The 41,392-nt window shown below is 72.9% G+C and carries 38 protein-coding genes and 2 pseudogenes; 18 read left to right on the forward strand and 22 right to left on the reverse strand.

Features of this window, described 5'->3' with window-relative positions:
• The first annotated feature begins 729 nt into the window (after positions 1 to 729).
• Entirely contained in the window at positions 730 to 1,077 is a 348-nt protein-coding gene (locus KV557_RS34820; RefSeq protein ID WP_218205590.1) for an ArsR/SmtB family transcription factor, read from the forward strand.
• Between the two features lie 11 nt (positions 1,078 to 1,088).
• Here KV557_RS34820 and KV557_RS34825 read toward each other — a convergent pair whose 3' ends face one another.
• Complete coding sequence (locus tag KV557_RS34825) at positions 1,089 to 2,084, reverse strand: zinc-dependent alcohol dehydrogenase family protein (RefSeq protein WP_218205591.1); 996 nt, start codon at positions 2,082 to 2,084, stop codon at positions 1,089 to 1,091.
• A gap of 469 nt (positions 2,085 to 2,553) precedes the next feature.
• Between KV557_RS34825 and KV557_RS34830 the strand changes: the two genes are divergently transcribed.
• Entirely contained in the window at positions 2,554 to 2,928 is a 375-nt protein-coding gene (locus KV557_RS34830; RefSeq protein ID WP_218205622.1) for a helix-turn-helix transcriptional regulator, read from the forward strand.
• 73 nt (positions 2,929 to 3,001) lie between these two features.
• Here KV557_RS34830 and KV557_RS34835 read toward each other — a convergent pair whose 3' ends face one another.
• Positions 3,002 to 3,571, reverse strand: coding sequence for a Uma2 family endonuclease (locus tag KV557_RS34835; RefSeq protein WP_218205592.1), 570 nt, complete (start codon positions 3,569 to 3,571; stop codon positions 3,002 to 3,004).
• 290 nt (positions 3,572 to 3,861) lie between these two features.
• On the opposite strand from KV557_RS34835, the gene KV557_RS34840 reads away from it, so the two are divergent.
• The 3 genes from KV557_RS34840 (at position 3,862) to KV557_RS34850 (ending at position 6,744) form a co-directional block, all read left to right on the forward strand.
• Positions 3,862 to 5,469, forward strand: coding sequence for a serine/threonine-protein kinase (locus KV557_RS34840; RefSeq protein ID WP_256178409.1), 1,608 nt, complete (start codon positions 3,862 to 3,864; stop codon positions 5,467 to 5,469).
• A gap of 40 nt (positions 5,470 to 5,509) precedes the next feature.
• Positions 5,510 to 5,857, forward strand: a complete 348-nt coding sequence (locus tag KV557_RS34845) for a VOC family protein (RefSeq protein ID WP_218205593.1) — start codon at positions 5,510 to 5,512, stop codon at positions 5,855 to 5,857.
• A 131-nt stretch (positions 5,858 to 5,988) separates the two neighbouring features.
• Positions 5,989 to 6,744, forward strand: a complete 756-nt coding sequence (locus tag KV557_RS34850) for an alpha/beta fold hydrolase (RefSeq protein WP_218205594.1) — start codon at positions 5,989 to 5,991, stop codon at positions 6,742 to 6,744.
• A 175-nt stretch (positions 6,745 to 6,919) separates the two neighbouring features.
• Here KV557_RS34850 and KV557_RS43470 read toward each other — a convergent pair.
• A pseudogene (locus tag KV557_RS43470) lies at positions 6,920 to 7,039 on the reverse strand (IMP dehydrogenase); the annotation flags it as partial.
• A gap of 11 nt (positions 7,040 to 7,050) precedes the next feature.
• Between KV557_RS43470 and KV557_RS34855 the strand changes: the two are divergent.
• Positions 7,051 to 7,767, forward strand: a complete 717-nt coding sequence (locus KV557_RS34855) for a helix-turn-helix transcriptional regulator (protein ID WP_218205595.1) — start codon at positions 7,051 to 7,053, stop codon at positions 7,765 to 7,767.
• Positions 7,768 to 7,843: 76 nt separating this feature from the next.
• On the opposite strand, the gene KV557_RS34860 is transcribed toward KV557_RS34855, so the two are convergent.
• Together KV557_RS34860 and KV557_RS34865 are read right to left on the reverse strand one after the other, a co-directional pair.
• On the reverse strand, positions 7,844 to 9,241 hold the full coding sequence (locus KV557_RS34860; RefSeq protein WP_218205596.1) for a DEAD/DEAH box helicase: 1,398 nt from the start codon (positions 9,239 to 9,241) through the stop codon (positions 7,844 to 7,846).
• A 199-nt stretch (positions 9,242 to 9,440) separates the two neighbouring features.
• Positions 9,441 to 9,644 carry a cold-shock protein gene (locus tag KV557_RS34865; protein WP_034090357.1) on the reverse strand — a complete coding sequence of 68 codons (204 nt, stop codon included), beginning with the start codon at positions 9,642 to 9,644 and terminating at the stop codon, positions 9,441 to 9,443.
• Positions 9,645 to 10,078: 434 nt separating this feature from the next.
• Between KV557_RS34865 and KV557_RS34870 the strand changes: the two genes are divergently transcribed.
• From KV557_RS34870 to KV557_RS34880, 3 genes are all read left to right on the forward strand, one after another.
• A complete protein-coding gene (locus tag KV557_RS34870; RefSeq protein ID WP_218205597.1) occupies positions 10,079 to 10,306 on the forward strand; it encodes a hypothetical protein in 228 nt (75 codons plus the stop codon).
• Between the two features lie 138 nt (positions 10,307 to 10,444).
• The gene (locus KV557_RS34875; RefSeq protein ID WP_218205598.1) at positions 10,445 to 10,807 is read left to right on the forward strand and encodes a hypothetical protein; all 363 of its coding nucleotides are present in this window, start codon (positions 10,445 to 10,447) and stop codon (positions 10,805 to 10,807) included.
• An 83-nt stretch (positions 10,808 to 10,890) separates the two neighbouring features.
• A complete protein-coding gene (locus tag KV557_RS34880) occupies positions 10,891 to 11,136 on the forward strand; it encodes a hypothetical protein (RefSeq protein ID WP_218205599.1) in 246 nt (81 codons plus the stop codon).
• A gap of 51 nt (positions 11,137 to 11,187) precedes the next feature.
• Here KV557_RS34880 and KV557_RS34885 read toward each other — a convergent pair whose 3' ends face one another.
• The 4 genes from KV557_RS34885 to KV557_RS34900 form a co-directional block, all read right to left on the reverse strand.
• A complete protein-coding gene (locus KV557_RS34885; protein ID WP_218205600.1) occupies positions 11,188 to 11,865 on the reverse strand; it encodes a response regulator in 678 nt (225 codons plus the stop codon).
• Entirely contained in the window at positions 11,862 to 13,178 is a 1,317-nt protein-coding gene (locus tag KV557_RS34890) for a sensor histidine kinase (RefSeq protein ID WP_308130220.1), read from the reverse strand. Before KV557_RS34890 ends, KV557_RS34885 begins: the two co-directional genes overlap by 4 nt.
• A gap of 202 nt (positions 13,179 to 13,380) precedes the next feature.
• Complete coding sequence (locus tag KV557_RS34895) at positions 13,381 to 14,232, reverse strand: ABC transporter permease (RefSeq protein ID WP_218205602.1); 852 nt, start codon at positions 14,230 to 14,232, stop codon at positions 13,381 to 13,383.
• The gene (locus tag KV557_RS34900) at positions 14,229 to 15,212 is read right to left on the reverse strand and encodes an ABC transporter ATP-binding protein (RefSeq protein ID WP_218205603.1); all 984 of its coding nucleotides are present in this window, start codon (positions 15,210 to 15,212) and stop codon (positions 14,229 to 14,231) included. The genes KV557_RS34895 and KV557_RS34900 overlap by 4 nt, the downstream gene beginning before the upstream one ends.
• 78 nt (positions 15,213 to 15,290) lie before the next feature.
• On the opposite strand from KV557_RS34900, the gene KV557_RS34905 reads away from it, so the two are divergent.
• Positions 15,291 to 15,569, forward strand: coding sequence for a helix-turn-helix domain-containing protein (locus tag KV557_RS34905; RefSeq protein ID WP_308130221.1), 279 nt, complete (start codon positions 15,291 to 15,293; stop codon positions 15,567 to 15,569).
• A gap of 135 nt (positions 15,570 to 15,704) precedes the next feature.
• On the opposite strand, the gene KV557_RS34910 is transcribed toward KV557_RS34905, so the two are convergent.
• The 4 genes from KV557_RS34910 to KV557_RS34925 form a co-directional block, all read right to left on the reverse strand.
• Positions 15,705 to 16,298, reverse strand: a complete 594-nt coding sequence (locus KV557_RS34910) for a hypothetical protein (protein WP_218205604.1) — start codon at positions 16,296 to 16,298, stop codon at positions 15,705 to 15,707.
• Complete coding sequence (locus KV557_RS34915; RefSeq protein WP_218205605.1) at positions 16,295 to 17,815, reverse strand: alkaline phosphatase family protein; 1,521 nt, start codon at positions 17,813 to 17,815, stop codon at positions 16,295 to 16,297. The genes KV557_RS34910 and KV557_RS34915 overlap by 4 nt, the downstream gene beginning before the upstream one ends.
• 123 nt (positions 17,816 to 17,938) lie before the next feature.
• Positions 17,939 to 18,361, reverse strand: coding sequence for a methyltransferase family protein (locus KV557_RS34920; RefSeq protein WP_218205606.1), 423 nt, complete (start codon positions 18,359 to 18,361; stop codon positions 17,939 to 17,941).
• A gap of 312 nt (positions 18,362 to 18,673) precedes the next feature.
• On the reverse strand, positions 18,674 to 19,162 hold the full coding sequence (locus KV557_RS34925; RefSeq protein WP_308130222.1) for a carboxymuconolactone decarboxylase family protein: 489 nt from the start codon (positions 19,160 to 19,162) through the stop codon (positions 18,674 to 18,676).
• A gap of 288 nt (positions 19,163 to 19,450) precedes the next feature.
• On the opposite strand from KV557_RS34925, the gene KV557_RS34930 reads away from it, so the two are divergent.
• Positions 19,451 to 19,675 carry a hypothetical protein gene (locus KV557_RS34930; protein ID WP_218205608.1) on the forward strand — a complete coding sequence of 75 codons (225 nt, stop codon included), beginning with the start codon at positions 19,451 to 19,453 and terminating at the stop codon, positions 19,673 to 19,675.
• Here the strand turns inward: KV557_RS34930 and KV557_RS34935 are convergent.
• A complete protein-coding gene (locus KV557_RS34935; protein ID WP_218205609.1) occupies positions 19,653 to 20,615 on the reverse strand; it encodes a carboxymuconolactone decarboxylase family protein in 963 nt (320 codons plus the stop codon). The two genes, KV557_RS34930 and KV557_RS34935, sit on opposite strands and share 23 nt — an antisense overlap.
• A gap of 144 nt (positions 20,616 to 20,759) precedes the next feature.
• On the opposite strand from KV557_RS34935, the gene KV557_RS34940 reads away from it, so the two are divergent.
• Positions 20,760 to 21,347: a TetR/AcrR family transcriptional regulator gene (locus KV557_RS34940; protein WP_218205610.1), complete on the forward strand. Its 588-nt coding sequence runs from the start codon at positions 20,760 to 20,762 to the stop codon at positions 21,345 to 21,347.
• Positions 21,348 to 21,738: 391 nt separating this feature from the next.
• Positions 21,739 to 22,905: an alanine--tRNA ligase-related protein gene (locus KV557_RS34945; protein ID WP_218205611.1), complete on the forward strand. Its 1,167-nt coding sequence runs from the start codon at positions 21,739 to 21,741 to the stop codon at positions 22,903 to 22,905.
• Between the two features lie 25 nt (positions 22,906 to 22,930).
• Here KV557_RS34945 and KV557_RS34950 read toward each other — a convergent pair whose 3' ends face one another.
• Entirely contained in the window at positions 22,931 to 23,185 is a 255-nt protein-coding gene (locus KV557_RS34950) for a DUF6213 family protein (protein WP_218205612.1), read from the reverse strand.
• A gap of 72 nt (positions 23,186 to 23,257) precedes the next feature.
• Complete coding sequence (gene dnaK, locus KV557_RS34955) at positions 23,258 to 25,108, reverse strand: molecular chaperone DnaK (protein ID WP_218205613.1); 1,851 nt, start codon at positions 25,106 to 25,108, stop codon at positions 23,258 to 23,260.
• 155 nt (positions 25,109 to 25,263) lie between these two features.
• Between dnaK and KV557_RS34960 the strand changes: the two genes are divergently transcribed.
• The 3 genes and pseudogenes from KV557_RS34960 (at position 25,264) to KV557_RS34970 (ending at position 27,793) form a co-directional block, all read left to right on the forward strand.
• The gene (locus KV557_RS34960) at positions 25,264 to 25,710 is read left to right on the forward strand and encodes a hypothetical protein (protein ID WP_218205614.1); all 447 of its coding nucleotides are present in this window, start codon (positions 25,264 to 25,266) and stop codon (positions 25,708 to 25,710) included.
• Between the two features lie 50 nt (positions 25,711 to 25,760).
• Positions 25,761 to 25,940: pseudogene (locus KV557_RS34965) on the forward strand (MFS transporter); the annotation flags it as partial.
• A 248-nt stretch (positions 25,941 to 26,188) separates the two neighbouring features.
• Positions 26,189 to 27,793, forward strand: a complete 1,605-nt coding sequence (locus KV557_RS34970) for a C40 family peptidase (RefSeq protein WP_218205615.1) — start codon at positions 26,189 to 26,191, stop codon at positions 27,791 to 27,793.
• Positions 27,794 to 27,854: 61 nt separating this feature from the next.
• Here KV557_RS34970 and KV557_RS34975 read toward each other — a convergent pair whose 3' ends face one another.
• On the reverse strand, positions 27,855 to 29,018 hold the full coding sequence (locus KV557_RS34975) for an ARPP-2 domain-containing protein (RefSeq protein WP_218205616.1): 1,164 nt from the start codon (positions 29,016 to 29,018) through the stop codon (positions 27,855 to 27,857).
• Complete coding sequence (locus KV557_RS34980) at positions 29,015 to 30,442, reverse strand: hypothetical protein (RefSeq protein WP_218205617.1); 1,428 nt, start codon at positions 30,440 to 30,442, stop codon at positions 29,015 to 29,017. Before KV557_RS34980 ends, KV557_RS34975 begins: the two co-directional genes overlap by 4 nt.
• A gap of 452 nt (positions 30,443 to 30,894) precedes the next feature.
• Here KV557_RS34980 and KV557_RS34985 point away from each other — a divergent pair, with 452 nt between their 5' ends.
• Positions 30,895 to 31,806, forward strand: coding sequence for a glutaminase (locus tag KV557_RS34985; RefSeq protein ID WP_218205625.1), 912 nt, complete (start codon positions 30,895 to 30,897; stop codon positions 31,804 to 31,806).
• A 79-nt stretch (positions 31,807 to 31,885) separates the two neighbouring features.
• Here the strand turns inward: KV557_RS34985 and KV557_RS34990 are convergent, their stop codons facing one another.
• On the reverse strand, positions 31,886 to 34,339 hold the full coding sequence (locus tag KV557_RS34990) for an XRE family transcriptional regulator (RefSeq protein ID WP_218205618.1): 2,454 nt from the start codon (positions 34,337 to 34,339) through the stop codon (positions 31,886 to 31,888).
• Positions 34,340 to 34,492: 153 nt separating this feature from the next.
• On the opposite strand from KV557_RS34990, the gene KV557_RS34995 reads away from it, so the two are divergent.
• Positions 34,493 to 34,720, forward strand: coding sequence for a hypothetical protein (locus KV557_RS34995; protein WP_218205619.1), 228 nt, complete (start codon positions 34,493 to 34,495; stop codon positions 34,718 to 34,720).
• A 128-nt stretch (positions 34,721 to 34,848) separates the two neighbouring features.
• Here the strand turns inward: KV557_RS34995 and KV557_RS35000 are convergent, their stop codons facing one another.
• The 3 genes from KV557_RS35000 to KV557_RS44640 form a co-directional block, all read right to left on the reverse strand.
• Positions 34,849 to 35,427, reverse strand: a complete 579-nt coding sequence (locus KV557_RS35000; protein WP_218205620.1) for a LuxR C-terminal-related transcriptional regulator — start codon at positions 35,425 to 35,427, stop codon at positions 34,849 to 34,851.
• A gap of 449 nt (positions 35,428 to 35,876) precedes the next feature.
• Positions 35,877 to 38,690: an ATP-binding protein gene (locus KV557_RS35005; RefSeq protein ID WP_218205621.1), complete on the reverse strand. Its 2,814-nt coding sequence runs from the start codon at positions 38,688 to 38,690 to the stop codon at positions 35,877 to 35,879.
• 3 nt (positions 38,691 to 38,693) lie between these two features.
• The gene (locus tag KV557_RS44640) at positions 38,694 to 41,312 is read right to left on the reverse strand and encodes a helix-turn-helix transcriptional regulator (RefSeq protein ID WP_308130223.1); all 2,619 of its coding nucleotides are present in this window, start codon (positions 41,310 to 41,312) and stop codon (positions 38,694 to 38,696) included.
• Between the last annotated feature and the right edge of the window lie 80 nt (positions 41,313 to 41,392).

Raw genomic sequence — 41,392 nt, forward strand, 5'->3', positions numbered from 1 at the left:
ACCGGGGAGTTAAACCCGCCCACCCACAAGACGTCAATAAGTAAACCCAGAATGCCCCCAACCCTCTCCCACTCGTTATCTTCATGAACGCACACCCGAGACCGAAACCTGGAGGAAACTCCAAACAGCACCCCCGGCCGGGACACCACCAGAACACCGTTCAAGAACCGACCAACATGACGAAGTGTCAGGTGCACGCGAAGAGCACACGAGACAGACACTGCGCAAGGAGGCGCGGAAGGGCGGTGCGGGAGGGCGGCGCGGGAGGGACAGGGAGGGACAGGGGTGGACGGAGAGGGACACCGTCGCCCCCCCGGGGCAACCGGGGGCCCGCGACCCACGAGGCGCAGCCCGCCGGTGTGGTCGGCGTATTGCTGGGCTGAACCGCGCCGGCTGAACGACGGCAGACGTCTGTATGCGGGCCTTCGTCTCGGGGAACCCCGAGACGAAGGCCCGCTGTCTTCCGCACTGGTCACTCCCGCCGCCCCGCCCGCCCATGTCAGCGCACGCAGGCGCAACAGATCGACGAAACCCGTGAACCCACCCTCGCCACGGACCGGCAACTGCACGGCCAGTCCCCGGCGTGTTGCAGACCTGTTGCGACGCGCGTGATGACCGAGATTCGCACGCCCGGCGTAGTAGCGTCGTCACCCGAAGTCGCGCACACCGCTCGGCGGTTCACCAAGAACCGGAACGAACGGGGCGGAGCGTTGGGAAGGGGTGGTGGGTGTGGCACGATCGCGCGCTGCGGCGCGGGTGATCGAACACCCGGGCGTGGAGGATCTCAGCATCCAACAAGTACTGGAGGCACTCGTCGACCCCGCACGCAGAACGGTCGTGTGCCGCCTCGCCCGCGCCGACACCCACCTCAGCTGCGGCTCCTTCGACCTGCCCATCTCCCGCTCCACCTCCACCCACCACTTCAACGTCCTGCGCCAGGCCGGACTCCTGCGCCAGTACTACGTCGGAACCACCAAAATGAACGCCCTACGCACCGAAGAACTCGAACACCGCTTCCCCGGCCTCCTCACAGCCGTCATCAGCGCCACCAACACCGAATCCACCACCCCTGATTAGCCGCCGGCCGGTCAGTCCGTCACGGTGATCACGATCTTGCCGCTCTGCGCGCCCGCCTCCAGGTAACGATGGGCCTCCACGACCGAGTCCAGCCCCTCGAAGACCCGGTCGACAGCCGGCACGAACGAACCGTCCGCCAGACCCGCGGCCACGAACGCCACTCCACGCCGCAACCGTTCAGCATCACGCGTCACCTCGTGCATCGAGTAGAAGCGGCTGGTGACTGGGGCGAAGGTGTCCTGGCCGGGCAGAGGGGTGTCGCGCGGATCCAGGCGACCGTAGACGATCAGGGCCCCACCCGGAGCAATCGCACGGGCCAGCGTCTCTACGCCGGGACCGGCCACAGGATCGAAAACGGTGCGCACACCTCGCCCACCCGTCACCCCGTCCACCCGCGCAAGAAGATCCTCTTCACCCGTCACGATCACCTCCGCAGCGCCCGCCGCAAGAAGACGGTCCTTCTTCGCGCGGGTGCGGGTCGCCGCGATCGCCACCGCGCCCAGGCGGCGGACGGTTCGTATCGCCGCGAGGCCGACGCTGGAGGCAGCGGCGGTGAGCAGCACGTGATCGCCAGGGCGCACATACCCGTTCTCGGCGAGGGCACCGTAGGCGGTCAGATACGGCATCCACACAGCCGCGCCCTGGACGGGGGTGAGCCCGGCCGAGCGGTGGACGACGGCACGAGCAGGGGCGAGCACGTGCGTGCCGTACATCGGGTAGTCGTTCTGCGAGAAGGCGGGAATCACGTCGACCTCGTCACCCACCGCGAACCCGGTCACATCCGCCCCGACGGCCTCCACCGTACCGGCCGCCTCATAACCGAGTCCCGCAGGCAGCTTCGGCTCCTCGAGGTAGACGCCGGAGCGGAACAGGACCTCGGCCCGGTTCAGACCGATCGCCGCCACCCGCAGGCGCAGCTCGCCGGGACCGGGAACCGGCAGACCGGTGGTACGGACGGTCAAGACCTCCGGCCCGCCCGTACGCTCGAAAACAACAACCCTGGACATGGTGAACTCCCTTGCAGCGGCCGACGGACGACGGCGGACGGTACGGGAACCCACGAAACCCTCTATTTCGAGAACTGTCAAACTTCGACATGTCTCGAAACAGGAGATGGGATCGTGCCGTTGCACGGAAGTTGACCCAACGTCAGCACATCTGCCCCCCACTGCGGCCACCGGGCGGTCAGGTGGCCGGGCAGGCCGGCGTCGGGTTGCCCGGCGGGAGGGAACAGTCGCAGTCAATGGGCCCCGGGGCACAGCAGAACAGCCCCGGGGGGGCTCCCCCGAGCACCACCAGCGAGGTAACGTCGGTCATGGCGCACCAACCACCCCTCGCCCCACCCACAACCAACGAAACACCCCCGATCACCAAGAGCGACCGCCACCACCGGTTCCCGCCCCCACCCGAACGGTCTGTCACGTGCCCCGCGTCCCCCTCTCCGACCTCGTCCGGCTCCGCCAGGCCCGCGACACCATGGACCGCGACTACGCGCAGCCACTGGACGTGCCCGCACTGGCGCAGATCGCCCTCATGTCGCCGGGCCACTTCTCGCGCAGCTTTCGCGCCGCCTACGGCGAAACCCCGTACAGCTACCTCATGACCCGCCGGATCGAACGGGCCAAGGCCCTGCTGCGACGCGGCGACCTCACCGTCACCGAAGTGTGCATGGAAGTCGGCTGCACCTCGCTCGGATCGTTCAGCTCACGCTTCACCGAACTGGTCGGCGAAACGCCGAGCGCCTACCGCGCCCGCGACCACGAGCAGGACGCCGCGATCCCCGCATGCATCGCCAAGATCCACACCCGACCCGCCAGGAACTCAGAACCCAAACCCGCCACCGGACCGTAAAGCCACCAGCGCCAACAACCAACCACCCAGCAGGTAGCAGGAGCAGAAGCAGAAGCAGCCCGACGGAGCGCTTCTAGAGCCTGCTGGTGTCGAGGGCCAGGTCGAACGGCGTCGGCAGGTGGATCGGCGTGCCGAAGGGGTGCGGTCCGTCCTCGGCGGCGTAGCCGAGGCGGGTGGGCTCGCTGAACAGGGTGCAGGTGCGGTTCTGGCGGTCGATCAGGAGGTAGAGCGGGGCGCCGTACTGGCCGTAGCGGCGGCGTTTGACGGTGCGGTCGGTGTCTGCGTTCGAGGGGGAGCTGACCTCCACGATCAGCAGGGTCTGGTCGGGCAGCAGGGCGCCCTCGGTCTTCGCGGCAAGGTCGGCCGGGACCACCGCCAGGTCGGGGACGTACCAGTTCTCGCTGCCTGGCAGGTCGAGGTTCCCTGAGCCGGACACAAGGTCGAGCTGCTCCAAGCGCAGGGTGATCTGGCGGCGGACGACCCCGGCCGCGAATTCGCCCGCCCACGACCGCGATACAGGCGTAATGACTCCTTCGATGATCTCGGTACGGTCGCCCGCGACGTGGCGGATCGCGTACTTGAGTGCCCGCTCGGGGTCGCTGACCGTGCTGTGGTCGCCGGGGACGTCGGGTGCCGTGCTCACAAGCTTCTCCTTCCCTCCTGCAGGATCCTCCCCCAGATCGGGGCCTCGGGTGCGCCGAAGAGGCAGAGGACAGGGTGGCGGGCAGGCGGCGGTGTTCGGGCTCACCGCGGCACTGGGGTGCCTGGCCTGGGCACTCGTGCTCGACGGAAACGCCTGAGGCCGGCCGCCCTGGAACCGGGGCGGCGTGCCGCAGCCGGATGTCGGACGAACGACCAGGGAAGCCCTGGACCAATGCAGCCGGAACCGGCCGCCGCAGCGGTACCGTCTGGCGTGAAGGACCGTGCAGGACCATGAAGGACCGTGACGGACGGGGCGGGCGCGGCGAGGGGAGCGGCGGGGTGGAGGCACTGGGCGACGGGGATCCGCGGCACATCGGGGAGTACCGGCTGCTGCGGAGACTCGGCGCGGGCGGGATGGGCCAGGTCTACCTGGGCCGGACGGCGGGCGGGCGGACGGTGGCCGTCAAGACGGTCCACGCCCAGTACGCGGTGGATCCGGAGTTCCGGGTGCGGTTCCGGCAGGAGGTGGCCGCGGCCCGCCAGGTGGGCGGGCGGTGGACGGCCCCGGTGCTGGACGCGGACACCGAGGGCGACCGGCCGTGGGTGGCCACCGGCTACGTGGCCGGGCCCGCGCTGAGCACCGCCGTACGGGAGTTCGGGCCGCTGCCGGGCGCGGCGGTGCGCTCGCTCGGGCTCGGGCTCGCCGAGGCGCTGGCCGCGGTGCACGAGCGCGGGCTCGTGCACCGGGACGTCAAGCCGTCGAACGTGCTGCTGGCGCTGGACGGCCCCCGGCTGATCGACTTCGGGATCGCCCGCGCCCTGGACGCGGCGACGGCGCTCACCCGGTCCGGGTTCGTCGTCGGCTCGCCCGGCTATCTCTCCCCCGAGCAGGCCGGGGGCCTGTCGGCCGGGCCGGCCTCGGACGTCTTCTCGCTGGGCGCGGTGCTCGCGTACGCGGCCACCGGGGACGCCCCGTTCGGCACGGGCGTGAGCGCGCACGTCATGCTCTACCGAGTACTGCACGAGGAGCCCGACCTCGGAACGCTCGGCACCCTGGACCCCGAGCTGCGCGCGATCGTCGCGGACTGCCTGGCGAAGGACCCCGCGCACCGGCCGTCCCCGGCGCAGCTGCACGCGCGGCTCGCCGCGGGCGACCCCGGGGCCGCCACACGGCTGGAGCAGCGGGCCTGGCTCCCGCCGGCGGTCGCGGCCTCGCTCGCCGGGCTGGCCGTCGAGCTGCTCGACCTCGACGATGAGAGACCCGCCCGCCCCACCGGTCCCACGGGACAGTTCGGACCACCCACGCCCTGGCCGACCGGCCCGGCGCCGCAGCCCGCCTGGCCCGCGACCCCGCCGTCGCCGTACCCGCCACCGCAGCAGGCCGGACGACGGAGTTCCGGGCGGACGAGCGTCGTGATCGCCGGCGTCCTGACGGCCACCGTCCTGGGCACGGGCGTCTATCTGGTGGCCCGGCCCGACGACTCCTCGGGAAGCAGCCGGTCCGCCTCCTCCACCGGCACCGCCGCGCCGACCTCGACCCCGGCCCCTACCTCGGCCCCAGCAGGCGCGATACCGGACGGGGTCCTCGGCACCTGGCAGGGCCGACTGGGCAGCCCGGCAGTCACCACCAAGGCCGATTTCCAGATCACCATCACCCAGGGCCAGAAGGGCGAGCCGGTGGCCGAGATCCGCAACAACACCGGCGCCGGCACGCTCACTTGCGACGCCACCGCCAACCTGAGCTCGGCCACCGCCGACCGCGTCGTCCTCCGCACGGCGCCGGTGAACCCGCGCAGCGGATGCATCGCCGACCCGCACGACCAGGTGTACACGCGCAACCCGGACGGGAGCCTGCACCTCGTCGTCGCGGGATTCTCGGGCGATCTCCAGAGGAGATGACGAACGCGCGCCCCCGCCTGTCGCCGGTTACCGTAGGCGCATGATCAACGGTGCCCACGTCATCGTCTACAGCCGGGACGCGGAGGCCGACCGCGTCTTCTTCCGCGACGTCCTCGGCTGGCCGCACGTCGACGCGGGCGGCGGCTGGCTGATCTTCAGGCTGCCACCGTCCGAGGTCGCCGTGCACCCGGCCGGCTCCCCCGCGCACGAGCTGTTCCTGATGTGCGACGACCTCGACACGACCGTCCGCGAACTCACCGCGCAGGGTGTGGAGTTCACCGAGCCCGCCACCTCCGTCGGGTGGGGCCTGAAGACCGTCCTGCGCCTGCCCGGCGGCGGCGAGCTGGGCCTGTACCAGCCGCGCCACGAGGTGGCCCACAGCCTCTGATGGTGACGGCCGCCCGCACGCCGCCACCCGCGCGCCGTGTCTCGGCCGGGGAACAGAGGAGTAGCGTCGTGCAGTGCCGGGAAGGTAACGGTCCGTCATCTCACCTGCACCCCCGCCCGACAGGAACTCGTATGACGATCAGTCACCACACCATCGGCACCGGCGCGCACAAGGTCCTGGTCCTGCACGACTGGTTCGGCACCAGCGCCGCCTGGGGCCCGTTCCTCGACCACCTGGACCCGGATGCCTTCGGCTACGCCTTCCTCGACTACCGCGGCTACGGCGAACGGCTCGACGTGGCAGGCGAGTTCACGCTCGCCGAGATCGCCGCGGACGCGCTCGCCCTCGCCGACCAGCTGGGCTGGGACATGTTCTCGGTGGTCGGGCACTCGATGGGCGGCAAGGCCGCGCAGCGCGTCCTGGCCGAGGCGCCGCGCCGGGTGCGCAAGCTGGTCGGGGTGACGCCCGTCCCGGCGAGTGCCTACCCGCTGGAGGGCGACGCGTACGACCTCTTCCACGGCGCGGCGCACAGCCCGGCCAACCGGCGGGCCATCCTCGACCTGGTCACCGGGCAACGGGCGTGCGGCCGGTGGCTGGACGCGATGACGGCCCGCTCGGTGGCCGGTTCCCGGCCCGAGGCCTTCGCCGCCTACCTGGCCGACTGGACCACCCAGGACTTCGCGGCCAAGGTCACCGGCAGCCCCCTCCCGGCGAAGGTCTTCGTCGGCGAGCACGACCTCGCCCTGACCGCCGAGGTGATGCGCGGCACCTGGCTGGCCCACTACCCGCAGGCCGAGCTGGAGATCCTGGCCAACTCGGGCCACTACCCGATGTACGAGATCCCGGTGGCCTTCGCGACCGCGCTGGAGGCATTCCTCCGCGCCTGAGTACAGTGCCCGGGCTGCGGGCTCGGCCGCGCGGGGCCTCGGGGCGTCAACGGCTGCGGGTGCGCTCGGGCGGCCGAGCCGGAACGGGGGCCGTCCTGGTCGTCGCCAGCATGGCCGGGCACCGCCTCATGTCCTGGTTCCATTTCGTGGTGCGGGCGCGGCCGCGCGGACGGGTTCACGGCCGGATCAGGACCTTCAGGGCCTCGCGCTCGTTCATCGCCCGGTAGCCGTCGGCGATGTCCTCCAGGCCGAGCACGCGGTCGAAGACCCGGCCGGGGGTGATCGAGCCGTCGAGGCAGCTCCTCGATGTACCGGCTGGAGCGCGGCAAGGAGACCCGGCCCGGGCCCGGCGTCGTCGACGCCCTCGCCCGCGCACTCCGGCTCGACGACGCCGAACACCATCACCTGCGCGAGCTCGCCGTCCGGGCCGCCCGCTACGCGCCCGAGCCCGCCCCGACACCGAGCCGGACGGTGCGCCCGCACCTGAAGCTGATCCTGGAGACCCTGCGGCCCAGCCCGGCCTACATCGTCAGCCGTGCCATGGACATCCTCGCCACCAACCCCGGTGGCCTCGCCCTCTACGCGGGCATCTCCGACTGGCCCTCCGCCCAGCGCAACCTCGCCCGCTACCTCTTCCTCCACCCCGCCGCCCACGACATCTTCACCGACTGGGACAACCAGATCCGCGGCTGCGTCGCCCGCCTGCGCGCCCTGGCCGGCACCGACCCCGACGCCCCCGACCTCACCGCCCTCGTCGGCGAACTCCTCCTCAAGAGCCCCGACTTCGCCAAACTGTGGGACCGCTACGAGGTCACCGGCCGCAAGTACGCCACCAAGACCTTCCAGCACCCTCAGGTCGGAAGGATCACCCTCGCCTTCCAGGGCATGCAGCTGGAAGGAACCCCCGGCCACCGTATGGGCATCTACACCGCCGAACCCGGCACCCCCGACCACGACGCCATGCTCCTGCTCGACCTGGCCGCCACCACCACCGAGCCCCGGCCGGCCGAGCAGCAGCGGTGACTGCCCAACGCTCAGCGAGTTCCGCAACTCCGCGTGTCCGCAGTGGACTTGCCACTGCGGCCACTGCGACCCAAAGTCAGTGGGCGCGGGTGGCGCGCCGGGGGGCGGGGCGGCGGGTGGGGGTGTGGCGGCGGGGGCGTTCGATCACCGGGTCGGGGATCGAGACGGGGATGCCGGTCGGGACGCGGGCGCCGGTGAGGCGGGCGAGTTCGTCGTCGCCGGAGTGGATGCGGGTGGCGGTGGGGGTGATGCCGGCGGTGGCGGCCAGGCGGGCCATATGGCGGCGCTGGCTGGGCAGGACGAGGGTGACGACGGTGCCGGACTCGCCGGCGCGGGCGGTGCGGCCGCCGCGGTGGAGGTAGTCCTTGTGGTCGGTCGGCGGGTCCAGGTTGACGACCAGGTCGAGTCCGTCGATGTGGATGCCCCGGGCGGCGACGTTGGTCGCGATGAGCGCGGTGACGTGGCCGGTGCGGAACTGCTGCAGGGTGCGGGTGCGCTGGGGCTGGGACTTGCCGCCGTGCAGGGCGGCGGCCTTCACCCCGTTGGCGAGCAGGTCCTCGACCAGCCGGTCGGCGCGGTCCCGGGTGTCGGTGAACATGATCACCCCGCCGTCCCGGGAGGCGATGCGGGCGATCGTGGCGTTCTTGTCGTAGTTCTGCACATGCAGCACGTGGTGCTCCATGGTGGTGACCGCGACGGCCGACGGGTCCACCGAATGGGTGACCGGGTCCTTGAGGAAGCGGTGCACCAGCCGGTCGACGTTGCGGTCCAGGGTCGCGGAGAAGAGCAGCGTCTGGCAGTCGGCGGAGACCTGGTCGAGCAGTTCGGTGACCTGCGGCAGGAAGCCCAGGTCGGCCATCTGGTCGGCCTCGTCCAGGACCGCGATGCCGACGTCGTCCAGCCGGCAGCGGCCGCGCTGGATGAGGTCGGTCAGCCGGCCGGGAGTGGCCACGACGACCTCCGCGCCCCGGTTCAGCACCTGGGACTGGCGGCCGATCGACTCCCCGCCCACCACGGTCGCCATCCGCAGCCGTACCGCGTGTGCGTAGGGGGTGAGCGCCTCGGTGACCTGCTGCGCGAGTTCACGGGTGGGGACCAGCACCAGGGCCAGCGGGCTGCCGGGGTCGGCCTTGCGGCCGGCGGCGCGGGCGGCGGTGCGGGCCAGCACGGCCAGGCCGAAGGCGATGGTCTTTCCGGAACCGGTCCGGCCACGGCCGAGCACGTCACGGCCGGCGAGAGAGTTCGGCAGGGTGGCGGCCTGGATGGGGAACGGCGCGGTGACGCCCTGGCGGGCCAGTGTCCTCAGCAGGGCCGCCGGCATGTCCAGCTCGTCGAACGACGCGACGGCGGGGAGCGCCGGGGTGGTGCTGACCGGGAGTTCGAACTCTGTTCGGACAGCGCGGCTCCGGCCCCTGTTCGGGGCAGTGGAGCGGTGGTGGGAGCTACGGTTCGAGGGGCGATCGGAGCGGTTCATTCGGAACCTTCCTCGGGAGGGCGCGGTCGCGAGGACGGCTCCGCTGCGCGAGCGCGCGGAGATCGCAAGGAACGGGCCGAAGCGGCCAAGCGGCCAGGGCGGCCGGAGGTGGGAATGGGGCGGAACGGCCGAGGGGCCCGCACCGGGCGTGTGCACGGTGCGGGCCCCTCGCTACCAAGGCAAGTGCCGTGGCAGTGAACTACAGCGGGCGAATGTTCTCGGCCTGCGGGCCCTTCTGGCCCTGCGTGACGTCGAACTCGACCTTCTGGCCCTCGAGCAGCTCACGGAAGCCCTGGGCGTTGATGTTCGAGTAGTGGGCGAAGACGTCAGCGCCGCCACCGTCCTGCTCGATGAAGCCGAAGCCCTTTTCCGCGTTGAACCACTTCACGGTACCAGTAGCCATAAAACATCTCCTTCGAGAGACTTTTCGACGCCCGCACCGTGCGGGTGTCGAGTCGCCGCGATGAGAACCCGCCGGGGAAAGAGCCGGAAAACAAAAAATGCGCCTGCAAGATCAGCAGGCGCACACAAGTTCATGGGAACCACTACTGCAACTAATTCGACTGTAGCAGGCCCGGGCTCTCCGCGGTGGAAATTCGCCACCCGGTCTTTCCGGCTGCGCCCCCGCAGGCGGCGTTCGGCCGTCGGCACGGTCGACAACGGTCGCTACCCCCAGGGCAGTTGGTGCGACGGCGGCCCGCTCCGGCCGGTCGAAGAATTTTTTGGGCCGGCTGGACCGGCGGGCGTGGGCCGGTTGGCGGGTGCGCTCCTGCCCCGGCCGGCTTCGGGCCCGCCGGACGGGTCCGCTCCGCCGTTTTTCGGAGCATACTGATCAGGATGACGAAATCACCGGTAGTCCGCCGCCACCTCCCCACCAGCCCCTTCAAGGCCCGGGTCGAGCCGCCACGCAAACAGTTCGCCGTGGGCGACAGGGTCACCCACGACAAGCACGGCCTCGGCCGGGTCGTCGACGTCGAGGACGACAGCAACGTCGCGGTCCTCGTCGATTTCGGGTCCCGGCAGGAGCGACTCACCCCGCCGTACGCCGAGATGTTCAAGCTCTGACCCGGGGCTCCCCCGGGCCACCAGGGCCCGGGCTCCGGCATCAGGCGCCCGATCGCGCGCGGGCCGTGCGCTCGCCCGTGCGCCCTGCCATGCGCTGAACCGTGCGCTGGGCCGCCGCTGCAGCAATAGTCTGGGGGCATGTCGAACTCTGATGGGCTGCTCGTTGACATCGCCGCGATGGTGGAGTCCGAGCACAGCAACCAGATGTCCTTGACCGTGGTGGTCCCCGGAGCGGTCATCACCGGCAGGCTCGCGCCGATGGCCCTGTGGCTTGAGCGGGTGTCGGAAGTCCTGCACACCTCCGAGCACTTGAAGCCGTTCGCGGCCCTCTTCGCCCCGCCCTCGGCCGCAGCGCCCGCGCGGCCGACGCATCTGCACCTCCACCGGGCGAGGATCCTGCAGGGCGACTTCGGCCTGCCCCACACCGGCGGCATGTACCGCATCTCCATCGCGGACGTGAGCAGTTGGACGGTGGGTGACCTCAGTTACTCCGACGTCTGACCGCCGGCCGGGGGCGTCGGCGACGGCCGGCGCCCCGCCGAACGACGTGTCCGAAGGAGGCCCGGGCCGCTACCGTGAACTCCATGACGATCCAGGTGGAACTGCCCAAGCAGCTGGAGGAACAAGTCGTCCGCGCCGCCACCAGGGCCGGGTTGAGCGTGGAGGACTACGTCGTCCGGGTCCTGGCAGCCGATCAGGACGCCGCCGGGGGCACGCGCGCGGCCCGCATGGAGCGCGCCGACGCCCTTGCCATGGCCGACTACAGGGCCTGGACCGCTGCCGGATGCCCCGAGGACGGTGCCATGACCATGGACGACGTCTTCGGGTGACCCTAACGTCACCCGGCAGGGTTCTTGCCAGGGCGACCGGGACGCCCTTGGTCAGCTCGGCGGGTTGGGGCGGGTCAGGCCGCGGTCGTACGCGAAGATCACGGCCTGGACGCGGTCGCGGGCGCCGATCTTCGCCAGGACGCGGCTGACGTGGGTCTTGACGGTCGACTCCGCGAGGACCAGGCGCTGGGCGATCTCGCCGTTGGTCCAGCCCCGGCCGACGGCGAGCAGGATCTCGCGCTCGCGCTCGGTCAGGGCGTCCAGCCGCGGATCGTCGGCGGGCGCCGCGCCGGGCGGGCGGACGGGCAGGTGGTGGGCGTAGGCGTCGAGGAGGCGCCGGGTGATGGCGGGGGCGACGACGGCGTCGCCCTCGGCGACCGCGCGGATCCCGGCGAGGAGCTCCTCCGGGCGGGCGTCCTTCAGCAGGAAGCCGCTGGCCCCGGCGCGCAGCGCGGCGTGGGCGTACTCGTCGAGGTCGAAGGTGGTGAGGACGAGGATGCGCGAGCGTCCTCCGGTGGCGACGATGCGGCGGGTGGCCTCGATGCCGTCCATGCCGGGCATCCGGATGTCCATGAGGACGACGTCGGGCCGCAGGTCGGCGGCCAGGCGGACGGCCTCGGCGCCGTGCGCGGCCTCGCCGACGACGTCGGTGCCGGGCTGGCTCTCCAGCAGCATGCGGAAGCCGTACCGCTGCAGCGGCTGGTCGTCGACGATGAGGACGGTGGTCACGTCAAGCCGCCTGTCGGGTCGGGGGTGAGGTCGAGGACGGCCTCCACGGTCCATCCTGCACCGGGTCCTGGTCCCGCGGTGACGGTCCCGCCGTAGAGGGCAGCGCGTTCGCGCATGCCCGCGAGACCGTGCCCCTCCTCGGTGGCGGGTCCGGGCCGCGCGGGCGCGCCGGGCGGCCCGCTGTCCTGCACCCGGACCCGCAGCCGGCCGGCGTCGGCCAGCAGGGTCACGTGCGTCCGGGTGTCGGGGCCCGCGTGCTTGAGGGTGTTGGTGAGCGCCTCCTGGACGATGCGGTAGGCCATCAGCTGCACCCCGCGGTCCAGCCGGTCCAGGTCGCCGGCGGCGGTGTACGTCACCTCGGGGCCGGCGGCACGGATGCGCGCGCACAGCCCGTCGAGGTCGGCGATGCCCGGCTGGGGGGTGAAGGCGGGGCCCTGCTCGTTCTGGTCGCGCAGGACGCCGAGCATGCGCCGCAGCTCGCCGAGCGCCTGGCGGCTCGTCTCGCCGATCAGCAGCAGGGCCTCCCGGCCCCGCTCCGGGGCGGCCTCGGCCGCGTACGCGCCGCCGTCGGCCAGGGTGACGATCACGGAGAGGTTGTGGCCGATGATGTCGTGCATCTCCCGGGCCACCCGGGCGCGTTCGGTGGCGGTGGCCAGCCGGCTGCGCTGGTCGCGCTCGATCTCCAGGCGCGCCGCGCGCTCGCGCAGTCCGGCGAGCTGGGCGCGGCGGATCCGCACCGCGATGCCGAGGGCGACGGCCGCCGTCGTCGCGGCGCAGAGGAAGAACAGCGCGTCGCCGACCGGCACCTCGCCGGACAGCTCCGCGGCGACCACGGCCGCCGCGCCGGCCATGGCACCGCACGCCCAGGCCAGACGCCGCAGACTCCCGTGCAGGGTCAGGCTGTAGAGGGCGACCAGCAGGGCGACGTCCGCGCGCAGCGCCACGCCCAGTGACCACTGCAGCACGAACACGGCCATGATCACCGCGAAGGCTGCCGTCGGCCGCCTGCGGCGCCACAGCAGGGGCAGCAGCAGGCCCGCCTGCAGCGCCAGTGTGGCGGGCAGGGGCAGCCGGGTGAAGGTGAACCGGTGCTCGCGCGCGCCCTCGCTGCCGCCGTGGAAGTGGATCAGGTCCGGGACGCAGAACAGCAGGAAGACCGCGGCCACCACCGCGGTGTCCAGGACCCACGGGTGGGCGCGGTCGGCCTGCCGCACTCGCTGGCCGATCCGGGCCAGGCGCGCGATCACCGGGTGCCCCGACAGCGGGTCGGTCCCCGCGGCCGGGCCTGCGGCGATGATGTCGTGGTCGCTCACGGGGTCACCTTGTCCGTCACCTTGTCCGTCACCTTGTCCGTCGTGGCCTTGTCCGTCGTGGCCGGGACGATACCGGGCAGGCCTGGGCATGACGGCCGAACCGGGCACGAGGACCGTACCGGGAATGCGGGCCGAACCCGGCATGAGGCCAGGAATGAGGATGGTGCGGCACCGGCCGGGCCGGTGCCGCACCAGGAGTGCCTCAGGCGTCGGTGCGCACGAGGCGCACGGCGGCGCCGGCCAGGGCGAGCACCGTCCACCCCAGGAAGACCGCCAGCCCGGCACCCGGCGACAGCGTGGTCGCGTCGTGGTGCAGGGTGAACATCGCCTCGCCCGCGTGGCTGGGCAGGTAGGGACTGATGTGGCTCTGCCAGGAGGAGGGCAGCAGCGAGACCAGGCCGGGAACCAGCATCAGCGAGGCCACCAGCACCGAGATACCGCCCGCGACCGACCGCAGCAGCATGCCCAGGGCGACGCCGATCACGCCGACGAGGGCGAGGTAGAGCCCGGCCCCCAGCAGGCTGCGCACGACGCCGGCGTCGGAGAGGGTCATCGCCGCGCGCGTGCTCGAAACGATCTGGCTGTCGGCCGCGAAGGCGACGAACACCCCGACGGTGGCGAGCAGCAGCGCGGTCAGGCCGTACACCGTCGCCTTGGACCACAGCACCGGCAGGCGGCGCGGCACGGCCGCCAGAGTGGAGCGGATCATGCCGGTCGAGTACTCGCCCGCGGCGACCAGCACGCCGAGGACGCCGAGCGCCAGCTGGGCGAAGTTGGTGCCGAACAGCGAAAGGCTCAGGGCGGTCGCGTCGGCGAAGTCCCGGTCCATCGGGCGGCCCGAGGTGATCCTCGACTTGAACTGGAAGGCCGCGATCAGGCCGAACGCGACCAGGAACAGCAGGCCCAGGCCGAGCGTGATCCAGGTGGAGCGCAGGGACCACATCTTCGCCCACTCCGCGCGCAGCACGCGCGCGGCGGTCACCCGGTAGGCCGGGCCCGCGGGCCGCTGGACGGTGGGGGATGCGGGCGTCTGGGTCGGTGCGATGGTGCTCATGCCGCGCTCCTCGTGGTCTCGGCCCCGGTGGTCTCGGCCCCGGTGGTCTTGGCACTGGTGGTCGCGGTGCCGGTGGTGGACCCGTGGTACTCCACGGAGTCCCTGGTCAGGTCCATGAAGGCCTCCTCCAGGGAGACCGTGCGGGTGGCGAGCTCGTACAGGGCGATGCCGTGCTCGGCGGCCTTGATCCCGATCTCGCGCGCCGGCAGGCCGGTGACGAGGAGTTCCTCCGAGCCGGACCGGCCGGTGATCTCCACGTCGGCCCCGGCCAGCACCGTCCGCAGACGGGCCGGGTCCGCGCTGGCCACCTTCACGACGTCGCCGCCGGCCTCGCGGACCAGGTCCTGCACGGTGGTGTCGGCCAGCAGGCGGCCCCGCCCGACGATGATCAGGTGGTCCGCGACGAGGGCGACCTCGCTCATCAGGTGCGAGGAGACGAAGACCGTACGGCCCTCCTCGGCGAGCCCGGTGAGCAGGTTGCGGATCCACAGCACGCCCTCCGGGTCGAGCCCGTTGACCGGCTCGTCCAGCATGACGGTGGCGGGATCGCCGAGCAGCGCCGCCGCGATGCCGAGGCGCTGCCCCATGCCCAGCGAGAACGCCCCGGCCCGCTTCCCGGCCACCGACTGCAGCCCGGTCAGCTCGATGACCTCCTCCACCCGGCTGCGCGGAATGCCGTGGGTGTGGGCCTGGGCCATGAGGTGGTTGAACGCCGACCGCCCGGGGTGGATCGACCGGGCCTCCAGCAGCGCCCCGACCTCCTGCAGGGGCGCCGCGTGCGCGGCGTAGCTGCGCCCGTTGACGCGCACCGAGCCGCTGGTGGGCGCGTCCAGCCCGACGATCATCCGCATCGTGGTCGACTTGCCTGCCCCGTTGGGGCCCAGGAAGCCTGTCACCGTACCCGGCTTGACCGTGAAGTCGAGCCGGTCCACGGCGGTCTTCTCCCCGTACCGCTTCGTCAGCTGGTGTGCCTCGATCATCGCTCACCCCTACGTTCCGGAGCCGGACCGTCCCGGCCTCCCTCACCTCCCACGCTAGGTTCGGCCCGAGCCCGATCCGTGGTACCGCGGAACGATCATCCGAGGCCACGTGGTACCGCGGTACCACCGGCCGCCCGACCAAAGCGGCAGGTCGGGCCGGGGATCACCCCCACCCTGGACGCCTGCTGCACCACCGGCTCCCAACGACGCGCCGCCGACGTCCTCCACCTGCACCACAGCTGCGTCGCCCGCCGACTCGACCGGATCGGGAAGACCCTCGGCATCGAACTCACCGAACCCACCGGGCTGTTGCGAGCCAGACTCGCCCTCACCGCCTGGCGGCTGCTCGACGGCTGAGCAGGATCCGCCGCCGACTGGGCATCAGTTCCAGGGCTCGCCAGGGGACTTCATGCCATCCAGGCTATCCTCCGGGGGCCGGACAGCCGGTCGACCGCTGCGCCCCTCACCGCCCTCGGGTGAGGGGACGCCCCGTCAGTCGAGTTCGATCTCGAAGTCCCAGGTGGCCAGCGGCTTTCCGGCGTCGTTCAGGGTGAGCGTCGCGTGGCCGGCGGCGAAGGTGCCGGCGAGGTGGAGGACGGCGTCGTGGCCCGGGACGGCGGTGACGGTGGGCGCGTCCGGGGTGAGCTGGAGCGGGTGGCCGAGTTCGTCGGCGGCCGACACCGTGCCGGCGTCGAGCTGACGGCTGCCGTCAGGGACGCGCAGGACGACCGTCACGGTGCCCTTGGACTGCTCGGGCGGCGCTCCCCCGGCGGACGGGCCCGTCACCTCCAGGTCCGGCCCGGTGGCGGTGACCTGCGCCTGGCCGGTGCCGAGGTCCAGGTGGACGGCGTCGCCCATGGCGACGATCTGGGCGTGTCCCGCGGACGCGGTGGGGACGACCGGCGCGGCGGGCGCGCTCGGGATCGGTACCCGGCCCAGGTCCTTGGCCGTGTCCGTCGTGTCCCCGCCGCCGCACGCCGTGGCGCCGGTGACGAGCAGCAGGAGGACCAGGGCGGCGGCGGGCCGGCGGCCGGGGCCGCGTCCGGGAAGGACGCGGCCCCGGCCGTGCAGGGAGCGGAAGCTCACTTGCCGGCTCCCTGCAGGAGGCTGTCGTTGGCGGCGGCGGGACCGGTGAAGTCCGGCTCCACCTCCGCGGGCTGGTCCTGCGGCTGCTGGCCCGTGGCCGAGTAGACGCCGTTGCTGCCCAGGGCGGCGGGCTGCATGGCCTTGCCCCCGGGGTTGTTGTAGACGTCGGGGCCGAACGGGCGCAGGCCCGGCATCGCGGCGTAGCCGAGGTGGCCGTGGCCGTCGGTGCCGCCCTGGTCGATCCGGAACAGGTCCTCCATGCTGCGCAGGAAGGAGTAGTGGTTGTACGGCTGGTCGCTGATGGTGCCCGGCTTGATGTACCGGGAGATCAGCAGCGAGCCGGTGATGCCGCCGCCGGGGGTGGTGTCCTGGCCGAAGGCCTGGGCGCCGGGCTGGCTGGTGTTGGGGCCCGGCAGCTCGTTGCAGCAGGCGACGACCGACTGGGCGGTGTCGGTGGGCGTGTTGAGCTTCGGGTCCTGGTTCCCGGTGTAGTCGCTGCTGGAGTTTCCGTACATCTTGTACGGCGGGAATGCCTCGTCGAAGGTGATGTCGATCATCCCGCCGTCCTGGAACGCCGGCGAGGCCATGATCTGCGGGATCACCTTCTCCAGGAACCGGTCCGAGGCGTACAGGCCGCCCTGGTGGTTGTTGGGGTCACCGGAGAGGTTGTCGCCCTTGCAGGTGGTGTCGTGGGCGTCCGAGCAGTTGTTGGGTGTGATCCAGGAGAACGCCGGGGTGGTGTCCGCGCTCTTGAGGTCCTCGGCCAGGCCGCTGACGGCGGCGTGGTCCGCCGTGGCGGCGCGGCCGTCCAGCGGGGCGACCTGGGCGCACTCCTGCGGGTCGTCGATCAGGGAGTGGAACCAGGCGGTCGGGTTGTGCTTGACGACGTACTGGTCCTGGGCGGTCGCGCCGCCCGGGGCGGGGACACCGTCGCCGGACGGGTCGCCGGGGATGCCGCAGCGGTTGACGTCCTCGCGGCCGGGCGTGTTGCCCAGGTCCTGCATGTAGGCCTTCCAGCTGAGGTTCTTGTCGTCCAGCTGGTTGAAGAGCGTGTACACCGAGTTCGGGTAGACGCAGCCGTGGGTCGCGTGCACCTGGCCGTCGGGGGCCGGGGTGCCGGGCGAGACGTCCTTGTACTGGGCGCAGTCGGCCTGGGTGTCCGGCGCCGGGGCCTGGCCGCTGACGGCGCTGATGTAGTTGTCGAGGCTGTAGTGGCCGGTGCCGTAGTACTGGCGCAGCAGCTCGCCGTACTGGGGCAGCGTCTTCCACAGGTAGCTGTTCTGGTTCAGGCCGGTGAACGCCGCCTCGTAGGACTTGTTCTCCAGCATGATGACCCACACGTGCTTGATCTTCGGCGGGCGGAACGTGTGCGATTCCGCTGCGGCCGGGCTCACGGAGCTGCCGCCGACCAGTGCCGTGGCGGCCAGTGCGGTCGCCGTGAGCGTCGCGACCGTGCCGGGTCGCGCCCCCTTGCCCGTCGTACCCCTCCGGCCGAGCCGGATTCCCCTTATTGTCATGGAAATGATCCTGGCGTCAGGTCTACCCGCGTTGAATCCGCGTTTCTCAAATCTTCTGTGAAGATTTGGCACATCAGGTTTGCGGATCGGACGGCTCGGGCAACTCGGGTTTGCACTCCTGACTCAGAGCCAGCGGCGGACACGGCCTCGGTAACTCTCGTACTGCTCGCCGTACTTGGAGGAGAGGTACCGCTCCTCCGGTTCGATCACCAGACGGCGGATCAGCAGCAGGACGGCCGGCAACTCGACCAGGGGCCACCAGGACCCGGCCCGGAGCGAACCGCCTGTGTAGACGAGGGCGAGGCCGGTGTACATCGGATTCCGCGAGATCCGGTACACGCCGGTGGTGACCAGGGCGGATACCTCGCGCTGCGGGACCAGCGTGCTGTGGTGCCGCAGGATCTCGGTGGCGCCGCCGACCGCCAGCGCGGCGCCGGCCAGCATCACGGCGTGCCCGGCCGGTGCGGTGACCGTCCTGGCGCCGATGGGCCACGGCCGCACCCGGTGCAGCTGCCTGCCGAGCGCGAACCCGGCAGCATAGAACACCGGCGGCGGGATCGGTGGGACGCGCGCCCCACCTGGCCCGTGTTTCACTCCCATACCCGCATCATCCACGGCCCGCCCGTCGCCCGCGCGGCGAGCGGAGCTGCTGCCGGCAGCTGCCCGCCCTTCCGTAGAATCCACGGATCGATCCGGACGTACCGCCATCTCGGGGCCCGGCATGCTCGCCCGCCTGGAGAGTGCGCCCGCTGCGGGCACCTCGCGCAGGAGGCGGGTGCGCGGTTCTGCAGCCAATGCGGCGAGCGCCTGCCGGCGGCCGCAGAGCCCGGCCGGTGAGTCCGGTCCCCCGCGATGCTGCTACTGCGCCGGGATCGCGCGGACGGGGTGCTTGCTCATGATGGACACGCGGTTGAAGGAGTTGATGGTGATCGCCACCCAGATCACCGCGGAGATCTCCTCGTCGGTCAGGGCCTCGCGGGCTGCGCGGTAGGCGCCGTCCTGCGCGGTGGCGTCCGCGGGCGTGGTGGTCGCCTCCGCCAGCGCGAGCGCCGCGCGTTCCCGCGGGGTGAACAGTTCGGTGTCGCGCCACGCCGGGAGCACGCCCAGGCGCTGTGTGGTCTCGCCGGCCTGCAGCGCGGCCCTGGTGTGCACGTTGAGGCAGTAGGCGCAGCCGTTGATCTGCGACACGCGCAGGTTGACCAGTTCCACCAGCCCGCGGTCCAGCCCGGAGTCCGCCGCCGCCTCGCGGGCCGCCTCGGCCGCCGCCAGCAGGGCCCGGTAGGCCTTCGGGCTCTGCTTGTCGATGAACACCCTCCGGTCCACCGGGACCGCTGTCACGTCACTCACTTGGACTCCTCCGGGCAGATCGCTGTCGGTCGGTCGGTAGCGTGCCATGGCATGATAGTTGAAGATAGAACCATTTGCCGGCGGGGGAGGAATCGCATCACCCCGGACGTCACCCAGTGGCTCGGCACGAAGCCGAGCTGAATCCGTCGGGACTTCGCCACCTGGCTGCGGCTTCGCGTGCACGACGGAGGTGCGCGCGGCCATCCCACCGGGCCCGGCCCGGTGGCCGATCGGGGCACCGCGGGGTTGCATGGACTGACCGAGCCCCAGCGATCCGGAGGATGTGCCGTGTACGAGATGTGGGCCGAGCACGATCCGGCGGTGTCCCCTCCCGCCGTGGTGTGGCACGTGGTGGCGAAGGACGACTCGATGGCGTCCCTGTGCGGACGGTTCCTGGAGCCGTCCCAGCGCGTCGTGCCGACGGCGGACGACTGCGGGCCGGCGTTCCCGGACCGGTACTGCGATCCCTGCCTGGTCACCGTCCGTGCGGTCATGGCCGAGACGGCCCGGTGACTGCGGGCCATCGGCCGGTCCCGGCCGGGCCGGAGACACGGACGACGCCGGTCGGCCGGCCGTACCCCCCGCGGTCGGAGTTCGCACTTCCGCTCGCGCTGCGGCCGGCAGCCCAGCCGTCGGCCCGGTCGGCCGCGTCGCGTTCGGCGAACACCTCGCGGGCCGCCGCGATGCCGTTGAGCGCGGCCGGGAAGCCCGCGTAGACCGCCATCTGGATGATCGCCTCGATCGCTTCCTCCCGCGTACCGCCGACGTTCAGCAGGCCGTGCAGATGGACCCGCAGCTGCGGGGCGGCGGTGCCCAGGGCGGTGCAGGCCGCCACGGTGGCCAGCTCACGGGTCTTCAGGTCCAGCCCGGGGCGCGAGTAGACGTCGGCGAAGGCGAAGTCGACGATGTAGTCGGCCAGGACAGGGGCGATGTCCGACAGCGAGGCGACGACCCGCTCCCCGGCCTCCCCGTCGATCCGGTCGAGCGCGGCGAGTCCGCGCTCGTGCCGCTCCCGCAGCGTCTCCGCACCGTCGGTCCGGCTCGCGGGCGGGGTGAAGCCGAGGTCCGGCCGGGCCGCGAAGGCGGCCTTGGCCACGGCCATGCCGTTGAGCGCGGCCGGGATGCCGGCGTAGACCGCCATGTGGATGATCGTCTCGACGATCGCGGCCGGCTCGACGCCGACGTTGAGAGCGCCGTCGATGTGGAAGCGCAGCTGAGGGGCGGCGGTGCCCAGCGCGGTCAGCGCGGCGACGTTGATCAGCTGCCGCTGGGCGAGGGTGAGGCCGGGCCGGGCGTACACGTCGCCGTAGCCGAACTCGACGGTCAGCCGGGCGAGGTCGGGGGCGATGTCACCGAGGCCGTTCAGGATGGCCGAGCCCTCGGGGCCGGCGATCCGGCGCAGGATGGCCAGCCCTCGCTCGAAGCGGTCGGCGGACGGGGACGCTGCGGTCATGGTGGTGTTCCCTTCGGGAGGCTCATGGGAGCAGTCAGAAGCAGGCAGCGTTACGGAACGTTTCGTAACGCTGATGAGGCTAGGACGATCCCGGGGCCGCTGTCAAAACGAAACGTAACGTCACGCGTGGGCTAGACTCGGGCCATGACTCCCCAGCCGAACCCCGAACGCCGAAGCGAACGCGCCCGCCGCGCCATCCTGGACGCGGTCTTCGAGGTGGCCGCGGCCAAGGGATACGGCAAGGTCACCATCGAGGCCATCGCCGCCGCCGCAGGCGTCGGCAAGCCCACCATCTACCGCTGGTGGCCCTCCAAGGGGGCGGTCGCCCTGGACGCCGTCAACGACCGGATCGGCGACTCCATGGACTTCCCCGACACCGGGGACATCGCCGCCGACCTCACCGCCCAGCTCACCGCCGTGGCCACCATGCTCACCGGCGACATCGGCACGATCTACCGCGGCATCATCGCCGAGGCCCAGAGCGACCCCGGACTCGCCGCCGACCTCCGCGCCACCATGCTCGAACCCCGGATCCAGCGGTGCGTGCGCCGCCTGGACGCCGCCGTGGCGGCCGGCCAGCTCCGCGCCGACCTGCCCGCCCGCACCATGGTCGACATCCTCTACGCCCCCGTCTACTACCGGATCCTGCTCGGCGCCGGCCCCGACGAGACCCTGCGCAGCCCCCTCCTCGTCCGGACCGTCCTGGAGGGCCTGCGCCCGGCAGCGGCCTGACCCAGATCAGCTACTTCGCCGGCAGAGTCGACGGGCCGACTTCCCACTCCGGCTCCCAACACCGGGACGACTTCGGGTGGGCAGACGCTGAATCGCCGCGCTGAGCGCCAAGTTGACCAGCAGGGTGACGGCGCAGAGCACGGGGGAAAACGTGTGGCAGGGGAGCACTGGGCGCGTTAATCTCGGCACCATGAACGTCACGGGCCGAATCACCACCGCTACCGCGCGAGCGACCAGCTCGCCGGTTGCCGCCGCCTGACGTCCTTCCCACTTCCCACCGGCGACCGGAAACGGCCCGCCGGTGGTTCCATGGCGTTTCCCGCCCGGTTCCGATGCCCGTGCGGACCCGTTGTCCGGTGCCTCCTCGTTGCGTACGCGAAGGAGCCACCCCATGAACACCGATCAGATCGTCCGCACATTCGTCGAGTACTTCCAGGAACGCGGCCACCGCCCGATCACCGGATCGACCCTGCTGCCACCGCCGGGCGACCCGGTGCTGTTCACCACCTCGGGCATGCACCCGCTCACCCCGTACCTGGAAGGGCGCCCGCACCCCATCGGCCGGCGGCTGGTCAACGTGCAACGGTGCCTGCGCACCACGGACCTCGACGAGGTCGGCGATCGCACCCATCTGACCGTCTTCGAGATGCTCGGCACCTGGTCGCTCGGCGACTACGAGGGCCCGCTGAGCCTCGACTGGGGTTACGGACTGCTCACCGAGGGCTTCGGCATCGATCCGGGCCTGCTCCACGCCACGGTCTTCGGCGGCGACGACCAGACCGGTCCGGACACCGCCTCCCTGGAGCTGTGGCAGCGGCGCGGAGTGCCGGTGGAGCTCACCGTCGAGGACAACTGGTGGTCCAACGGACCGACCGGCCCGTGCGGCCCCGACTCGGAGATCTTCCTGTGGACCGGCGACACCCCGCCGGAGTCGACGCCGACCGAGGACGACCGCTGGGTGGAGGTGTGGAACCACGTGATGATGCGTCACCGCCGGCTCGACGACGGTTCACTCGTGCCGCTCCCGCAGCGCAACGTCGACACCGGACTCGGCCTGGAACGGCTGGCCTCGCTGCTGCAGGGACGCGGGTCGGTGTTCGAGTGCGACGTCTTCGACCCCTGGCGCCGCCTCGTGCCGCCGCTGTGGCCGCTCGACGAAACGTCCCTTCGGCTGGTCTGCGACCACCTCCGCTCGGCCGTCGTGGTGGTCGGCGACGGGGTGCGCCCGGCCAACACCGGCCGCGGCTACGTGCTGCGCCGGCTGGTGCGGCGAGTGCTCACCGTACTGCGGCGCAACGATCCCCGGTGCGGTCTCGGCGACCTGCCGGACGAGCTGATCCGGCACACCTTGGACCACTTCCGCCAGCCAGGGGATCCGGAGACCGTGCGCCGGGTGCTGCTCGACGAGGAACACCGTTTCGTCCGGCTCCTGGAACGCGGTCGGCAGGTGCTGTCACGGCCCCGCTTCCGCGGCCCGTTGAGCGAGGAGGACTTCCACTACCTCCACGACACCCACGGCCTGCCGCGTGACCTCGTCCTGAACCTGCGACCGCACTGACGGCCGTCGGCACACCCGGCGGCCATCAGGCCCGGCCGGGCGGACTCTCCGGGCGCGAGGCGTAGGCGATGCACTCCACGTCGATCTGGTCGGCGAGGCGGCCCAGCGCACCGGCCAGGGCACGGATGGTGTCCGGGTCGAACTCCGTCTCGCCGTCCTCGCCGTCCGCCAGGCTCAGCCAGCCGGCCGCCACGCGGCGGAGCACGCTGGTGACCTCGGCAGCAGGGATCAGCACGCCGCCGCTGCGCGGAAAGAGCACGGGCACGTTCACCTGGATCACGGTCTTCCTCCTGACTCCCCTCTCCAGCGTCTCCCCGGCCGGACGGCACGCAAAGTCCGCGCGGGGACCTCCTCAGGTCGTCTTGCCGCCCTTCTCGTCGTCGACGATCTCGGCGTCCACGACCTCGTCGTCCGGCGGAGGGCCGGGGGGCGGGGCCGTCGTGCCGGCTCCGGCGGCGGACTGGCCGTAGATGGCCTGGCCGAGCTTCTGGCTGACCTGGGCGAGGTGCTCGCTCGCGGAGCGGATCGCCGGGTTGTCCTCGCCCTTGAGCTTCTCCTTGAGGTCGGCCGCGGCGGCTTCCACCTCGGTCTTCACGTCGCCGGGGATCTTGTCCTCGTTGTCCCGGAGGAACGTCTCGGTCGAGTACACGAGCTGCTCGGCGGAGTTGCGGGTCTCGGCCTCCTCCTTGCGCCGGCGGTCCTCCTCCGCGTGCTGCTCGGCCTCGCGGACCATCCGGTCGATGTCGTCCTTCGGCAGGGCCGAGCCGCCGGTGACGGTCATCTTCTGCTCCCGCCCGGTGCCGAGGTCCTTGGCGCCGACGTGCATGATGCCGTTGGCGTCGATGTCGAAGGTGACCTCGATCTGCGGGACTCCGCGCGGCGCCGGGGCGAGGCCGGTCAGCTCGAACATGCCGAGCTTCTTGTTGTACGCGGCGATCTCGCGCTCGCCCTGGAACACCTGGATCTGCACGGACGGCTGGTTGTCCTCGGCCGTGGTGAAGATCTCCGAGCGCTTGGTCGGGATGGTCGTGTTGCGCTCGATCAGCTTGGTCATGATGCCGCCCTTGGTCTCGATGCCGAGGGACAGCGGGGTGACGTCGAGCAGCAGGACGTCCTTGACCTCGCCCTTCAGCACCCCGGCCTGGAGCGAGGCGCCGATGGCGACGACCTCGTCCGGGTTGACGCCCTTGTGCGGGTCCTTGCCGGTGAGCTCCCGCACCAGGCCGGTCACCGCGGGCATCCGGGTCGAGCCGCCGACCATGATCACGTGGTCGATGTCCGAGATCTTGATCCGCGCGTCCTTCACAGCCTGCTCGAAGGGGGCCTTGCAGCGCTCCAGCAGGTCGGCGGTGAGCTGCTGGAACTGGGCGCGGGTGAGCTTCTCGTCCAGGTGCAGCGGGCCCTCGGCGGAGGCCGTGATGTAGGGCAGGTTGACCGTCGTCTCCGTCGCTGCCGACAGCTCCACCTTCGCCCGCTCGGCGGCCTCCCGCAGGCGCTGGACGGCCATCTTGTCCCTGGACAGGTCGATGCCGTAGCCGTTCTTGAACTGCGTGACCAGGTGGTCGACGACCCGCTGGTCCCAGTCGTCGCCGCCCAGGTGGGTGTCGCCGTTGGTGGCCTTCACCTCGACCACGCCCTCGCCGATCTCCAGCAGGGACACGTCGAAGGTGCCGCCGCCGAGGTCGAAGACGAGGACCGTCTGCTCGTTCTCCTTGTCCAGGCCGTAGGCGAGGGCGGCGGCGGTCGGCTCGTTGATGATCCGCAGCACCTTGAGCCCGGCGATCTCGCCGGCCTCCTTGGTCGCGGTGCGCTGCGAGTCGTTGAAGTACGCCGGCACCGTGATCACGGCGTCCGTCACGTTCTCGCCCAGGTACGACTCCGCGTCCCGCTTGAGCTTCTGGAGCACCCGGGCCGAGATCTCCTGCGCGGCGTAGCGCTTGCCGTCGATGTCGCCGCTCTCCGGGAAGTGCCAGGTGCTCTCGCCCATGTGCCGCTTGACCGACCGGGCGGTGCGGTCGACGTTGGTGACCGCCTGGCGCTTGGCGACCTCGCCGACCAGTACCTCCCCGCCCTTCGCGAAGGCCACGACGGACGGGGTGGTCCGGGCGCCCTCGGTGTTCGCGATGACGGTCGGCTCGCCGCCCTCCAGGACGGAGACCACCGAGTTCGTCGTGCCCAGGTCGATCCCGACTGCGCGTGTCATGTCCGGCCTCCTGATCGTCCCCCCTTCCCCTGCAGAGCCCTCCCGGGCGGCTTTCGCCTCCCCTTCAGGGGTAGAACGTGGGCGGAGTGGCGTCAAGCCAGGCGGCGAGGAACCTGGCCGCGCCCCCGGTGGGGGCCGGCGGTAGATTTTCGATCATGAAGAGACCCGAACCGGACGGCCGATCGCTGCGGGCCGTCGTCGATCGCCTCGGCGCGGACGACCCGGCGTCGGAGCGCCCGCGCAGGGCCGCGGCCACGACACTGGTCGCGGTCGCGGCGCTACTGCTCGGGTGGATCCTGGTGCTCGGGGCGACGACGCACGGGCAGGCCGAGGTCAGGAACTGGTCCACGGTGTGGATCGGGATGGACCTGCTCCAGGTCGCCGGGCTGGTCGCCACCGCGGTGCTGCTGGCCGGGCGCTCGCGGCTGGTCGCCCTGGCCGGCGCGGCGACCGCGACGCTGCTGCTCCTCGACGCCTGGTTCGACGTGATGACCGCCGAGGGCGGCAGCGACTGGTACGTGGCGCTCGCCATGGCGCTGATGGTCGAACTTCCCGCATCCTTCGCAATGACGGTCCTGGCCAGGCACAGCCTGGACTGGTGACGGCCGGGTCCGGCCGCACCCGATGCCGGACCCGGCTCCGGCTCGGCACCGGGGTCCTGGTGATCGCCGCCTCGATGGTCGGCGGCGTGGTCGCCGGCCCGGCGCTCGGCCGGGCCATCGAGTGGTCCGGCATCCGCACCGTCCCGGTCCTGCTCGGCGTCGTCTCCGCCCTCTGCCTGACCGCCACCCTGTGGCTGACCCGTACCACCCGTCCCACCACGTCCATGTGACGGACCATCCGGTCGTCTCCGGCGGTTCGGGTGAGAACGGTTCGACGTGGAACGTCTCCACTTCCGCCGGCCCCCGCGTCCCAATGGCCAGGTGGGCGGTGTGAGACGGACTTGGGACGGCCGAGCAAGATCGAATCGGCGGTAGGGGTGACCCCAGACTTGCTCTGGCGACGACACCGCCGACCCGTACCACCAGGCCGGCGGCCGTCGCGCTCCCGAAAATCCCTCACCTGCCACGGAGAGACACCTTGAGTGGATCCACTCCCGTTCGACGCCGGATGTCGCTGGGCCTGAGCCTGGCGACCGCGCTGACCGCCGTCGGAGCCTTCACGGCCACCGCCACCGGCACCGCCGTCGCGGCACCCGCTCCCCCCGCGGGCAGCCCGATCAGCCTCCAGTCGCCCGCCTGCCCGGCGACCATCCAGCAGGGCGAGAGCGACGGCTGCGTCACCCAGCTCCAGATGGAGCTGAACCTGACGGGTGCCCAGATCGGCGCCGACGGCCAGTTCGGCCCGGCCACCTACACCGCCGTGGTCAACTTCCAGTCCGCCCACGGTCTCACCGCCGACGGCCTGGTCGGCCCGGCCACCAAGAACGCCCTGGACTCGGCCGCGCTCAGCGCCTCGGGCACCGTCAACCTCTCCACCTCCTGCGCGAACCTGTCCCAGGGGTCGACCGGCGCGTGCGTGAGCACCCTGCAGCAGCAGCTCAACGGCTTCGGCGCGGGTCTCACGGTCGACGGCCGGTTCGGCCCGGGCACCGACACCGCCGTCCGCAACTTCCAGAGCAGCCACGGCCTGGTCTCCGACGGCATCGTCGGCCCGGCCACCAAGGCCGCGCTGGCCGGCGGGACCGGCGGCGGCTCGGACCTCAACCTGCTCAGCGACTGCGGCCAGCTCCAGCAGGGCAGCCAGGGCTCCTGCGTGTCGACGCTCCAGATCGTGCTCAACGGCTACGGCGCGGGCCTCACCGTCGACGGCCAGTTCGGCGCCGGCACCGACACCGCCGTGCGCAACTTCCAGTCCTCGCACGGCCTCACCGCCGACGGCATCGTCGGCACCGGGACCAAGAACGCCCTCTACGGGCTGAGCAGCTCCGGCGGCGGCACGTCGACCACCGTGGACCTGCGCACCCAGTGCGGCACCCTGCAGAGCGGCGCCTCGGGCAGCTGCGTCTCCACGCTCCAGACCATGCTGAACAACCTCGGCGCCGGTCTCACCGTGGACGGCCAGTTCGGCCCGGGCACCGACACCGCCGTCCGCAACTTCCAGAGCTCCCGCGGTCTCGCCGTGGACGGCATCGTCGGCCCGGCGACCAAGAACGCCCTGTACGGCGGCGGCTCCGGCCCGATCTCCACCGGCACCCCGCCGTCCGGCGGCCCGATCGACGACACCAAGGTCCTCACCGCCGCGAAGTCCTTCCTCGGCCTCCCGTACGTCTGGGGCGGCGGGCACTCGCTGCGCGGGGAGGGCCCCGGCCCGTCCCTGGGCACCTGCGCCGACTACACCGGCTCGATCCTGCCCTGCCCGGCCAACACCACCGTCGGCCTGGACTGCTCCGGCCTGGTCCGCGCCGCCTACTGGTTCGGCGCCGGGATCGACCTCGGCAACGGCGGCAACACCAACGACCAGACCTGGGACCGGCGCACCCTGCCGATCTCGGCGTCCCAGCGCCAGCCCGGTGACATCGAGTTCTTCGGCGACGGCCCGCACTCCACCCACCACGTCATCATCTACGCCGGCACCGACCCCACGACGGGTGCCGACATGATGTACGAGGCCCAGGAGACCGGCACGAACGTCCACTACGTCAGCCTGCGCACCGGCGGCTACTGGTACCACGTCGTGGCGTAGCCCATGCGCGGGACGGCGGGGCGGGGCGCATGACGCCTCGCCCCGCCGCTTTCCGGAAGGTCTAACGCCCGTCGGCCTTCTTGCGGTAGTGGTCGAGGATGTCCTGGCGCAGCAGGTGGCCGAAGCCGGCGGCTTCGAGGCGGAGGCCGAGCTGGGGCTCGGTGAGGTCGAGGGCGGCCGCCGTCCTCCCGAGGTGCCAGTCGTGGGCGGCGAGGCGGTCCAGGAGGTGGCCGCGGCGGACCTGGCTCTCGGAGAGGCGGAAGGTCTTGAGATAGGCGATCCGGCCGGTGTCGTCGGTGATGGCCTCGCCGATGTGGTTCTCCTGCTTCGGGCGGAAGTCGGGCACGAAGCGGGCGAGGGTGAAGCGGCCGAGGCGGTGGACGGTGCGGCGCCGGTAGTCGGCGTCCAGCAGGCCCGCGGCCATGGTGGTGCCGTGGAACCGCGCCCACGCGCGTTCCTGCTCGTCGACGGCGGCGCGCAGGTCGGCCAGCGTGCGCACCGGGGCGGACCGCAGGTCGGCGCGGAAGTCCGGCACCGGGGCGGAGAGGGTGCCGTAGTGGTGGATCAGCTCGCCGTACAGGTCGAGGAGCAGGCTCCGGTGCAGAGAGCGGTAGTCGTCCGGGTGCGGCACCACGAAGGCGGCGGCGAGGGCGTCGGCGACGTAGACGGCGACGCCGCACTGCCCGGGGTGGATCTCGAACACCCGCAGGGCATCGGCCAGTCCGCGCACCTGGTCGCCGCTGTACGCCTCCTCGGCGCGCGGCGACAGGCCGCGTCGCAGGGCCTGCTGGGACCACTGCTCCCACGCGACGGTCGGGCCGCCGAAGTGCAGGGCGAGGTAGCCCTCCAGGGCGAGGTGCAGCGGCAGGAAGCGCAGCCGGGTACGTCCCTCGCGCTTGGCCATGCGCCGGGGCGGCTGCAGCCGGACGCGCTCGGGCAGCGTGTCGGCCGGCTGGGTGCTGGCCAGCTGGGTGCCGTAGGCGGCGGCCGCGGTGCCGTCGCGGGTCCAGTCGGCGACGAAGCCGTGCGGGATGTACGAGGTGTACGAGGTGCGCCGCTCCACCGGGACGGACGCGTACTCGGTCTCGTAGAGCTCCTGGTGCAGCCGCAGGTCGGTCAGCGGCTCCGCACGCACCAGCGGGACGAGCCGCACCCCGCCCCAGACCTGGGCGGGCCGGGTGTCCAGCCCGGCGAGGTCGAGCCGGAAGGCAGGGGTCGTGGTCATCGGGCCTCCCCGGCCGCGAGGAAGCGTTCGGTGCGCGCCGCCAGGTGGGACGTCAACTCGCCGAGGTCGGTGCGGCCTTCGGCGAACTGGGCGAACTCGACCAGGGCCGGCAGGTCCTCGGCGTCGCGCAGCCCGGCGGTGGGCACGGTCGGGGCGAGCCGGCGGACGTCGAAGCCGTCGGCGTCGTAGACGGGGTTGAGGTGCACGATGCTGGTGCGCCGCTCCGGGTCGAGCCGGGTGCGCCAGACCCGCAGCACCTCGGCCGCCAGGCCGGGCGGGGCGTTGTCCCAGCCGTCCGAGACGATCAGCAGGCGCTGCGGCGCGGTGTCCAGCGCGTCGAGGATCCGCCGGCCGAGCGGGGTCGGCCCGTACGGGTGGGCGAGCAGCGCGTCGGTGCGGCCGGTGGTCCACAGCGCGGTGTAGTCGGCGGCGAGGGCTTCCAGCAGGTAGTGGCAGGCCAGCGCGGCGGCCAGGGGGCGACGGCGCTTGACGCCCGAGCCGTACGCCGAGAAGGAGTCGTCGAGCACGGCCGCGACCCGGCCCCAGCTGCCCGCCTGCGCACCGGCCGCACGCCGGGCGGCAGCCCGCAGGGCCTCCGTCAGCTCGGCGCGGCGGGCCAGGCGGTCGGCGGCCGGCAGACCGAGGACGTACGAGGCGAGCCGGGTGAGCGGCATGCGGGTGAGGTCGGTGGTGACGGCGGCGCCGTGGCCGCGGGCGGACTCCTGGAGGCGCAGCCGTTCCAGGCTGGTCATGCGGGGTGCGATGCGTTCGAGGAAGGCGCCGCGCGGGATGCCGTGGCGCTGCGCGAAGCCCTCGGCGACGGTGTACGGCAGGTCGTAGAGGGCGGACTGCTCGTAGTGGGCGCGGCGCCAGGCGTCCAGCAGCGGCGAGCGGTAGGGCGCGCGGGCGGCGGAGGCGAACAGGAAGCCGCCCACCTCCTCGTGGCCGGGCCGCAGGTGGGCGTGGCGCAGCGCGCGCTTGAGGCCGGCGCGGTACTTGACGGCGTCGAGTGTCTGGTCGGGCCGGGCCGCGAGCCAGTCGCGCAGGATGGCGCGGGTGCGGCGGTTGTTGACCTTCCGTCGCCGCAGCTCGCCGATCAGCTTGTAGACCCGCTGCGGGGGCAGCAGCGCGAGGCGGCGGGCGATCAGCCGGCCCTCGGTGTGCCGCTGCTCGGCGGTGGCCTCGCGGGTGCTCTCCAGCAGGTGGCGGACGATGAGCGTGGCGTTGTGGTCGTTGATGTCGAGCGCGAGCGCGGCGGCGTAGAGGCCGCGGTAGTTGACGCGCATGTACTCGTGCAGGAAGTCGAGCGAGAGCTGCTGCTCGGCGGCCGTGGAGTGGAACTCGCGCTGGCCGGTGGCCGTGATGGCGGCGTTGACGAAGAGCAGTACGTCGTCGGCGGCGATCAGGTCGGCGTACGCTTCCATCGGCTTCCCAGCGGTCGTCGGCTTTCCTGCGGTCGGTTCGGAGGGGCCGGCCGGGGAATGGGGGCGCGAGCTGCGAATCATTGCTGTAAAGGCAGGTTCCGGAAGTCGCACCGGAGTCCCGCGGCCGGCCGGATGACCGTAACAGAGTCCGGCCGGGCGCCGAGCCCGGTTATTGGCGTACGGTCAGCGGCCGGGCGCCCAGCGCGCCCACAACAGCTCCGGGTCGGGCAGGTCGCCGGGCAGGCCGGGGCGGTTGATCGTCATCGTGTGTCCTCCGAGGGGTGGCGGTCCGGGTGGCGGTCCGTGCCCCCGAAGCACAGGAGCGACCCACGACAGGCCCTGTCGTCGTCACCCGCCCCCGGACCCGGATAATCCTGGTCGGACCGGGAGCATCCGGTGGGGATCGTGCGTGTGGAGGAACAGCAGTGAGCGGTGTGCCCGTCGAGGAGAGCCTGGACTACCGGCGGTTGCTGGACGCGGCGGCCGCGGCTGCCCGGGCGACGACGGGTCAGGGGCGCGTCGCGGACTACATCCCGGCGCTCGCGGCGGCCGATCCGGAGGCGTTCGGGATGGCCGTGGCGACGGTGGACGGGGAGCTGTACGGGGTCGGGGACTGGGAGCGGCCGTTCTCGATCCAGAGCGTGTCCAAGTTGTTCAGCCTGGCGCTGGCCCTGGCGCACGGCGGCGACGGCGTCTGGGGCGGGGTGGGGCGGGAGCCGTCCGGCAACCCGTTCAACTCGCTGGTGCAGCTGGAGACCGAGCACGGCATCCCGCGCAACCCGTTCATCAACGCGGGCGCGCTCGTGGTCACCGACCGGCTGCAGAGCCTGACGGGCGACGCCGCCGGGGCCGTCCGCGAGTTCCTGCGCCGGGAGTCGGGCAACCCGCTGCTCGACACCGATCCGGCGGTGGCCGCCTCGGAGGCCGAGCACGGCCACCGCAACGCCGCGCTGGCCCACTTCATCGCCAGCCACGGCAACCTGCAGAACCCGGTCGAGACCGTGCTCGACCACTACTACGCGCACTGCGCGATCGCCGCCAGCTGCCGCGACCTCGTGCTCGCCGGCTCCTTCCTGGCCCGGTACGGCGTGCGCGCCGACGGCACCCGGCTGATGACGCGCAGCGAGGCGAAGCGCGTCAACGCCGTGCTGCTCACCTGCGGCACCTACGACGCGGCGGGCGAGTTCGCCTTCCGGGTCGGCCTGCCGGGCAAGAGCGGGGTGGGCGGCGGCATCCTCGCCATACTGCCCGGGCGGGCTGCGGTCTGCGCCTGGGGCCCGCGCCTGGACCAGGCCGGCAACTCGGTGGCGGCGGTCGCCGCGCTGGACGCGCTCACCACGCTGTCGGGCTGCTCGATCTTCTAGGCAGAGCAACTGGTCCGCCGCCTGATCCCCCGCAGCTTGTCCGCGGTGGTGCCCGGCCGGGCACCACCGCGGACCGCGGTCAGGGCCGGGTGGGGTACGTGGCCGGCCGGTAGTCGGCCTGCTGCCGGCGGAAGGCGTGGCCGAGGTGGTGCTGGAGCCGCAGGTGGCGGAACTGGTAGACCGCCCCGGTCTGGCGCAGCACGCCCCGCTGGTAGGCGTCGTCGAGGAAGGCGGCGACGTTCCAGGGCAGCCGTCCGGTCAGTGGAAGCCAGACGCGGGCCAGGATCACCCACTGGCCCCAGGCGGTGAAGCCGAGCGCGTAGGCGAGCGCGCCGCCGATTCCTCCGATGGCGCCGATGTACATCCCGTCCTCCAGCGGCCAGTACATCTCGCCGAGCGGTCCCCGCAGGACGTCGACCAGCAGGCGCCCGCCGAGCGCGATCGCCAGCGTGAACGCCGGGGCGAGGACCAGGACCTGGCGGCTCACCGTGGCGCGGTTCGAGGACAGCAGGGAGACCGGGGTGGCCGCGGAGGCGGTGTCCAGGGGCGCTTCGAGCATGCTGGTGAGCCCGAACACCACCCCGGCGGCCAGGCCGAAGATCAGCCCGTACACCAGCATGTTGATGAACATGCCCTGGATCACCTCGCCGTCGAACAGGGGGGCGCCGAAGTAGATCGTGCGCTGGAGCGTCTGGGTGGGCGCGATTCCGAGGCCGATCACGGTGCCGCCGAGCAGGATGGCGGCGAACCGGCCGGTGAACACGCGGACCGGCCGGGGACCGCCGCCGTGGTGGGTGCCGGGCAGCCGGAGCCGTACGTACGTCGGCTCCAGGGCCAGCCCTCCGAACACGGTCAGGACCGCGTACACGGATCCGAACGCCAGGCCGGCGATCGGCCCCACCATGAGGCCTTCCAGGACGTATCTCACGCCCTTGACCCTCGGGTCACCGGCGTAGACCACGACGAGGATCAGGCCGATCAGCCACTCCGCCGCCGTGACGCACAGCGCGGAGGCCACCACGGTGGCCAGGACGCGGGTCGGGCGCCGCACCGAGCCGCCGATCTGCCACCACGCGAGGTCGTGCCGGTCGAGCCGGACCAGGTGCTCGGCGAGGTAGCCGAGCCAGCGTTCGGCCCGCTGCACGTCCAGCTGCCGCGGGCGGCTGCGGTGGCCGGGCGCGTCGCGTTCCGGGGCACGGCGGCGGTAGAGGGCGGGGACGAAGCCGGCCAGGAGGTGTTCTTCGAGCGCGTGCTCGGTGGGGAACCGTTCGGCGTCCAGCAGTTCGGCCGGTCTCCGGTCGGGCGCGTCGCTGTACATCGTCCGGGCCAGGATGATCATCAGAGGGGTGCTCAGGACCCTGGCGAGGTGCGCGCTGCCCTCGGTCCGCCGGGCGCGCAGGTCGTCCAGGACGGCGTCCCAGATCGGCTCGGGCGCTTCCTCGCCCCGGGTCACCGGCCGGGCGGTGCGCGGCAGGTAGTCCGCGAGGTCGTCCGGGGTCAGGTCGGTGAGCTCGATCCCGGCCGCCCAGACCAGCGGCGTCCGGGCCGCCTCCACCGCCTCGGCGAACTCGCCGCGCCGGCTGGTCAGCACCAGCGGCTGCGAGGTGGCGTTGAGCGCGTCGAGCGCGTCCTGCCGCAGGCCTTCCGCGATCTCGTCGAACCCGTCCAGCACCGGCAGGACGAGATCGGCGTCGATCAGCGCGGCGGCTAGCGTCGCCCCGCCCGGGCCCCGGCCGACCAGGTGCGGGTGGTCGCGCAGCAGCAGGTCGATCTGCCAGTCGCGCAGCGCGGTGGTCGTCGGGTCCCACGACCCGAGGCTGAAGATCACCGGCACCCGGTCGGGGGCGGCCCGGCCCTGCAGGAAGTCCAGCACGAACCTGATCGTCAGGATCGACTTCCCCGAGCCGGCCCGGCCCAGCACCACCAGCCGGCCGGACGGGATCTGCCGGTACACCTCGGCCACCGACCGCAGATCGCCCTCCAGCTCCAGGCGGGCGGCCTCCTCGCCGGGCGCGAGGCGCTGGACGTTCTCCGGACGGTCCATCAGGGGCTCGGGCGCCCGCTGCCACCGCACCGGGAGCGGGAACGGGTCGTGCACCCGGCGCTGCTCCTCCTCGCGGCGCCAGCGGCGGCGGACCTCCGTCGCCAACTCGGCGGCGGCGTCGGCCAGGACGGCCGGGATCCGGGGTGGCGTGCGGTCGGGCGCCGCTGCGGGCAGGGGCTTGGCGGGCGGGGGCTCGGCAGCTGCGGGCTCTTCCGGCGCGGGCTCGGCAGTTGCGGTCTCAGCAGGCCCGGACGGTACCGGCGGCGACTTCGCCAGCGTCGCCGCCAGCCGCCGCCGGTCCTCGGGCGAGGCCCCCAGCGCGTCCGCGAGCAGGTTCACCGTCCCCAGCCGGTGATCCGTGGACCCGCCGGTCTCCAGCCGGCGGATCGTCCGCACACTCACGTTCGACTTCTCCGCCACCTGCTCCTGCGTGAGCCCCGCCTCGATCCGTAACCGGCGTAACAGCGTTCCCAGCTGTTCCGTCTCCACGGCATACCCCCATGTTGAGCGTGTACGACCGCCGGTGAGCCTACCGTGACGGCCGGTCACATATGGCCGGTGCCATGACCTGTCCCCCGACCTGCACAAACACCACGCTCGAAGGCGTCCGGTCAGGACACCGACGACACTGGAGGATGCGACATGGCCTACCGCTACTGGTGCGGGGAGTGCGGGTACAGAACGCCCTGGCTCGGCGAGTCCCGGGCCCAGGAGCTGCAGATCGAGCACTACGCGAAGCGGCACCCGGACGTCGCGCCGGGCGGCAGCGTGGAGAAGAACCGCAAGAAGCCGGGCGAGGGCCCCGGCTGCCTCACGACGCTCGGCCTCGTGATCCTGTTCCTCCTCCTGGCCGTCTCGTGCCACCACTGACGGCCGGCGACCGCGCCGAGGTGTCGGACCCGGCCGAGCACGAGCGCCGGGTGCGCGCACGAGCCGGACGGCCGAACGGCGAGGCCGCGCCGGGGGTACCGGCTCCGCCCCGCCGTTCGCGGGCGTGGCTACTTGACGAAGCTCTCGACCACCTTTGGCGGCCAGACCCCCACCTTGAGAGCGCCCATGGAGTAGGCGCGGGAGACCAGGGCCGCACGGTTCGGGACCCGCAGTTTCCGCAGCAGGCAGGTCACGTGGTACTCGACGCCCTGGCGGCTCAGGTACAGCCGCGCGGCGAGCGGGACGGTCGACACCCCTGCCGCGATGCCTTCGAGGATCCGGGCGTCGATCTCGCTGAGCAGCTTCTTGCGGCCGGCGACGACCTCGGTCTCGGCCGACTCGGGGCGCCCGTTGGGCACCATCACGAGGATCGACGACTCGTCGGGGAGGCCGCCGTGGACCATGACGGCGGTGAGCGGGACGGTGAACGCCTCGTCGTCCGGGCCGACCGCTATGACGTCGGTGGCGAAGCGGTCGCGCCGGCCCTCGATCAGCCCGGAGAACTGGCGCAGCAGGGGCTGTTGGACGCTCGGGTGCACGAGGTCGCTGAAGGTCCGACCGCAGAGGTCGGCGGAGGAGCGACCGAACTGCCAGAAGAAGGCTTCGTTGGCCTGCCGGATGGTGAGGGTGCGGTCGAGCCGGGCCATGTTCAGACCGGGCTGGTCGGCGAGTGGACGGGGTTTCGGTGCCGCGCCGTGGCCGGGCTCTCGATCGCACACGATGGTCCGAGCGGAATCGGCCAGGGCGGAAGCGGAAATGACCACGGAAGTCGGATCCCTTCGGGGTGCGAGTGCGGGTTGGATATCGGACGGGATATCCCGGCCATTTCTCGGACGGCCGACCCGCAGTGAACTCAGAACAGAATTCTAGGGACCGGCGATCCGGCCGGTCAACGGCACCCGGGCTGGTCCGGTCCAATTCTGTGGGCGTTCGGCGGGAGGTTCGGTGGGTGGCCCGGGGGTTCGGTACGTGGTTCGGTACGGTCCACATCCGTGCAGGTCAGACGGCATATGTGGGAGCACGTCCAAAGTTCGGCGAGCAGGAGTTCGATATTCGGTCGAAGGTTCGGCCGGATCTGCCGGAGCAATCTTCCGGATCAAAGGCGAACAGCAGGTTTCGAACCGCACAGAACCGTCACAAGCTCCCGCCGGCCGGAAATCCCGAGTTTGCGATAGGAATTCGTCAAATGTTTCTCGACCGCGCGCGCACTCACCTGCAGTTCGGCTGCGATTTCCTGGTTCGTCAGTCCGTTCCCGACGAGGTCGGCCACCCGGCGCTCGGACGGGGTCAGCACCCCGCGGGCGGACGCTCCGGGCTCCCGGCCGGGTGCCGGGCCGGTCCGCTCGGTGGGCCACCCGGCACCGCAGGCGGCGGCGAGCCGGTCGGACTCCCGACGCACCGCCGTCGCCTCCGCCCCCGCGCCGAGGCGACGGCCCAAGTCCCGGAGGGCCCGGGCACGTTCGAGCTCGTCCGCCGAATGGCGCAGCACCTCGACCGCCTCGCGCAGCAGATCCACCGCCGGCCCGCCGCCCGCCAGGGCGGCCCGTAGGCGCAGGGCCCGGCCCAGCGCCACCGGAGCGCCCCAGGCCTCCGCCCGCGCGTGCTCCTCCTCGGCGAGCGCCCGGGCCGCGAACTCGTCACCGAGCGCCCGGGCCAGCCCGATCGCCCACGGACGCCACGGGAAGAGCACGGGATTGCGCCAGCCGGTGGATTCCAGCTCCCGTCCGCAGGCCAGGGCGGTGTCCAGGGCGGCCGCCGGATCTCCCCGGTGCATCTGCCGGCGCGCGCGGAGCAGCCCCAGCATCGCGGCGGGAGCCAGCCCGGCCGGACGGTGCCGGTCGGTCGCGGCCAGCACCCGTGCGCCGAGCGGCAGGTCCCGGGTCGCCAGGGCCACCGCGGCCAGGGCCACCGCCGCCAGGCCGTCGCCGGTCGACCCTCCGGCCTCGGCCCGTGCGCAGGCGCGCTCGGCCTGTTCCCGCGCGAGGGTCAGCCGGCCCCTCGCCAGATGGACCAGGGCCCGTTCGGCGTGGTCCGGGGCCGCCTCGGCCGCGCCGGAGGGGTGCCGGCCGCTTTCGCCCGCCGACAGCCAGGATTCGAGCGCGCCCGGGGCGTCGGCCCCGACCAGGGTGGTCACCAGCAGCGGGACGACGGAGTGCGGGCTCAGGGCCGTGGCCGGTTCCCGTTCGAGGATCCGTTCCGCCTGCCGGGCCAGTTCCGCAGCCGGCCGGCCCGCCCCGAGGGTCGCCGCGTGGAGCAGCACGGCCAGCAGCTCGCGTTCGCCGCGGGAGCAGACCGCAGGCTCGATGACGCTCAACTTCCCGATGGATTCGGCGAGTCGCACGGGGTCGCGGCAGTCCGCGTGGCGCAGCCTGGCCTCCAGCCGCAGTGCGGCCTCCCGTCCGAAGCCGTCGAGAGTGTCGGGGTGGCCGAGTTCGGCCGCCACCTCGCGCAGCAGGGCGGTGGCCGAAGGGGTGGTGGCCCGCAGGAAGTTGGACGGCAGGTGGAGCGCGGCGGCGGCCCGCTCCCGGGCGGTGGCCAGCAGCGGGATCGCCTGGGCGATGTGCCGCTCGCACGCCGCGTGGTCGAACGACCGCTCGGCGACGGCCAGTTCGACCAGCAGCCGGGCGCGTTCCGGGTCCGCTTCGGAGACGTCCAGCAGCGCGCGCCGGAGGTAGCGGGCGGCGAGGTCCGGTGCGCCGCGGCGCAGCGCGGTGTCGGCCGCGCTGCGCAGGACCGCCGCCGACCACGGGTGCGCGGAGGTGGCGACCGCCATGAGCTGGACGGCGACCTGCTCCGCGGGGCGCCCGGCGTCGTACAGCACGGCGGCGGCTCCCTCGTGCCGGCGCTGGCGTTCGGCGGCGCTCATGGCGGCCTCGACCGCGTCCCGTACGACCGGGTGGACGAAGATCGCCCGGTTCGGGTCGGCCAGCAGCCCGAGTCGGTGCAGTCCGCGCAGTGCGGCGGCGCAGCCGACGGGATCCAGCCCGGCGAGCCGGCCGACCTGCGCGGTGTCGCCCGGCTCCCCGAGGGTGGCGATCGCCGCGGCCAGGTCGCGCACCGGCGCGGTCTGGGAACGCAGGCAGCCCGCCAGCCGGTCGCGCAGGGCCGCCGGGCGCAGGGTCCGCACGGCGTCCGCGCCTGCGTTGGTCGGACGGCGGCCGGCGGCCGCGAGCGCGCCGAGCAGGGACGTCAGGAAGGCCGGGTTGCCGGCCGAGGCCTCGTGGCAGGCCGCGGCGAACTCGTCCTCGCCGGGTTCCCCGAACCGGTCGCGGACCAGCGTCCGGGCGGCCGCGCGGGACAGCGCCGTGGGGCGCAGCTCCCGGGCGGAGGCTTCGGCCACCTCGTTGACCAGGGGGTCCCGGGAGCCCGGGTCGCCGTCGCGCAGGGTGCAGACCACCAGGACGCGGAGACCGTCGAGGCGGGCGGTGAGGTGGCCGAGCCACCGGAGTGACGGGCGGTCGGCCCACTGGAGGTCGTCGATCAGGAGCAGCAGCGGTGTCTCGGCGCTCAGTTCGGCGACCAGGCGGCGCAGGTCGGAGAGCACGGCAGCGGTCGCCGGCTCGTGGCCGGACGGTGGCTCCTGGCCGACGAACGCGGCATCGCCGAGCACCTGCCGGGCCGCACCGGCCCGGGCGAGCCAGTGGTCGCGGAGGTCCGTCGGCAGCACGGTCAGGAGGCTGTCGAACAGCTGGCGGACCACGCCGAAGGCGAAGTCCTGCTCCATGAGGGCGGCTTCGGCCCGCAGGACGCGCAGCGGTGTCCGCTCGGCCTGGGCGGGCAGGGCGCGCAGCAGAGCGGAGCGGCCGATCCCGAACGGGCCGGTGAGCAGCAGCTGCGCGGAGCGGCCGTCGGCGGCGGCGCGCAGGGCCAGCCGTGCCACGGCGAGTTCGGTGTCCCGTTCAAGCAGCATCCTTCACTGTCCTTCCATGGCACGGACCAGGACCCGAAGTTCCGGGCGGCCGTCGATTCCGAGCTTGCGGTAGGCCCGCCGGAGCCTGAGTTCGACCGCGCGGCTGGAGACCGACAGCATGGCCGCGATGTCCCGGTTGCTGTGGCCCCGGCCCGCCAGTTCGGCGGTGTGCCGCTCGGTCGGCGACAGGCTGTCCCAGGCCGGGTCGGCGGGGCGGCCGGTGCGGTCGTCGAGGGTGCCGGCGAGGTCCCGGGCGCGGACGGCCATCGGGCCGGCCGGGTGCCGGGCGGTCAGCACGGAGAGTTCTTCCAGCGACCGCTCGGCCGTCTTCCGGTCGCCGCCCTGTTCGGCGAGTTCGACGGCGGCGAGTTCGGCCAGCGCCCGGACGTAGCCGGGGCCGGCCGGGCGGCACCGCAGGGCGCCGGCCGCGGAGCGGACCCCGGCGAGCCGGCCCGGCCGGTCGGCGACCCGCTGGGCGCTCAGTTCGGCCCAGCCGACCGTGGTCGGGGCGCCCCACCGGCGGGCGAGCCGTACCTCCTGCTCGCTCAGCCGGGCGGCCTCGGCGCGGTCGCCCAGGGCGTGGCTGGCCAGTGCCGCCAGGGAGCGCCACGGCAGCAGGGCGGGGTTGAGCTGGTGGCGGCTCAGCAGCCGGCGTCCGCTCTCCCTGAGCAGTTCGCCGGCCTCGGCCGGGCTGCCGGAGCCGAGGGCCACGGCGGCGCGGGCGAACAGCAGATGGGCCCAGTGGTCGCTGCCCTCGGCACCCGGGGGCAGGGGGTCGGCGGCGCGTTCGCGGGCTCGGTCCCGGCGGCCGCTCTCCAGGTCGACGAGGATGCCGACGGCCCGTAAGAAGGGCGCGATCACGACCGGCCGGCCGAGCAGGTGCAGGGCTCGCTCCGCCTCGGCGACGTCCCGTTCGGCGGGTTCCAGCCGGCCGCGGCGCAGGTGGAGTTCGGCCCGGAGGGCGAGCGCGTGGGGGGCGGCCAGCCGCAGCCTGTTGCCGGACAGCTCGCGGAGCAGGCGGTCGAGGCCGGCCTCCGCCTCGTCGTGGGCGTCGGCCAGGCACAGGGTCCGGCAGGCGGCGAGCCACGGCTGGACGAGGGGTCCTTCGGTGCTCTCGTGGGCGAGCGCGGTGCGGGCCAGGGCGCCGGCCTGGTCGAGCCGGTGGCCACGGAGGGCGAGCTGCCAGGCGCGGACCGCGGCCTGCGCGGGGGACGCGGGCTGCGGCGGCAGCGGCGGCACCTCGGGCACCGGCAGCGCGATCTCGCCCTGGCCGGTCGGTTCGGTGCACCAGAAGAGGGCGAGCAGATCGTCCTGTTCCGGGCCGCCCGCCCCGGGCAGCACGTCGGCGACGGCGCGGCGGACCACGGCGGTGGCGCCGCCGGTCAGCCCGAGGTCGGCGGCGCGGACCCGCAGGGCCCCGTCGGTGCCGGCGCGGCGGACGATCGCGTCGAGCCGGTGGTCGCCGGCTTCGGGTTCGCCGAGCAGGTGTGCGGCGCTCAGTTCCAGGACGAGCCGGGCGTGTTCGGCGGGCGGCGGGTCCTCCTCCAGTGCGCGGCCGAGGAGGGTGGCGGCGTGCCGGTGGTCCTGCCGTTGCGCGGCGGCCTCAGCGCCGATCCGCAGGGCCCGGAGCGCCCACGGCCGGCCGATCCGGCGCGTCCCGAGCAGCAGGTCGGCCACCGCGACGTCGTCGACCGCGGCGCGGTACGCCAGTTCGGCCGCCCTGGTGTGCAGGTCGATCCGCTCGGTGGCGCTCGCCCCGGTCAGGACCCGGGAGCGGACGGCCGGGGCGAGCCGCGGCTCGGTCCCGGTGCCGTCCCCGGTGCCGATGCCGGGCAGCTGGGCCAGCACGGCCCGCAGCCGGGGCTCGCCGATCGTGTCGAGGCCCGCCAGGGCGCAGACCAGCGGGAAGTCGAGCAGGCCCCCGCAGACCGCCAGGGCCCGCACCACGGCGACGACTTCGCGGGTGAGCCCGCGCAGCGCCCGCATCAGGTGGTCGCCGGTCACCGTGGCGGCGAGGGTGCCCAGTTCGGGGACCCGGGCGGCGACCGGCCGGTGGCCGTGCCAGGCGAACTGCCGCAGGGTGTCGTCGAGGATCCCGGGGTGGCCGCCGGTGGCCCGGCCCGCGGCCGCGAGGAACTCCTCGTCACCCCACCGGCCAAAGGCGCGGGCGACGGCGGCCGCGACCTGGTCCGGGCCGAGCGGACTGAGCACGAGGTGGTGGGCGGTGGCCGCTCCGGGCGCCGCGGCGAGCAGGTCGTGCCAGTCCGGGTCGGGGGCCCCGAGCCGGCTGCCGCCGCACAGCACCGCCAGCGGGGCCCCTGCCCAGCGGCGCGACAACGCGCCCAGCCAGTGCAGTGACGGCTCGTCCAGCCACTGGGCGTCCTCCAGCGCGAGGAGGGTCGGCCGGGTGTGGGCGGCGCGCAGCAGGTCTGCGAGCCCCGGCGGCCGGCCGGGCGTGGTCCGGCCGGCGTCGTGCCCGGGCGCGTCCAGCGGGCCCAGCCACTGGGCGACCCCGCCGCACGCCCAGCAGCGCCCGCCGCACGCCCGGCGGCGCGAACGCGCCGAACTGGCCGCCGCGCTCGACGCTGCCGGCGCGGCCGGCCCGCTGGTCGTGACGGTCACCGGCGCCCCCGGCTACGGGCAGAACGCGCTGGTCCGCTGGGGCGCGGCCCGGGCCGAGGGCGCCGGCCTGCGGGTAGATC

Source organism: Kitasatospora aureofaciens (assembly GCF_019192735.1).
Lineage (GTDB): Bacteria > Actinomycetota > Actinomycetes > Streptomycetales > Streptomycetaceae > Kitasatospora > Kitasatospora aureofaciens_A.

What these genes read in the sequence shown, in the direction of transcription:
- KV557_RS34880 (WP_218205599.1), top strand. Translation starts at nt 10,891, where the DNA reads ATGACGATCCAGGTGGAACTGCCCAAGCAGCTGGAGGAACAAGTCGTC.
- KV557_RS34850 (WP_218205594.1), top strand. Translation starts at nt 5,989, where the DNA reads ATGACGATCAGTCACCACACCATCGGCACCGGCGCGCACAAGGTCCTG.
- KV557_RS34980 (WP_218205617.1), bottom strand. Translation starts at nt 30,442, where the DNA reads ATGGAAGCGTACGCCGACCTGATCGCCGCCGACGACGTACTGCTCTTC.
- KV557_RS34840 (WP_256178409.1), top strand. Translation starts at nt 3,862, where the DNA reads ATGAAGGACCGTGACGGACGGGGCGGGCGCGGCGAGGGGAGCGGCGGG.
- KV557_RS34845 (WP_218205593.1), top strand. Translation starts at nt 5,510, where the DNA reads ATGATCAACGGTGCCCACGTCATCGTCTACAGCCGGGACGCGGAGGCC.
- KV557_RS34975 (WP_218205616.1), bottom strand. Translation starts at nt 29,018, where the DNA reads ATGACCACGACCCCTGCCTTCCGGCTCGACCTCGCCGGGCTGGACACC.
- KV557_RS34830 (WP_218205622.1), top strand. Translation starts at nt 2,554, where the DNA reads ATGGACCGCGACTACGCGCAGCCACTGGACGTGCCCGCACTGGCGCAG.
- KV557_RS35000 (WP_218205620.1), bottom strand. Translation starts at nt 35,427, where the DNA reads ATGGCCCGGCTCGACCGCACCCTCACCATCCGGCAGGCCAACGAAGCC.
- dnaK (WP_218205613.1), bottom strand. Translation starts at nt 25,108, where the DNA reads ATGACACGCGCAGTCGGGATCGACCTGGGCACGACGAACTCGGTGGTC.
- KV557_RS34900 (WP_218205603.1), bottom strand. Translation starts at nt 15,212, where the DNA reads ATGATCGAGGCACACCAGCTGACGAAGCGGTACGGGGAGAAGACCGCC.
- KV557_RS34935 (WP_218205609.1), bottom strand. Translation starts at nt 20,615, where the DNA reads ATGACCGCAGCGTCCCCGTCCGCCGACCGCTTCGAGCGAGGGCTGGCC.
- KV557_RS34995 (WP_218205619.1), top strand. Translation starts at nt 34,493, where the DNA reads ATGGCCTACCGCTACTGGTGCGGGGAGTGCGGGTACAGAACGCCCTGG.
- KV557_RS34960 (WP_218205614.1), top strand. Translation starts at nt 25,264, where the DNA reads ATGAAGAGACCCGAACCGGACGGCCGATCGCTGCGGGCCGTCGTCGAT.
- KV557_RS34860 (WP_218205596.1), bottom strand. Translation starts at nt 9,241, where the DNA reads ATGAACCGCTCCGATCGCCCCTCGAACCGTAGCTCCCACCACCGCTCC.
- KV557_RS34945 (WP_218205611.1), top strand. Translation starts at nt 21,739, where the DNA reads ATGAACACCGATCAGATCGTCCGCACATTCGTCGAGTACTTCCAGGAA.
- KV557_RS35005 (WP_218205621.1), bottom strand. Translation starts at nt 38,690, where the DNA reads ATGCTGCTTGAACGGGACACCGAACTCGCCGTGGCACGGCTGGCCCTG.
- KV557_RS34855 (WP_218205595.1), top strand. Translation starts at nt 7,051, where the DNA reads ATGTACCGGCTGGAGCGCGGCAAGGAGACCCGGCCCGGGCCCGGCGTC.
- KV557_RS34895 (WP_218205602.1), bottom strand. Translation starts at nt 14,232, where the DNA reads ATGAGCACCATCGCACCGACCCAGACGCCCGCATCCCCCACCGTCCAG.
- KV557_RS34915 (WP_218205605.1), bottom strand. Translation starts at nt 17,815, where the DNA reads ATGACAATAAGGGGAATCCGGCTCGGCCGGAGGGGTACGACGGGCAAG.
- KV557_RS34940 (WP_218205610.1), top strand. Translation starts at nt 20,760, where the DNA reads ATGACTCCCCAGCCGAACCCCGAACGCCGAAGCGAACGCGCCCGCCGC.
- KV557_RS34875 (WP_218205598.1), top strand. Translation starts at nt 10,445, where the DNA reads ATGTCGAACTCTGATGGGCTGCTCGTTGACATCGCCGCGATGGTGGAG.
- KV557_RS34865 (WP_034090357.1), bottom strand. Translation starts at nt 9,644, where the DNA reads ATGGCTACTGGTACCGTGAAGTGGTTCAACGCGGAAAAGGGCTTCGGC.
- KV557_RS34825 (WP_218205591.1), bottom strand. Translation starts at nt 2,084, where the DNA reads ATGTCCAGGGTTGTTGTTTTCGAGCGTACGGGCGGGCCGGAGGTCTTG.
- KV557_RS34870 (WP_218205597.1), top strand. Translation starts at nt 10,079, where the DNA reads ATGACGAAATCACCGGTAGTCCGCCGCCACCTCCCCACCAGCCCCTTC.